This is a genomic window from Streptomyces sp. NPDC058751, from assembly GCF_042746485.1.
In the GTDB taxonomy this organism is placed as follows: domain Bacteria; phylum Actinomycetota; class Actinomycetes; order Streptomycetales; family Streptomycetaceae; genus Streptomyces.
The window spans coordinates 1-46387 of the sequence record NZ_JBHYPZ010000023.1 but is presented as its reverse complement, the minus strand read 5'-3'; the positions used below and the strand labels follow the sequence as shown (position 1 = coordinate 46387).

Sequence of the window (46387 nt, the reverse complement as noted above, 5' to 3'; positions counted from 1 at the left end):
GCGGCGGGCGCCGGGCGGCGCCCCCCCCCCCCCCCCCCCCACGCCGGAGGGGGTCACCGGTCGTGGACGCCCACCCGCTCCGACTCCGGCTCCGTCGACGGTTCGCCGGACGGGGCGGACGGGTCGAGCCGGCCGGAGCCGGTGACGACGACCGACTCGCGCGGGCGCCGTGCGCGCAGGCCGGGCAGGGTGATCAGCAGGCCCGCCAGGGCGATGCCGGTCACCACCACCAGGCCGGTCCGGTAGCTGTCGAGGACGTCCTCGGGCGATGACCCACCGGAGGAGTTCGCGGTGACGACGGCCGTCACGACCGCGAGGAAGAGCGCGCCGCCGACCTGTACGGAGGTGTTGAGCAGGCCCGAGACCATGCCCTGCTCGTGGTCGTCGACGCCGTTGGTCGCCTGGATGTTGAGGGACGGGAAGACGAGGGCGCACGCGGCGCCGATCAGCAGCATGGTCGGCAGGACGAGCGTCACGTAGACCGGGTCGAGGTCGACGCGAAGGAACAGCGCGTACCCGGCGACCATCAGGGCGAAGCCCGTCGCGATGAGCCGGGGCGTGCCGAACCGGTCGACGACGGCCCCCACCTTCGTCGAGGACAGGGCGACCAGCGCGCCGGCCGGCAGGAAGGCGAGCGCGGTGTGCAGGGCCGACCAGCCGAGCAGCGACTGCATGTACAGCGTGACGAGGAACTGGAAGCCGACGTACGAGCCGAAGAACGCCATCGCGCCGAGCTGGGCCCGGACCTGACTGCCGGAGCGCAGCACGCCGAGCCGGATCAGAGGGCTCGGGCTGCGCCGCTCGACGGCGGTGAAGACGGCGAGCAGCACGGCGACGGCCAGGAAGGACAGCAGGGTCCGGGCCGATCCCCAGCCGGCTTCGGGAGCCTGGACGACGGTGAAGACGAGCAGCAGCATCGAGGCGGTGCCGATGACGGCGCCGGGGATGTCGTAACCGCCCTGGTTCTTCTCGCGCTCGCTGCGCGGGATGAGCCTCAGGCCCGCGAACAGGGCGATGACGGCGATGGGCGCGGGGAGCAGCATGGTCAGCCGCCAGCTCGCCTCGGTGAGCAGGCCGGACAGGACCAGTCCCATGGAGAATCCGGTGGCCGCGCAGGTGGTGTAGATCGAGAGGGCGCGATTGCGCAGCGGTCCCTCGGCGAACGTCGTGGTGATGATCGACAGGCCCGCGGGCGCGGTGAACGCTGCGCTGAGGCCCTTGATGAAGCGGCTGGCGATCAGCAGGGGGCCGGAGTCGACGAGACCGCCGAGCAGTGAGGCGAGCGCGAACACCGCGAGGGCCACCAGGAAGACCTGGCGGCGGCCGAGCAGGTCGGCGGTGCGACCGCCGAGGAGCAACAGCCCGCCGTACCCCAGGATGTAGCCGCTGACGATCCATTGGAGCGTCGAGGTGGAGAGGCCGAGGTCCGAGCCGATGGACGGCAGCGCCACGCCGACCATCGACACGTCCAGCGCGTCCAGGAACATGGCGGCGCAGAGCACGAGCAGGGTGCCCCACAGCCGGGGGGTCCAGCGTCCCGGCACGGGGTGGGTGAGCGGAGAGGTCATGCCGTCGACAGTACATGCGCATGCATTCAATGCAAATGCATTTAATTCCGATGCAACAAATTCGGTTCTTTGCTACGGTGCGTGCATGGCGGCCGAGAACGTGGAACGAGGGCTCGTTGACCAGTGGCGCGGCATCCTGGCGACGCATGCCCGCACCGTCTGCGAACTCGACCGCGAGCTGCATCCCCACGGCCTGGGAGCCAGTGACTTCGAGGTCCTCGACCTGCTGACGACGGGTACCGCGGCGGACGGCGGGGCCAGTTTCCGCGTCCAGGAGATCTCCGACCGGGTCCACCTCAGTCAGAGCGCCCTGTCCCGGCTGATCGGACGCCTGGAGAAGGAGGGTCTCGTGGCGCGCGGAATGTGCGCCGAGGACCGGCGGGGCGTGCGTGTGTGCGCCACGCCGAAGGGACGCCGACTGCACGGCGAGGTGCTGCCGTTGCAGCGCGCGGTCCTGGCCCGGATGCTGGCGGGGGATCCGGCGGCGTCAGGCGGTTGACCGGGCTCTCCGGCCGGCCGTGCCGGCCGCTCCGGAGCTCCCGGTGTCGAACGTGCTCCTCAGCTCCAGTTGATGCCGGACTTCTCCCGCCACAGGGCGGCGAGCGCGGTGTCGCCGGTCACGTCGGGGAAAGGGGCACGGTTCCACAGGGCCAGGTACAGCTGTTCGGCCGTTCCCGCCAACTCGCAGTCCGCGACCGGGCTCTCGGCGGTGCCCGGATCCCCGGCCCGTTCGCTGAGCGGTCGTTCCGACGACAGGCGCACGGTCCACACGGCGTCCGGGCGGTCCGTGGCGCGCACGCGCAGCACGCGGGGTTCTTCGGTGCGCACCCTGCTCTTGTCCCGCGCGTGGAACCCGCGCAGCAGCTCGTCGATCCCGTCGACCGCGAAGTCCGGGGCGACGGTGCCGGGTTCCCCGCCGAGCGCCGACTCGGCGTCGACCCGGTGCACGGTGGTCTCGTGGGCCTGTCGGCGCGCCCAGAAGGCCAGGGGCGAGGGGGCGGGCAGGAAGCTCCAGCACCGCACGTCGGGCGAGGCGCCGGCCAGTGTGTCCACGAGCCGGCGGTGCCCGTCGCGGAACCAGGTCAGCAGTTCGTCGTGGTCCAGATCCGGCAGGCCGCCGTCGGGGTGGTCCGATGTGTGTCCCTCGGCGACGAACGCGGTGGCCCAGCGGTGGACCATGCCCGTGTGCCGCACCAGATCCCTGATCCGCCAGCCGGGGCAGGTCGCGACCTCGGCGTCCACCCCGGCCTTCTCCGCGGCGGTGGCCAGTGCCTGGCCTTCCCGGTCCAGGGTTTCCGTGAATTCCCTCATCTCCATGCAGGGAAGTGTGCCCGACGCGGGTTCCCCGCACGGGTGCGAGGCGGCGGTGCGGGGGAGGGGAGGCCGCTTCGGCCCCTCCGGATGCGGGGGTCTGCCGGACGTGAGCCGTCCGCGCACCGCCCGTGGGCACCGGTGTGCGGGAGCGGCGGCAGGTCCCGCCGGTTCCTCTCCCGACGCCTCCGGTCCCCGTCAGCCCACGGCGGCGCGGCGGGTCGCGAATCCGATCACGGCGGCCACGGCCGCCAGCGCCGCGACGCTCGTGAGCGCCGTCGGCAGGGAGTACAGGTCGGCCATGAACCCGATCGCGGGCGGTCCGAGCAGCAGGCCTCCGTACCCGAGGGTGGAGGCGGCGGCGACCCCGTTCGCTCCGGCGAGCGCGCCGGCCCGCTCGACCGCCACGGGGAAGACGTTGGCGAGGCCGAGTCCGGTGACGGCGAAGCCGAGGAGCGCCGCCCAGACGGAGGGCGCGAGAGAACCGAGCAGCATGCCGAGCGAGGCCGTCGTGCCGCCGACGACCAACGTGCGGGTCCGGCCCAGCCGTTCGAGCAGCGCGGTCCCGCTCAGCCGGCCGATCGTCATGGCGAGGGCGAAGCAGGAGTACCCGGCGGCGGCGGTTCCCGGGTGCGCGCCCAGGTCCTGCTGCAGATGGAGCGCGCCCCAGTCCGCGAGCGCGCCCTCGCCGTACGCGGTGCACAGGGCGATCAGCCCGAAGACCACCACCAGGCCACGGGTGCGGGTGCCGGCGAGGGGGCGCCCCCCGGATGCGACGCCCTGCGGGCGGTCCGGCGGCACCGGGACGCTCTCGCGGAGCAGCGCGCGTCCCGCGACGCAGGTCACGAGCAGGCTGACGAGGGCGATGCCGAGCAGATGGCGCGTCGGTGACAGGTACCCGGCGACCAGCCCGCCGAGACCCGCTCCGAGCATGCCGCCGAGACTGTAGGCCCCGTGGAAACCGGGCATCAGGGGGCGCCGTAGCGCGGCCACGAGATCGACGGCCGCGCTGTTCATGGCGACGTTCATACCGCCGTATCCCACGCCGAAGACCAGCAGGAACAGCCCGAGGAGCGGGACCGAGCGGGCGAGCGGGGGCAGGACGATGCTCAGTGACAGCAGCACCGCGCAGGCCACGGTCACCGGGTGGCTGCCGAACCGCCGGCAGAGCCGTCCCGTCAGCGTCATGGTGATCACGGCTCCGGCGGAGACGCCGAGGAGGGCGAGCCCGAGGGTGCCGGCGGAGGCGCCGGTCTGGTGCTTGATGGCGGGGATGCGGACGACCCAGCCGGCGAAGACGAAGCCGTCGAGGGCGAAGAAGACGGTGAGGACGATGCGGAGTCGGGTGAGGGAACGATCGGGCACGACGGTGTGCGGACCGGTTTTGTTTATTAGCGGCACAAACTCACGGTAGGCGGTCGCCGTGCTCGGGGCAAGAGGGTGGCGGGCAGGGGCGGCGGCCCGGGACCCGAGGGGGCGCGGTGGGGTGAATGCGCTGGTGGGGACGGGTGGGGTCCGCCGGTGTGGAGCGTGTCCTCGGCAAAGACCGAGGGCCGCCGTCCGGATCACGGATGGCGGCCCTCGGTGTGGGTCGCGGCCCTCGGAGCGGGGCGCGGTTCTGGCTGTCGCACCGGTCAGGCGCTCGGTGCGACCGTCATGGTGTCCCCCGTCGGCTCAGGAGGAGGGGCGGGGGCGGGGCGGTTCTCAGGCCGCGGGAGCCGGGAAGGTCGGGTACTCCACCCCGGAGACGTGCTGGACGACGCGGATGACCTGGCAGGAGTAGCCGAACTCGTTGTCGTACCAGAGGTAGAGGATCGCGTTGTCGTCCTCGACCTTGGTGGCGCCGGCGTCGACGATCGAGGCGTGGCGCGAGCCGATGAAGTCGCTGGACACCGCGTCGGGAGCGCTGATGAAGTCGATCTGGCGCTTGAGCGGCGAGGTCAGCGAGACGTTGCGGAGGTAGTCGAGGACCTCCTCGCGGGTGGTCGCGCGGCCCAGGCGCAGGCTGAGGATCGCGATCGAGACGTCCGGGACCGGAACGCGGATCGAGCTTCCGGTGATGGGCGCCTTGAGGTCGGGCAGCGCCTTGGCGACCGCGGAGGCGGCACCCGTCTCGGTGATGACCATGTTGAGCGGCGCGGAGCGGCCCCGGCGGTCGGAGCTGTGGTAATTGTCCAGCAGGTTCTGGTCGTTGGTGAACGAGTGGACGGTCTCCACGTGGCCGCGCAGGACGCCGTACTCCTCGGCCATCGCCTTGAGCGGCGGCACGATCGCGTTGGTGGTGCAGGAGGCGCAGGACAGGATCTGCTCGTCCGGCTTGATCGTGTCGTGGTTGACGCCGTGCACGATGTTGGGGACGTCGCCCTTGCCCGGGGCGGTGAGGACGACCTTGTCGATCCCGGGGCGCAGATGCTTCGACAGGCCCGCGCGGTCGCGCCACTTGCCGGTGTTGTCGATGAGGATGGCGTCCTTGATGCCGTACGTGGTGTAGTCGATCTCGGACGGGTCGCCGGCGTAGATGACCTTGATCTCGTTGCCGTTGGCGATGATCGTGCTGTTCGCCTCGTCGACGGTGATCGTGCCCTGGAACTGGCCGTGGATCGAGTCGCGGCGCAGCAGCGAGGCGCGCTTGACGATGTCCTGCTCACCGCCCTGGCGCACGACGATGGCGCGCAGGCGCAGGCCGTTGCCGGAGCCGGTCTTCTCGATGAGCAGCCGGGCGAGCAGCCGGCCGATGCGGCCGAAGCCGTAGAGGACGACGTCACGCCCCTCGCGGCGCTCGGTCTTGTTCTCGCCGGTGGCACCGGAGACCGCCTCGGCGGTGAACTCCTCGACGGACAGGCCGCGGTCGTCGGCCCGGTACGTCGCGGCGAGCATGCCGATGTCGATCTGGGACGGGCCGAGATCCAGCGTGGTGAGCGTCTGGAGGAACGGCAGGGTGTCGGTGACCGAGAGCTCCTCCCCGGCGATCTGCCGGGCGAAACGGTGGGTCTTGAGGATGCTCACCACCGACTTGTTCACCAGGGAGCGGCTGTGCAGGAGAACGGTGACGTCCTGCTCCCGGTGCAGCCTCCCGATGATGGGGATCATCGACTCCGCGATCTCTTCGCGGGTCTTCCAGTTGGTGAACGCGTCGTCGTTGACAGTCACAGGAATCATCTTTCGAGCTAGGTGGCGCTCATATGGTAACCGGACCCTCGTTCTGACGTTCATGCGGTGTCCACCCAGGGGGTGGCCGGCGTCCGCCGGCGCGTCCGTGGCGTGGAGGGGGAAGTGGGGGCGGGGGCGGGCTGATGCCGCTCGTGGGGCCCGACGGGACGGGTGTGCGCCACTCGTGGAACCCGGTGGGACGGGTGGGGCGGGCGCTGCCCGTTCGACCCAACGGGCGGGAGGGTGCCGTCGGTTGAACCTGACGGGGGCGAGTGCTGTCTGCCGGGCTCGCGGGGCGGGCGGGCGCCGTGGCCGGGCTCGACGGGGCGGGCGGGCGCCGTCCGCCGAGTCCGAGGGGGGCGGGTGTCGTCCGCCGGGTCCTGGCGTTCAGGCGCGGGTGATCGTCCGGTGGGACTGCCGGAAGGTCATACGGCCATGACCTCGATCCCCGCCTCCCTGAACCGTGCGATCGTCTCGGGTCCTGCCGCCGCGTCCGTGACCAGCGTGTCCACCGACTCGGCCGCGCAGATGCGGGCGAACGCGCGCTGCCCCAGTTTGCTGGAGTCGGCGGCGACGATCACGCGCTCGGCCCGCTCGCACAGGAGACGGTTGATCGCCGCCTCCGCCTCGTCGTGGGCGGCGGCACCGTGCGTGGCGTCGAACGCGACCACGCCGAGCACCGCGACGTCCAGGGTGATCTGCTGGAGCACGGCGTCCGCCAGCGGCCCGATCAGCTCGTACGACTGCGGCCGGGCGACCCCGCCGGTCGCCACGATCTTGAACTGGGGGCGCACGGCGAGCTCGTTCGCGATGTTCAGCGCGTTCGTGACCACGGTCAGGGCGGGAGAGCCCGATGCCAGGTCCGGACGCACGGCGAGGGCGCGGGCCACCTCGGTCGTCGTGGTGCCGCCGGTGAGGCCCACCGCCTCGCCGGGCGCGACGAGGTCGGCGACGGCCTTCGCGACGCGCTGCTTCTCCGGAGCGTGCCGGGCGGTCTTGTAGCGCAGGGGGAGTTCGTAGGAGACGCCGTGCACGACCGCTCCGCCCCGGGTGCGTACGAGCATCTGCTGCTCGGCGAGCTGGTCGAAGTCGCGCCGGATCGTCGCCGCCGAGACCTCCAGCCGCACCGCGGCCTCCTCGACATCCAGCCGGCCCCGCTCCACGAGCAGTTCCAGCAGCGCCTTCCACCGGGCGTCCCGCGACATCAGCGCCCTCCATTCCTCGCTCCTCCGCGACCTTAACGCACCTCATCACGCGCCCGGATGCTTGATTGTGCTCGAAAGCTCGCTATATCTTGCAGAAACGAGCATCAGTGAGAGGGGTAGGGCATGACGCATGTCGAGGACGAGCTGAGCAGCCAGCCCGAGTGCTGGATCCGCGCCGCCGACGAGGCGGCGGAGCACGCGGCCGCGCTCCCGACGGCGGGGGAACGCGTCGCGATCGTGGGGTGCGGGACCTCCTTCTTCATGGCGCAGGCCGCGGCGGTGCTCCGCGAACGGTCCGGGCAGGGGGAGACGGACGCCTTCGCGGCCTCGGAGTTCCCCGCGGGCCGCTCGTACGACCGCGTGGTCGCCCTGACGCGCTCCGGGACGACCACCGAAGTGCTCGGACTCCTCGGCCGGTTGCGCGGGCGGACCCGTACGACCGCCGTCACCGCAGATCCGCACACGCCCGTGACGGACTTTGCGGACGACGTCGTGGTGCTCGGCTTCGCCGACGAGCGGTCCGTCGTGCAGACCCGTTTCGCGACGACCGCGCTCACCCTGCTCCGCGCCCATCTCGGCCTGCACGACGACACCGTCGTCGCCGACGCGCGCACCGCGCTCGACACCCCGCTGCCCGAAGGGCTCGTCGGCTGCTCGCAGTTCACCTTCCTCGGCCGCGGGTGGAGCGTCGGACTCGCCGGCGAGGCCGGGCTCAAGATGCGGGAGGCGTCCCTCGCCTGGGCCGAGGCCTACCCCGCGATGGAGTACCGGCACGGCCCCATCAGCGTCACGACCCGCGGCACCGCCACCTGGATGCTCGGCGAAGCACCCGAGGGGCTGGCCGAACAGGTCCGCGGGACCGGCGGGCTGTGGGTGGACGGCGGCCTCGACCCGCTCGCCGAACTCGTCCGCGCCCAGCGCCTCGCCGTCGCCGTCGCCGCGGCGCGGGGCCTCGATCCCGACCGGCCCCGCCACCTCACCCGCTCGGTGATCCTCGGCCACTGAACTCGCCGGGCCCGCCGAAGCGCCGCGGTCCCGGGCCGCCGGAACCGCCGGAGCCACCGGAACACCGGGTCCCCGGCCCGCCGAACCGGCAAGAGCCCCGAGTTCCCGAAGCCCCGAGTCGCCGAGCTGCCGCGGCCGTTGATCCGGCTCGATCCCCCGGGGAACTCGACACCCCATGGAACAGGAGGAGTTGTGCCCCTCGCAGCAACCGGTGAGCTGGTCGCCCGGACCTCCGGGGCCCGGACCGCCGTCGCCGCCTTCAACGTCATCACCCTGGAACACGTCGAGGCCGTCATAGCGGGGGCGGAGTCGGCCGGCGCGCCCGTCGTCCTCCAGGTCAGCGAGAACGCGGTCAGGTTCCGCAACGGCAGGCTGCTCCCGCTGGCCCGTGCCGCGACCGCCGCCGCCGAACGGGCCTCCGTGCCCGTCGCGTTGCACCTCGACCACGTACGGAGCGACGACCTGCTGCGCCAGGCGCCCGGCGCCGGGTTCAGCTCCGTCATGTACGACGCCTCGCACCTGCCCTACGCGGACAACCTCGCCACCACCCGCGCCGCCGCCGACTGGGCGCACTCCCGAGGACTCTGGATCGAGGCGGAGTTGGGCGAGATCGGCGGCAAGAACGGCGAGCCCCCGCGGGACGCGCACGCGCCCGGAGCCCGCACCGACCCCGCGGAGGCCCGCGCCTTCGTGGCCGACTCCGGCGTGGACGCGCTGGCCGTGGCGATCGGCAGCTCGCACGCGATGACCACCCGGACGGCGGCCCTCGACCACGGCCTCCTCGGGCGCCTGGCCGCCTCCCTCCGCGTCCCCCTCGTCCTGCACGGTTCCTCAGGACTGCCCGACGAGGAGCTCCGGGCGGCCGTCGAGGGCGGTATCGCCAAGATCAACGTCGGGACCGCGCTGAACATCGCGATGACGGGGGCGATCCGGGAGTTCCTCGCCGCCAGCCCCGAGGCCGTGGACTCACGGAAGTACCTGGGCGCGGGACGGGAGGCGATGGCGCGCACCGTGGCGGGACTCCTCGGCGTGCTGCGCGGTGAGCGCCGCCCGGATACCGCTACAGGCTGATATGCACCCCGAAGCGGTCGTTCCGTGGGCGTGGGGCCCGGCGGAAGGCGCTTTCCACGCATGTGCTTTTGCACCGACGGCAGTTCGAGCGGTCGACAAGATGGCTAGGCTGAACAACTATGAGGAGGCCGAAAGGGCACGGCGCGCTCGCGGGTGAACCTTCGCCCCGTCGGCCGCCCGGGCACGTGTCCGTATGCCCCCATGGGCGCGGGGAGCAGGAGTTTGCGGTGTTTTCGGGGCAGGACCGGCACCGGGCCGGGCGCAGGACGGAGAAGGCCTTGAGCGGTCAACTTCTGGCCGGTATTCGTATGCCGGCGCGCGGCGACGGGGTGTACACCCTGGTGAACGGGGCGATGCCCGGACCCGGTCCGCGCCCCCGCGCGCATCGGGGACCGGCCCCCCGTGCGGCGTTGGGCCCGATGTGAGCGGACTCATCTACTACCTGGCCGCCGCCGTCCTCTGGACGGGACTCGCCGCCCAGCTGCCCGATCTGCGCCGGCACCCCAAGGACCCGCTCAAGCGGTCGTTCTGCGCCGTCATCCTGCTGTCGGGACTCTGTTTCGTGCTCGGCGCGCCGCCCACCGTCGCCCTCGTCAACAGCCTCACGGGGATCCCGAACGTGGCGGCGCCGCTGACCTACGGCGCGGTGACCGCCTTCGGCGCGGCCTCGCTCATCCTCATCGTGCACTGGCGGGGCAACGACCCCGTCCAGGTGCGGCGCACGTCGCGGGCGTGGCTGTTCAGCTACCTGGGAGTGATCGCCGCCGAGGGCGTGCTGTTCTCGCTGGGTGACGCGCCGGTCGAGCGCCGGGCCGACTTCGACACCTACTACGCCTCGACGCCGTTCGTCCGGGAGATGATCGTGCTGTATCTGGTGGCGCACATGGTGGCCGCGGTGACGACGACCGTGCTGTGCTGGAGCTGGACGGGGAAGGTGAGGCGCTGGACCCGGGGCTCGTTGGTCCTGCTCGTCCTGGGCTGGCTGTTCACCAGCGCCTACAGCGTCGTCAAGTTCGTCGCGCTGACCGCCCATTGGCTCGGACACCACTGGGACAGCCTCAGCACCAGCGTCGCACCCCTGGTGGCCGTCGGTTCCTGTCTGGCCTCGGCCGGCTACATCCTTCCCCTCGTCGGTCCGCGCGTCGATTCGGCCGTCACGTTCGTGCGCCTGCGTCCGCTGTTCCAGCTGCTGGCGGGACCGACCGGCCGCCGGCGCTGCACGGGCGCGCTGCCGTGGCGGATGATCGGAGACGTGGAACTGCGGCTCACCACGAGGGAGACCGCCATCCGCGACGGCCTCAAGCGGCTCGCGGGACAGCTCGACGACCAGGTCCGCAGCCGCGCCTACCGGGACGCCCTGGCCGCGGGGTCCTCAGCGGCGGAGGCCGAGGCGATCGGGACGGCCGCGATGGTCGCCGTGGCCGCTCTCGCCGAGACGCCGACTCCCATGGCGGAGCCCGGCACCATCGGCATCTCGGTCGGTGACGTGGACGTGGTCGTCTCGGTCGGCACGCGCGTGCGACGTCCGGCGGCCGGTTCACGGTCCCTGGACACGGGCCAGCCGTCCCTGCTGAGCCTGTCCAAGGCGGTGCGCACCCCGATCGTCGATGCCGCGGTCCAGTCCCGCAGGACCGCGGTGCGGCAGCCGTCCTGACCGCACCCGCCGCCGTCACACGGCGAGCGGGCCCATGGAGTCGACGAAGGAGCTCTCCCGCGGGGTCAGCGGCGGGCCGGCGAGGGGCTCCATGACGGGCCCCTTCAGCGTTGCCACGAGCAGTTCGGAGGACACGAGGCGGGCGGCGTCGGCCTGGAGCGTGATGACCCTGCACATGGCCGCGGACACGGGGTACGAGGTGGTGGCCACGCGGGCCATCCGGCCCATGTAGCGGCTGAGGAGGCGGTCCACCAGCGTCGGGGCCTTGCCGACGACCTCGGGGAACCACTGGTCCTGCGACGTGCTCATCGTGTAGGCGGCCGAGACGGACTTGGCGGCCGCCCGCTGGACGTCGTGGGCGAAGCCCGGAGCGGTGACGTCGGTCTGCCGCAGCTGCCGGCTCAGTGCCAGGGCGCCCAGGGCCGCGACGGACATGCCCTGGCCGTAGACGGGGTTGAAGGTCGCGACGGCGTCACCGAGCACGACCAGGCCCTCGGGCATGGCGGCCTTCTCGAACTCGCGGCGCCGGTTGCGGGTGCTGCGGCTGAGGAACACCTCGCCGAGCGGCTCCGCGGCGGAGACGAGCTGACCTATGAGCGGGTGGCGCAGGCCGAGGGCGAAGTCGGTGAACGCCTCGGGATCGGTGGTGGGTTCGCCGCCGCGGGTGCCCGCGAGGCTGACCAGCCAGCGGTCTCCCTCGATCGGCACGAGGTTCCCGGAGCGCCCCGGCCGGCCGGCGGTCGGGTCCGCCTCGACCTGCGTCAGCGGGAAGTCCTCCGCGCCCCTCGGGACGCGGAAGACCCGGCTGGCGTAGACGAGTCCGGAGTCGACCTCGTCGGTGGGCACGTCCGTCACGCCGAGGCCCTCGAGCCAGTGCTCGACGCGGGAACCCCGCCCGCTCGCGTCGACGACGAGATCCGCGCGCAGGTCCTCCTGGATGCCGTCGGCGAGAACGCGTACACCGGTGACGCGTTCCGCGGTTCCCAGCAGGGACACCGCCTCGGCCCGGCGGACCACGACGGGAGTGGTGCCCAGTACCGCGTCACGCAGGGTCCAGTCGAGCAGGTCGCGGCTGCAGCAGGTGAGCAGCAGGTCCTCGGCCACGGTCGGCCAGCGCCGGTACCAGCCCTGCGGACCAAAACCCAGCATGTCGGTCAGGGACTGCTCGCGGGCTCCCGAGGCGAGCAGACGTCCGTGCACGTTCGCCACGGGAAGCAGTTCCTGGATGGCGTCGCGCCCGCTGGGCAGCAGGATGTGGGCGTGCCGCGCCTGGGGGACCCGCTTGCGCGGGGACGGTCCGTCGGGCAGTTCGTCGCGCTCCAGGACGATCACTTCGTCCATGGACCGGAACAGGGCCGCGGAGGCGAGCATGCCGGCCACGCTCCCGCCGATGACGACAGCGCGGCGCGACATGTCTCCCCCAGTTGGTTGTCATTGGTGATCGGCATCACTCTACGGTTGTACGCGCAGGTGTCCAGAGGTGATCAAGAAGTAAGTGGAACGCGTCCTCTGCCAGGAGCGCGGCAGCTCTCGGCGAGAAGCGCGCCGGCTCCCGGTGAGGAGCTCGGACCTCTCCCCGGGCCGGTCGGCCCCGTCGTCGCGCTACCGCCCGGCGTCCTTCTTCACGGCCCTGAGGATCACGAACTTCGCGTCTCCCGCGACCAGTTCGCTGTTGCCGAAGAGCCGGCGCAGCTTCATGTGGTAGCCGAGGTGGCGATTGCCGATCACCCACAGCTCGCCACCCGGCCGCAGCGCGCGCCGGGCGTCCGAGAACATCCGCCAGGAGGTCGTGTCCGTCATGGCCTGGTGGGAGTGGAACGGGGGATTGTTCAGGACGAGGTCGACGCTCCCGGAAGGGACGCCTTCCAGCCCGTCGGCGACGCGGAACTCGGCCCTGCCGTCGGCGTTCGCCCGGTAGGTCGCCTCCGCCGAGGCCACCGCCTGGTACGACTCGTCGGCGAACAGCACCTCGGCCTCGGGGTTGGCGAGCGCCATGGCCGTACCGAGCACGCCGTTGCCGCAGCCCAGGTCCACCACCCGTTCCGCATCCTGGCTGCGCGGCAGGTGCGCCAGGAAGAAGCGGGTGCCGATGTCGAGGCGGTCGGCGCAGAAGACGCCCGCGTGGTTGACGACCGTGCGGCCGGAGACCGGGCCGACGTCGTCGGGCAGCCGGTAGCTGTACGGCCAGGGGTTGGCCTTCCGGGCGATCCCCCGGAGCGGGGTGCAGAAGATCAGCCGGGCCTTCTTCTCGGCCAGCGACGTGCGCGTCGGACCGAGGATCCGCTCGAAGAGGTGCAGCGTCGAGGTGTGGATCTCCTTGACCATCCCGGTGCCGACGACGACCGTGCCCTCGTGCACGCCGGGCGCCAGCCGGTGCAGCTGGTCCTCCAGCAGGGCGAGGCTCTTGGGCACCCGTACGAGCAGCACGTCGATCCGCTCGGGAGGCGGGTCCTGGGTCGTGAGGAGCCGGACCGCGGACTCGTCGGCACCGGCCCGCGCCAGGTTCGAGCGGGTCGCCTCCCGTGCCAGGTGGGAGTCGGTGATCTGCGTCGGCCGCCGCGTGGACAACGCCGTGGTGAGCGCGCCCCACCGGTCGCCGACGATCACGACCGGACCCGTCAGCGGGGTGCCGCTCTCCGCGAGGTGCCGCAGCAGGTACGTGTCGGCGGCGTCCCAGGCGCGCAGCCGGTCGCGGGGGTCCTCGGGGAAGCGGGCGAGTTCGTACTCGCCCCAGGGTGTCGTCATCCGGTCGTTCATGGTGGGTCAAGGCTAAGCGACCCGGCCGCCCGGGGTGCGCGAGGATGGGGGGCATGTCGATGGACGCGGAACTGTTCCCGCGCGGCAGGAGGGAGATCGCGCCCGGCGCCGTGCACCTCCCGGACTGGCTGGACGCCGGACGCCGGCGGCACCTGCTGGAGGCCTGCCGCGGCTGGGCCCGTCCGCCGGCGGGTCTGCGGACCGTCCGCACCCCCGGCGGCGGCACGATGACCGCGCGGCAGGTGTGCCTGGGCTGGCACTGGTACCCGTACGGCTACGCGCGGACGGTGGTCGACGGCGACGGTGCGCCGGTGAAGCCCTTCCCCGGCCGGCTCGGCGAGCTGGCCCGCGAGGCGGTCACGGACGCCCTGGGCGCGGATCCGTCCGCCGTGTACGACATCGCGCTGATCAACTTCTACGGCGCCGACGCCCGCATGGGCATGCACCGCGACGGCGACGAGGCGTCCGACGCCCCGGTCGTGTCGCTGAGCCTGGGCGACACCTGCGTCTTCCGGTTCGGCAACACGGAGTCCCGGACACGGCCGTACACCGACATCGAGCTGCGCAGCGGCGACCTCTTCGTGTTCGGCGGCCCGTCACGGCTCGCGTACCACGGAGTGCCGAAGGTGTACGCGGGCACTGCGCCGACCGAGTTGGGGCTGACCGGGCGGCTGAACCTCACGCTCCGGGCGAGCGGTTTCCCGCCGGAACCGGTGTGACGGCGGCGGACGCCGTCACGGTCGCGCGGAGGCCGCCGTGACCGGACGGGCCCCGTGCGAGCGGATCATGGGAGACTCGCCCTCATGAACGGCAAGGCGGGCCCCCGGGCGGCGGGGGAAGGCAGCACGCGGACACGGCTCGACCGGGGGCGCGGAGCGCTCGGACCGGCGCTGGAACTCGTGCACACCGGGCGCGCGCCGACGCGTGCCGTGCTCACCGCCGAGCTCGGTGTCACCCGGGCGACCGCGGGCGCGGTGGCCGCGGAGCTGGAGGCGCTGGGACTGATCCGGGTCGACGCGCGGCCCGGTGCCGCCGCCGGTTCGCAGGGGCGGCCCTCGCACCGGCTGGAGGTCGCCGACGACGGGCCCGTCGCGCTGGCCGCGCAGGTGCACGCCGACGGGTTCCGCGCCGCGCTGGTCGGTCTCGGCGGCCGGATCGTCGCGACCGCTCCCGGCTGCGAGACCGTCGACGCCGATCCGGCGAAGGTGCTCGGTTCGGTCGTCGACGCGGGCGCCGAACTGCTCCGCGAGACCGGGCGCCGCTGCGTGGGCGCCGGGCTCGCCGTGCCGTCGGCCGTCGCCGAACCCGAAGGACTCGCGCTCAACCCCCTGCACCTGGCCTGGCCCGCCGGCGCCCCCGTCCGGGAGATCTTCGCCGAGCGGGTGCGCGCGGCCGGGATCGAGGGGCCGGCGTTCGCCGCCAACGACGTCAACCTCGCCGCCCTCGCCGAGCACCGGCACGGAGCGGGCCGGGGCGCCCGCGACCTGCTGTGCGTGGCCACCGGACACCGGGGCGTCGGCGGTGCCCTGGTGCTCGACGGGCGTCTGCACACCGGCAGTTCGGGGCTCGCCCTCGAAGTCGGCCACCTCACGGTCAATCCCGAGGGCCGCCCCTGCCACTGCGGAAGCCGTGGCTGCCTCGACGTCGAGGCCGACCCGCTGGCCTTCCTCACCGCGGCCGGCCGGGCCCCCGGCCCCGAGGTGTCGCTGCTCCAGCAGTCCAACGAGCTGATCCGTGACGAGAGTTCCGACCCTGCCGTCCGCACGGCCATCGAGGCGATGATCGACCGGCTGGGCCTCGGCCTCGCGGGTCTCGTCAACATCCTCAACCCGGACCGCATCATCCTCGGCGGACTGCACCGCGCCCTGCTGGACGCCGACCCCGACCGGCTGCGCGCCGTCGTCGCCGACCGCAGTCTGTGGGGGCGGAGCGGCGGGGTCCCGATCCTCGCCTGCACCCTGGACCACAACAGCCTGGTCGGCGCGGCCGAGTTGGCCTGGCAGCCGGTGCTCGACGACCCGCTCAAGGCGCTGCCGGTCTGACCTCCACGAGCGCCGGACGAGGGGACGTGACCCTCACGAACGCCAGGCGACGGCGAAGGCGCGGCCGGCGTTCTCGGTGAGGATCCGGTCCACCAGCTCCTTCCCCAGGGCGAGTTCGAGCCTCGGACGGACGCGGCGCAGCAGATACGGCATTCCCGGGCCGCCGTCGGCCGAGCGGGCCGCCGCGGTCGTCGTGTCGCCGCCGAGCAGCAGCCGGTCGCCGAAACCGGCGTCGGCGAGGGCGCGCAGGGCATCCGGCATGCGCCAGTCGGTGGCGTGGTTGGCGCGGGAGGGGCCGTCGAAGGCGAGGTAGGCGCCCGCCGCGGCGGCCTCGCGCTGCACCACGAGGTCCGGGGAGCGGTTGAGGTGGCCCAGGATCACGCTGTGCGGCGGGACGCCCGACTCGCCGCACAGCAGGTCCAGTACGTCGAGCGCGCCGGTGCCCAGTTCCAGGTGCACGGCGATCGGCGCACCGGTCGCGTGGTGGGCCTCGGCGGCGGCGCTCATCGTCCAGCGGGCGTGCGCGTCCAGGGCGTGGAAGCCGCCCGCGACCTTGATCAGCCCGGCCCGGACCCCGGTCGTCCCGATGCCCGTCGTGAGCTCGGCCACGAAGACGTCGGCCAGTCTTCCGCGCAGCTCTCCCAGCAACCGCGGTGTGTAGTGGGCCGCCTGGTGCAGTCCGGTCGCCGCGACGACACGGACCCCGGTGTCGCGGGAGACCGCCGGCAGGTCCGCGGCCCGCCTGCCGAGCCCGTACGGCGTCCACTGGACCACGGCGGCGCCGCCCTGCGCGCGGAACGCGGCCAGTTCGGCCCGCGCGGCGGACGCGTCCCACAGTTCCTGGCCCGGGAGCAGGGGACTGGCGAGGAAGAGGTGGTCGTGCGCGTCGCACACCCCGAGGTCCTCGGGGAGCACATCACCCAGGACCGTACGGACCGCGGCCGCCGGGCTCACCACTGCCGGCCCCGGGGCAGCCGGTCGCGGCCGGGTTCGGACACGTGCAGCACCTGGAAGACCTCGCCCGGCGCCGTCGGCCGGTCGTGGTCCCAGAGCGAGAAGTGCACGACCTCCCAGTGCCGCGGATCGACGGCGGCACCGGCGCACACCGCCCCCTCCAGCCCGGCCAGCCGCCCGGCCTCGCGCACCGCCTCCTCCATCGCCCCGGACAGTTCCACACCCTCCGCCACGGGCCGGCGGCGGCGGACTGCGGCCCTGGCCGGCGATCCCGCGGCGCCGCCCTCCTCGTACGCGAGACCGGTCCAGTGCTGCACCACGGGGCGCCCGAAGTCGTTCACCAGACCTTGGAACGCCCCGCCCCAGAGGAAGGAGTTCATGCCCTCGACGGTGTCCCACAGGTAGAACGGCGCGTACTGGTTGACCGGGGAGCCGTCCACCCCGCGCTCGCGCATCAGATATGCCTTGACGCCGAGGCCGTCCCACGCGTCGAGCCGGTGGCCGACGCGGGCGACGCGGTCCCGGACGACGGTCATGTCGTAGTCGGCGGGAAACGTGATCTCGTACTGCAGGGCGTGCACGGGAAGGTCCTTCCTGGAATTCGTGAAAGGCGCGGAGGCCGGCCCGTCGGCCGGCGGCGCGGCGGTGTCAGCGGACGGGTGCCAGCAGGGCGAGCAGCCCCCGGACCGCCGTGTCGAAGGCGGCCGGCGAACCGGAGGCGCGCGCCAGGACGTAGCCGCCCTGGACGGTCGCGAGGATCGTCGAGGCGATCTCCCCGCTGTCGAGCACGGGCGCGAACTGCCCCTGTTCCCGGCCCTCCTCGACGACGGCGGCCAGCCGTCCGCGCAGCCGGGCCAGGGTCTCGTCGACCGGGGCGCGCAGTTCGTCGCTCGCGATCACGTCCGGGTCCATCGTGAGCCGTCCGACCGGGCAGCCGCGCAGGACGTCGCGCTCACGGCGCAGATAGGCCTCGATGCGTTCGTACGGCGATCCGGGCGGGTCGAGGACGGCCTCGGCGGCGGCCAGCGTCTCCTCGGCGGTGCGACGGATCGCGGCGAGCGCCAGGTCCGGCTTGCCGCGGAAGTGGTGGTACATGCTGCCCTGCCCCGCACCGGCGCGCTCCAGGATCGCCTTGGGGCTGGTGCCCACGTACCCGCGTTCCCACAGCAGCTCGCGAGTGGATTCGATCAACCGGTCCGGAGTGCTCATGGACCCACTGTACATACCAGTAGGTACAGAAGTGGGGAAGTCCGGTCGCCCGGGGGAGCCGACGCGCGGAGCAGCCCGGGGCGCCCGGCGTACTCCCGCGGGGGTACGCGCACGGCCGCTGGCCGTACGACGACTTCGACCCCCTTCCGGAGCGAGTCTCGAAGCACACCGAAAGATCCGCGCAGACGCGTGACCCGACCGAGGAGATGACCCGAGATGCAGACCCTGGCGCACTGGGACGGAGGCCCCGGCCCGTGGATCCTGTTCTTCCCGCTGATCTGGGCGGCCGTCGTGATCGGCGTCGTGACCGTGCTGCGGCGCACCGCCCGGCACGGACGCCGCGGCCCCTGGCGGGCGGCGGGCGGCTTCGGCCCCGGCGGGTCCGCGCCCGCCGCGGACTCGCCGATCGCCGTGCTCGGCCGCCGCTTCGCCCCCGGCGAGATCGACGAGGACGAGTACTGGCGCCGGCTGTCCGTCCTCGACGAGCAGTTCGGACGCACGGGCAAGGGCGGTGCGGCATGACCACCGCGACCGCCCGCCCGGACGCGGCACGTGTCGTCGACGCCGTGAAGGTGTACGGCGGCGGCGACACCGCCGTCCGGGCCCTGGACGGGGTGAGCGTGGGCTTCCCGGCCGGCCGTTTCACCGCGATCATGGGGCCCTCGGGCTCCGGCAAGTCCACCCTCATGCACTGCGCGGCCGGTCTCGACACCCTCACCTCGGGAGCCGCGTACATCGGCGACACCGAGCTCGGCGCCCTCGACGACCGCCGGCTGACCCTGCTGCGCCGCGACCGGATCGGCTTCGTCTTCCAGGCGTTCAACCTGGTCCCGACGCTCACCGTCGCCGAGAACATCGCCCTGCCCATGGACCTCGCGGGCGTCAAGGGGTCCCGCGAGTGGACCGACGCCCTCGTCGACGTCGTCGGACTGCGCGACCGGCTGCACCACAGGCCGGGCGAACTGTCCGGCGGACAGCAGCAACGCGTCGCCGTGGCACGGGCGTTCGCCTCGGAACCCGACGTCGTCTTCGCCGACGAACCCACCGGCAACCTCGACTCCCGCTCCGGCCAGGAAGTCCTCGGCCTCCTCGGCCGGGCGGTGCGCCGGATGGACCGTACGGTCGTCATGGTCACCCATGACCCGGTCGCCGCCGCACACGCCGACGAGGTGGTCTTCCTCGCCGACGGACGCCTCGTGGACCGGATGGAGAACCCGACGGCCGACAGGGTCCTCGACCGCATGAAGGCCTTCGACGGCAAAGGCGCGCCCGTATGAACGCCGCACTGCGCCTCAGCCTCTCGTCGCTGCGCGGCCACAAGCGCCGCTTCGCCGGGACGTTCTTCGCCGTGTTCCTCGGCGTCGCCTTCCTGGCCGGCACCCTCGTCATGGGTGACACCCTGCGCGCCGGGTTCGACACGATGTTCGGCAACGCGACCAAGGGCACCGACGCCGTCGTCCGCAGCGCCGACGTCATCACCACGCCGGGGGAGAGCCAGGGCGTCCGCGCGCCCGTCGCCACCGGTCTGGCCGGGACGGTCGGGCGCGTGCCCGGCGTCGCCGCCGCCGCGCCCGACATCCAGGGCGCCGGCCAGCTCCTCGGATCCGACCGGAAGCCCATCGGCGGACAGGGCCCGCCCACCCTCGCGGGCAACTGGATCGACGACCCGGAGCTCAACGCGTACCGGCTCGCCGAAGGCCGCGCCCCTGAGAAGTCCGGCGAGGTCGTGGTCAACCGCGGAGCCGCGAGGAAGGGCCACCTGAAGATCGGTGACACGACGGTCCTGCGCACGCCCGACCCCGTCCGGGTGACCATCGTCGGCCTCGCGACCTTCGGCGGCGAGGACGGCATGGCCCAGGTGACGTTCACCGGCATGACGCAGGCCGACGCGGAGAAGCACCTGACCGCGAGGCCCGGCGAGGCCGCGGACATCCGGGTGCGCGCCGCCCCCGGAGTCGGTCAGGACGAACTCGTCTCCGCCCTGACTCCCGTACTGCCGAAGGGGGTCGAGGCCATCACGGGACAGGAGTCCGCGCAGGAGAACACCGACATGATCTCCAGCCGGTTCCTCACCCTCTTCACCACGCTCCTGCTCGTCTTCTCCGGCATCGCGCTCCTGGTGGCGACCTTCTCCATCCACAACACCTTCGCGATCGTCGTCGCCCAGCGCACCCGCGAGAACGCCCTGCTGCGCGCCCTCGGCGCCTCGCGACGGCAGGTCACCGCCTCGACCCTGGCCGAGGCGAGCGCCGTCGCCGTGACCGCCTCGGCCGCCGGGATCGCCGGAGGCATCGGCATCGCGGCCGGACTCCAGGCGCTCTTCCCGGCCATCGGCTTCCCCTTCCCCGACGGCAGCCTGGTGATCGGCGGCCTGTCCATGCTGCTGCCGCTCGGCGTCGGCGTCGCCGTCTGTCTCGGCTCAGCCCTGCTGCCCGCGGTCCGGGCGGGACGCACGGCTCCGCTCGCCGCCCTGCGGGAGACGGCGGTCGACGAGTCCGGCGCCTCCCGCGCGCGGGCGACGGCGGGCGGGGCACTGGCCGTCCTGGCGGTGGCGCTCACCCTGACCGGTGTCCTGCTCACCCCGTCGCTGTGGCTCGCCGGACTCGGCGCCGTACTGGCCCTCGCCGCCTTCGTCGTCCTCGGCCCGGTCGCGTCCTCGGCCGCCGTACGGGTCCTCGGCGCGCCCCTCGGCGGGCTCCGCGGCGTCACGGGCCGGCTCGCCCGGCGCAACGCGCTGCGCAGCCCGAGGCGGACCGCCGCCACCGCGGGCGCCCTGATGATCGGCGTCGCCGTCGTCTCGCTGTTCACGGTCTTCGGCGCCTCGCTCAAGGCCACCATGGACCAGACGGTCTCGCGCTCCTTCGCCGGCGACGTCGCCGTCAGCACCCCGTCGTTCGGCGCGGGCGGCAGCGGACTCAGTCCCGGACTGGCCCCCGCCCTCGCGCGTCAGCCGTCCGTCGAGCACGCCGTGGGGCTGGGCAAGGGCGTCGCCGAGGTCGACGGCGAGGGCCGCGCGCTGACGGTCACCGATCCGGCCACGCTCGGCGAGGTCTTCGACCTCGGACACGTCCAGGGCTCCCTGGACGGGCTCGGCACCGACGGCATCGCGATCACCCGCGCGGAGGCGGAGAAGCGGCACCTGGCGACCGGCGACACGGCCCGTCTGACCTTCGCCGACGGGCAGCGGGCGGACTTCACCGTCCGTGCCGTCTACGGCCGTTCGGAACTCGCGGGCGACTACGTCATCAGCCGCGCCGCCTGGGCCCCGCACCGAACCCAGGACTCCGACACGCTCGTCGCCGTGTCCTTCGAGGAGGGTGTGAGCACGGCCGACGGCAAGGCGGCGGTGCAGGAGGTCGCCGAGCGGTACGGCGGTCCCGAGGTGCAGACCCGGGACGAGTACGCGCGGTCCTCGGCGTCCGGCATCGACATGATGCTGACCCTGGTCTACGCACTGCTCGCGCTCGCGGTGCTCATCGCCCTGCTCGGCATCGCCAACACCCTCACGCTCGCGATCCACGAACGCACACGGGAACTCGGTCTCCTGCGGGCCGTCGGACAGACCCGGGCGCAGCTGCGCGCCATGGTCCGCTGGGAGTCGGTCCTCGTCGCCGCGTTCGGCACGGCGGGCGGGCTCGCCCTCGGCGCCTTCCTCGGCTGGGTGCTGGTGGAGGCATCCGACGGAGCGTCGGACAGCGCCTTCGCCTTCGCGGTCCCGCCGCTGCGCCTCGCGGTGGTGGCGCTGGTGGGGCTCGGCGCCGGGGCCCTGGCGGGCCTGCGTCCGGCACGGCGGGCGGCCCGCCTCGACGTACTGCGGGCCATCGCCACGGAGTGAGCCACCCGGTGCCGTACGACGCCCGTGAGCGGACGGCGTACGGGTGGACGGTCACCGCCCGGTCAGCCGGCAACGGCCGACCGGGCGGGAGCGTGTTCCGGCCTGAGCACGTCGACGGTGTGCCGGAGCGTGACTCCGCTCGCGGTCTCGTGCGGCGGACGCAGCGAAGCCGTCAGCACGGGGGCGGACGCCGGAAGCGTGAACCACACGACCTTGCCCGACTCGCCGTCGGGCCGGACACCCCAGCTCTCGCTCACCGCCGCGACCATGGCGAGGCCGCGTCCGCAGGTGGAGCCGGTGTCGGCCTCGCGTATCACGGGAAGCCGGGGGTCGTGGTCGTGCACCGAGACCGTGAGCCGGTCGAGCAGCAGCTCGATGTCCACGGTGCAGAGCTTGTCCGGCAGGGCGTGCCGGTGGACGTTCGACAGCAGCTCGGTCACCCCGAGCGCGGCCCGGTCTATCAAGGGGTCCAGATGCCAGTAGCGCAACTGCGCAGAGACGATTCTGCGGACCTGGCCGATCCGCGACGGCAGGGCTTGGAGCTCCACCGTGCAATGCCTGCTTGGCTGGCTGATCACGGCTGCGACTCCCCGAATTGAGGTCCGGAAGAAGACGAGATCGGATCCAGCAGAGCGGCTGAGTGGAACGGCCGCCTGCTGCGATGACCGGCGGGCTGGTTCGCAGCGTTATCGCCGGTAAACCCAGAGTGATGTGACATCAGAGTGACCCAGGGGGCGCGGTCCCGCAACTCGCGGTGCTCCAGGATGAGGGGCGGGCGCGGGCGGCGCACTTCGCGGTACTCCCGGACAGGGCCGACGCACCCCGCGGCGTTCCTGGGCGGGGCCGACGCGCCTTCCGGTGTTCCCTGACGGGGCGGGCGCGGCCGGCGTGCCTCAGCCGCCGCGCCCCGCGGCCTTGCGGACCGCCTCGATGAAGCGGCGTGCCGACGGGGGCCCCGGCCGTCCGGGCGCCGGATCGTGCTCGCCCAGCGTGAGCGAGTACCGCGTGCCGTTGACGTCCGCCAACGCCCGGTCCTCGTGGGCGAACCATGGTTTCGAGGCGCGCACCGCCTGCACCGGCGCGCTGTCGATCTCGCTGCCGTAGCTGGTGAGCAGTTCCAGCCTGCCGTCGCTGATCCGGACCTGTCCGGCCCGGGTGAGCGAACGCAGCCCCTTCCCGATCCGCACGCCCGTGGCCGTGAACTCCGGCTCCGCCATGACGCTCCGCCCCCTTGTGCGCTCCGGCTGTCGATCTGTCGTGACCCGCTGTGCATCCGTGTCGGGGGCGACCGCCCCGCGCGGTGCAGTCTGCCCGCAGGTGGCGCCGAGCACCAGTGCGTATGGCGAGGTGGTGGCGGTGACGGAAGCAAAGGCCGGATGCGCCCCCCTGAACCGGGAGCCAAAGGTTCCCGGATTCGGATTCCGTGCTTCCCCCCAGGGGCGGCTTTGGGCCGCCCAAAGAGGTGTTTATGCAGGTGAGAAGCGTGCGGAAGGTGCTTATGATCGAGGCGTCCGACCAGCCGAAGCGGTGTCGGCGCCACGTGTTAGGAGCCCTCCCGTGAGCACTGTCCAGCCGATCAGGACCGGTGAGACCCTCGACGTCGACCGCAGTGACGCGGAGTACCGGAGCTGGCTCAAGGAAGCCGTGCGCAAGGTCCAGGCGGACGCGAACCGCTCGGCGGACACGCATCTGCTCCGCTTCCCGCTCCCCGAGGCGTGGGGTGTCGACCTGTACCTGAAGGACGAGTCGACCCACCCCACGGGCAGTCTCAAGCACCGCCTGGCCCGCTCGCTCTTCCTGTACGGCCTGTGCAACGGCTGGATCCGGCCCGGCCGCCCGGTCATCGAGGCGTCCAGCGGCTCGACGGCCGTGTCCGAGGCCTATTTCGCGGGGCTCGTCGGGGTGCCCTTCATCGCGGTCATGCCCCGCACGACGAGCGCCGAGAAATGCCGGCTGATCGAATTCCACGGCGGGCAGTGCCACTTCGTGGACGACTCGCGCAAGATCTACGAGGAGTCCGTCGCCCTCGCGGCCGAGACCGGCGGCCACTACATGGACCAGTTCACCTACGCGGAAAGGGCCACGGACTGGCGTGGGAACAACAACATCGCCGAATCCATTTTCCGCCAACTGGCCTTGGAGCGGTACCCGGAACCCGCGTGGATCGTCGCCACGGCCGGTACCGGCGGCACCTCGGCGACCCTCGCCCGCTACGTCCACTACATGCAGGCGGACACCCGCATCTGTGTGGCCGACCCGGACAACTCCTGTTTCTTCGAGGGCTGGACCACCGGCGATCCGGACGTCACCTGCGACCGCGGCTCGCGCATCGAGGGCATCGGCCGGCCGCGCGTCGAGCCGAGCTTCGTGCCCGGGGCCATCGACCGCATGATGAAGGTGCCGGACGCCGCGAGCGTCGCCGCCGTACGGGCCCTGGAGCAGGCCATCGGCCGCAAGGCGGGCGGCTCGACCGGCACCGGTCTGTGGAGCGCCCTGAAGATCGTCGCCGAGATGGTGGCCGAGGGGCGCAGGGGAAGCGTGGTGACGCTCCTGTGCGACCCCGGCGACCGCTATCTCGACAAGTACTACTCGGACGAGTGGCTGGCCGAACAGGGCCTGGACATCGCGCCGTACATGGCGGCGATCAACTCCCTTCTGGAGACGGGCGTCTGGCCGGCCTGACTCCGGACGGCGCCGCTCCGGGCCGGTGCCGGGGTCTCAGGCGGGCGCCGACGCGAGCCGCCTGTCCAGCGCCGTCACCGCGCCGCGGAAGAAGCGTCCCAGACCGCTCCGCCCCATGGTGAGTGCCGCCCGGAACACGGCGGTTCCGTCGGCGGCGAAGGTCCACTGCACGCGCGTGCCCGTGCCCGCCGGCGTCAGCCGCCACTCCTCGACCAGGGCGCGGAGCCCCGGCGCGTTCGTGGCGTCCGCCCGGTAGGTGTACACCTCGGGAGCCTCGCTGACCAGTATGGTCTCCTCGAAACGCGTTCCACCGCGCAGCCGCACCTCGCGACCGGTGCCGTCGGCGGAGGGACGGGCGAGGGTCACCGCCGAGAACCACTCGCTCCAGCCCGGCACGTCCTCGGCGAGCGCGGAGAAGACGGCTCCGGGAGGAGCCGCGACCTCCCGCGCGAACACCAGACGCAGCGGGGCGGTCCCGACGAAGTCGGTTCCCACCGGACGCAGTCGACGTGCCATGAATCCAACCCCCTCGGGACGACCGGATCCCGGTCCTCGTGAACGAGCGCCGGTGACGGCCCGCGCCGCCGGTGCGACCGGAGGCACGGGCGGCGTCACCCTAGCCGGTGGGCCGTCAGATGTCTGTATCGTCCTCGGGCTCGCCGGCCACCACCAGGCGCAGGTGCTCCGAGATCTCCGCACGGGCCTCGGCGGACATGCCGCCGTCGGTCACCAGCGTGTCGACCTGGTCCAGCGCGGCGAACGAACTGAGGCCCACCGTGCCCCACTTGGTGTGGTCGGCCACCACCACGACCCGTCGCGCGGACTGCACGAGCCGCCGGTTGGTCTCCGCCTCCGCCAGGTTCGGCGTCGACAGCCCCGCCTCGGCCGATATCCCGTGCACACCGAGGAAGAGGACGTCGAAGTGCAGGGCCGCGATGGCCTGGTCGGCCACCGGCCCGACGAGCGAGTCGGACGGCGTGCGCACCCCACCGGTGAGGACCACGGTCGCGGCGCCCTGACGCTGGCCGGAGGTGCGCTGTGCCGAGTGGAACACGTCGGCCACGCGTACCGAGTTGGTGACCACCGTCAGGTCAGGGACGTCCACCAGATGCTGGGCCAGCGCGTACGTCGTCGTACCACCGGAGAGCGCGATGGCCGAGCCCGCCGCGACCAACTCGGCCGCCGTCCGCGCGATGTCCTCCTTGGCCGTCAGCTCCAGACCCGACTTGGCCTCGAAACCCGGCTCGTGCGTGCTCGCCTCCACCACCGGCACCGCGCCGCCGTGCACCTTCTCGACGACACCCTGACGGGCCAGCGCGTCGAGGTCGCGGCGGACCGTCATGTCGGAGACACCGAGCCTGCGCGTCAGCTCGTTCACGCGGACGCCACCGCGGCGACGTACCTCGTCGAGGATCAGAGCGCGGCGCTGCTCCGCGAGGAGGTTCTGATTCTCACTCACGACCGCTCCTCCTTTCGCCGCTGTCTGCCCGACACTCCGCCCGAACCCGCTCCCACGTGGACATTCTCCTTGCCCGAGGTCTGGAGGACGACCCATACTCGCACGGGACACCCTCGGTCGCGCCACTGCCCGTGCACCCGCTGTGCCCCTCCTGTGCCGCCGCGTTCACACGTATCGGGGAGATTTGGTGCCTCCGGGTGTGCACGGGGACCGGAGCGCGAGAGCCTTGTGTCCGCACATGACACCTGAGACACGCGTGGCACGGGGAAGTGCGGACAGTGGAACGTGCACGGGAGAACGCCGTCGACGGGGAGCCCGGCAGCCCCGGACGAGGGCCGGAAGCCGCCGGCAGAACCCTGGAACTCCTGGTCCACGGCGTCGGCGGCGCCACACCGGAGAAGATGCTGAACGATCCGCGGACGGTGCGGATCACCGGCGACGCCACGGCGGCCGTCTTCCGGCGCGCCGACGACACCGACGCGGAGGAACGCCCGGGCGGCCACCGGGGCGGGCCCGTGCGCGAGGCCTACGTGTGGTGCAACCTCACGTCCGGCAACGGCACCCGCGCCCTGTGGCTCCTCCTCCTGCCCTTCATGGTGGTCAACCTCGCGCACTGGATGCGCCCCGCCTCGCACGGTCACGGACGCGCGGTACGCCTGTACGGGCTGCTCGTCCGGCTCGTCGGACTCACGCTCACGGTGCTCCTGGTCGCCGCCGCCTGCGAGGTCGCCCTCGACCTGGCCGCCTGGCAGTGCGCGGGCACCCGTCCGTGCGTGCGCAACCACTCCTGGCTCGGATTCCTCTCCCCGGACCGGCCCGACGCCGGCTGGTGGAGCCAGCCGGGCCGCCGCCTCGCCCTGGCCGCGGCGGTGCCCGCCGCGCTCACCGCGCTCCTGTGGTACCTGTCCCACCGCACCTGGACCGCGTACGAGTCCGAGCAGCCGATGGTCCGCACGGCCGAGCCCGACGAGGACACCGACGGCACGGGTCTCGGCCGCCCCGGTTTCTGGTACGGGCGCCGCCTGGTCGCGCGGCTGCGCGCCGCGCACACCGCCGCGGGATTTCTGACCGTCGCCGTGGCCGTGGCCTCCCCGGCCGCCCGCCACGACCGCGCCCCGGGCGGGTCCGCCGTACTGGAGGCGCTGGGCGGGCTCCTGAACACAACGCTCGTGGCGGGCGGGGCCGTTGTGCTGTGGGTGGTCTGCCGCCGCGGCCGCAGCGAGAACCGGATCGACCGCGGACGCGACCGGGCGCTCGTGCGCCGACTGCCGCTGGGCTCGGCCGTCCTGCTCGCCCTCACCCTGGTGTACGCCGGATGGTCGCGGCCCCGCTGGCACTCGGCGGGGCGGCTGCCGGGCGACGCCACGTTCGGCGGCATCACCCTCGTACAGGGACTGCTCGTGATCGCGCTGTGCCTGGTCGCCCGCGTCCTCCACCGCACGGCTCCCGAGACCGGGGACGCCGGCCGGACAGCGGACGGCGCCCCCGGCCCGCGCACCGCGATGCGCGGCCTCGCGGGACCGGCCGTCGCCATGCTCGGCTGCGCGCTCGGCGGTGTGATGTCCGGAGGAGTGTCCCAGCGGGTCGCCGACTGGCTCGACGGCACCCGTCACTCGATCCCCGGCCCGCCCGTCCTGCTGACCTGGCAGGCTTCCGTGATCCCGCCGCTGCTCGTCGTCCTGCTCGCCCTCACCGGCCGGCTCGCCCGGAGCACCTGGCAGCGGCGCCGCCACGAGATGAGCGCCGTCGAGGGCGAGTACCCGGGCGAGCCCAGGAACCCGGCCCGTACCCGCCGCATCGCGAACACCCGCGCGATGGCCGCTCTCACCGACCGGGCGCCGCTCATGGTCGGTGCCCTGTCCTTCGTGACCCTGCTGCTCGGAGCCTGCGCCCTGGCCGGGGCGCTCGCTACCGGTGACACCCCGAGCGGGGCGGCGCGAGGGACGAACGGCTTCGTCCACGGCGCGGCCGAGACCGCGCAGGCACTGGGCTCCTGGCTGATCGGCCTCGGCTTCATCCTGTTCGTCACCTGGGGCCGGCGCGCCTACAAGGACCCGGCCGCCCGCCGCACCATCGGCATCCTCTGGGACGTCGGCACCTTCTGGCCGCGCGCCGCCCACCCCTTCGCACCGCCGTGCTACGCCGAGCGCGCGGTGCCCGACCTCACCTGGCGGATGGCCACCTGGACCCGGGCCACCGGCGGACGGCTCGTGCTCTCCGGACACTCCCAGGGCAGCGTGCTGGCGGCCGCCGCGGCCTGGCAGCTCGAACCGCCGGTACGGGGGAGGGTCGCGCTGCTCACCTACGGCTCACCGCTGGAGCGTCTGTACGGACGCTGGTTCCCGGCCCATTTCGGCCCCGCCGCGCTGGCCGCGCTGCACCGCGACGTCGCCTGCTGGCGCAATCTGTACCGTCCCACCGACCCGATCGGCGGACCCGTCCGGCTGTCCGGCGACTGCGGCCCCGAAGTCGACCGCGAGCCCCTGACGGACCCGCTCGCCTACGGACGCACCGGCCGGCAGCCGCTGCCCGCGCCGGTTCTCGGCCACTCCGACTACCAGGCGGACCCGGTCTTCGCCGAGGAGCGTGAACTCCTGCTGGAACGGCTGCTGCCCGGGGTACCGGGGCAGCGACCCGGCTAGTACCGCGGCACTGGAGCCTGGCGGACGGGACCCGGGATACGGGCCCAGGACGCTCAGGGCAGGGGCGGCAGGTCCTCCGCGTAGAGCAGGGTCAGGTCGTCCGTGCTCGGCTCCTCCAGCTTGGCGACCCGGCCCGCGTGCCGCTCCACCATCGCCTCGAACGTCTGCCGTGCCGTGCGGCCGTTGCCGAACGCGGGCCCTCTCGGGATCGAGGTGAAGTACTTCAGGACCGCCTCGGGCGCGCCCGGACCCAGCCGGTACTCGTGCTCCTCGGCCTGCTGCTCGACGATCCGCAGCAGCTCGGTGGGGAGGTAGTCGTGGAAGGTGATCGTCCGTGAGAAACGGGACGCCACCCCGGGGTTGACCGACAGGAACCGCTCCATCTCGGCGGTGTACCCCGCGACGATCACCACCACCGCCTCCCGGTGGTCCTCCATCAGCTTCACCAGCGTGTCGATGGCCTCGCGCCCGAAGTCGCGCCCCGAGTCCTCCGGCGACAGCGCGTAGGCCTCGTCGATGAACAGCACACCGCCGCGCGCCCGGTCGAACGCCTCCTGCGTACGGATCGCGGTCGATCCGATGTGCTCACCGACCAGGTCCACCCGGGACACCTCGACCAGGTGACCCCGCTCCAGCACGCCCAGCGAGGCCAGGATCTCGCCGTACAGCCGGGCGACGGTCGTCTTGCCGGTGCCGGGGGAGCCGGTGAAGACGAGGTGCCGCCGTGCGGACGCCGCCTTGAGCCCCGCCTGCTGCCGGCGGCGGCCCACCTCGATCATGTCGGTGAGGGCACGCACCTCGCGTTTGACGTTGTCCAGCCCGACCAGGGTGTCGAGTTCACCGAGGACGATCTTCGATTCGCGGGTCGGGGGAAGGGCCGCCGCGGCGGTGACGACCGGTTCCCGCTCGGTGCTGCGCTGACCGGGGATCGTCCCCAGCAGACTCACGGAGGAAGCCGAGGTCTCGACCGCCGCCTCGTGCGCCGGGGTGCGTAGCGAGGCGCTCTCGTCGCTCGCGCAGTCCTCGACGACCGGACCCGAGCCGGGGGCCGAGCCCTGGTCGGCGAACTCGTAGCCCCCGCGCGCGCACCGCTCCGTACGGCACTTGCGCAGGGTCGCCCGGCAGCCGTCGATCACGTGGAAGCCGTAGCCACCGCTGTCCGTCACCCGGCAGTTCAGGAAGCTGCCCCGGCCGTCCGCCGACACGTAGAAGCCCGCCTCGGCGGGCGAGGTGACCGCGCAGCGCTCGAAGGCCGGATCGGCGCCCTTGGTGACGATCACGCCGGTCTGTGTGCCGTCGATGACGCAGTTGGACAGATTGCCGCCGCTGCCGTGGTCGCGGAACCAGGCCCCGGTGGCGGCGTCCCGGACGCGGCAGTCGTCGAGCTGGGCGGTCGCGCCGTCGCTCACCGACACGGCGGTGTTGCGCACCTGGGAGATGTCGCAGTCGACGACGTCCGCGCGTGAACCCCGGTCGAGGACGAACAGCGCGTCCGGCACGTCGTGCACCCGGCACGACTCCAGTACGGCGGTCGCGCCGTCGCTCACCCACACCGCGGGGTAGTCGCCCGTGCTGTCGAAGATCTCGCACTGGTTGGCGTCCACGCGGGTGCCCGGGTCCCAGACCGACAGGCCGTTGCGCCCGAACTGCCGCACGCTCGTGCGGGTCAGGGTGAGCACCGAGCGCGAACGCAGGTCGACCGCGTTCTCCGGGATGTCGTGGATGCGGCAGTCGGCGAGCGTGAGCACGGCGTCGGTGTCGAGGGTGACGCCGTCGGCGGTCGTGCGGTGCACGTCGCAGTCGGTCAGGTGGGCCGTGGCCCGGGCGGTGATCTGCACCCCGGAGCCCTTGACCTCGTACACCTCGCAGCCCACCGCCTCCAGCGAGGAGTTCTCGCCGGTCGCCGACAGTCCCGGACCGGAGGTGTGGTGCACCCGGCAGCGCTCGAGGCGCGGGCGCGCGCCCCCGCGGACCACGACCCCCGACTGACCGGCGGCCACGACCTCGCACTCCTCGAACACCCCTCCGCCGCCGTCCAGTACGGCGATGCCGACGCCCGCCGGGTTGTCGACGGTGCAACGGCGCACGGTCGGCCGGGCGGCCCCGCGGACCTCCAGCGCGGCCGCGGAGCGCGTGACGATCCGTATGTCCAGCAGTTCCGGAGTGCCCTCCTCGACGAGCAGCGCGGGCGAGGCCGAGTCCTGGCCCTCCACGTGCAGGTCCTGGAGGACGGCCGAGGCGCGCACGGTCAACGCCACGCCGTCGACCGGCGCGATGCGTACGGAGCCGGGGGAACCCTCGGGGCCGCGCAGCGTCACCGCGCGCTCCACCACCAGGTTCTCCCGGTAGGTGCCGGGCGCGACGGTCAGCACGTCACCGTCGGCCGCGGCCTCCAGGGCGGCGGCCAGCGAAGCGTACTCACCCGTGCGGCGCCGCCACCGCGAGGTTCCGGTGTGCGTCACCTGGACCGTGCCCTGTGCCATGGCGCTGTTGTGCCCCCACCTCGTCGTACGCGGGTCCTGCGAGGTCGTGCTGATGCCTCGTCGGTCGGGACCCCGGCCCTGCCGGACAGCCTCTCACGACGGTGCCGAACGGTTCGGCCGGTCCACCGTAGCGTGCGCGGGGGCGGCCGGTTGACCGGAGCGGGAAGGCCGTCAGCTGCCGGTGTCCGCCTTGCCCCAGTCGGGGCCCGCCTCGGCCCAGGCCCGGTCCCATCGGACGTGACGCCGGCGGATCATGTGCCACAGGATCAACCGCCTTCCGCCTTCCAGGAGTCCGGCCGACAGCACCGCCGCGCCGAGACCGGCCAGGGCGGAGTGCGTGGTCGCGGTGGCACGGTCCAGCGGGCGGCCCATTATTCGGCCGCGCCGGTCCGTCCAGAGCGGGAACCGGTCCCCCGGGAGCGGCGACTTGAGGTCGGTGATCACCGTGCCGCGCCGCGGGGTGCCGTCGGGCGCGGTCCAGTCGGCCACGACACGGCTGTGCGCGATGCGGCCCGAGGTGGTCTCGGGGTCGGGGGACACCGGGCCCCGGGACAGCTTCCTGACGACGACGGCCGCCACATGGTGCCGGTCCTTGCGCTGGTCCCGTACGGCCTTCTGCAGCGTCCCCTGCACCGAGACCCCGACCGCCGCTCCGGCGAGGGGCGCGGCGAGCAGGACGAGCAGGAGCGTGGCCAGGGTCAGCCAGGCTTCCACGAGGTCTGTCGTACGGCGCAGCGGATTGCGCCGCCAGCGCCAGACACCGATGATCGCGCGCACCGTCCCGCACCCCCCTTCCGCCTCCGTGATTTCCAGCAGCGGAGCCGTTCAAGCGCGAGGTCCGGGACGAGAGGCCGACATCACCCTCCCCCAGGGCCTTTCATGAACATCTCCCGCAGACTCAACGATCCCGCCCGGCTCCGGGGTTCCCGGCGGCCCGGCTCTGGCGGGATGTCGCCGGGCGGGCTACGCGAGGACCGTGACCGGGTCGCCGACCCGTAGCGAGCCGCGGTTCTCGGGCACCAGGTTCTGTCCGAACATCAGCTTTCCGGCGAAGTGCCGGTGCCGGGCGAGGGTGCGCAGGGGCTCCTTGCCACGTCGCGCGGTGTCCTGGTCGGTCGTGGTGACGACGCAGCGGCCGCACATCTTGGTGACCCGGAAGGTGACCTCGCCGATGGCGATCCGCGACCAGTCGTCCTCGGCCCAGGCGCCGGTGCCGGAGACGACGACGTTCGGCCGGAAACGGCTCATCGGCAACGGACCCTCCTCGGCCCGGTCGCCTCGAGCGATCAAGGAGTTGAGTGCGTCCAGCGATCCGAGGGTGGTGACGAGCAGCGGATAGCCGTCCGTGAAGCTGACGGTCTCGCCCGGCAGCGCGAAGTCCGGGTCGACGGGCCGGCGGACGGCCGGATCGTCCATGTGGACGAGGCGCACGTCGGCGCCCACGTACGCGCTGCACCACTCGTGCGCGGCCGCGTCGGCGAGGACGGCTTCCACCTTGTCGCCGAAGATCTCCACTGTTGTCGTGCCGACGGGTTCGGGCACGGGAACCGTCACCGGCTCGAGGTTCCCGGCGGACAGACGGAGGCCGCCGCCGGAGAGTGCCTCGGCGGCGGCCAGCGCCAGACGCGGCTGCTCGCGTTGCGTGACGACCTTTCCCCCGTCGTCGATCAGGACCCAGCGTCGGTCTCCGGCCAGCCCCCAGGGCTCGACCTCGGCCTCCTGGAGCGACGTGCTCCGGAAGGCTTTGACCGGATGGACGTGAATCGAGTGCAGTACCGCGTTCCCCATGACCGCCATGGTGCCAGGCGGCACCGACAGTCCGGTCGGGCGTGTCAGTACCCGCGGTACTGCTGACCGTTGTAGGGGTCCTGGTACGGGGCGGGGGCGGGACGGGGAGCCGCGGGGCGCATCGCCTCGAAGCCCGTGCCGGCCGCCATCGGGCGGGGCTGCTGCGGCTGGGGAGCGGGATAGCCCCGGGGCGCGGCCGCCTGCTGGGGGATGTACGGCGCGGGGGCCTGCTGCAGCGGAGAGGGCTGCTGGGCCGGCTGGTAGCCGTACGAGGAGGAGGGGCCGGCCGGCAGCGCGGGGAGCGCGGACGGCAGTGCCGGGAGGTTGCTGCCCATGTTCGAGTCATAGGCGGAGGGGACCCGGATCGGGGCGATCTGAGGGGTACCCCGTTCGGCGACGAGGGAGTCGTAGATCGGGGTGTCCGGGAAGGCGGAGTAGTAACCGCCGCCATAGGTGGAGCGGGGGGAGGTCATGGCCATAAGTTAAGCCCACGATGTGCTGGTTGGGGAGACCGATAAGAGGGTTGTTTTCCGTGTCCGCGGTGACGCGGGATCCCCAATGCGAGCGAACTTGGCAAAAAAGGACGTTAAAGATGGTTGAGATCTTGTAAAGGCCGAGCCTCGGACGGGTTACCGGCGGTTGACCAGGATCTTCCTGCGTGACCCATGGGACTCCTCGGGCCTGGGGATTAGGTTTGGCGGGAACGGAGCCGGCGGTCCGTTCGGGACTCGCGCCGGCGCGGAGACACGTGATGGGGGCGTACATGTCAATGCCTAAGGGATCTAATGTTCCTGTCCCGACGAGCGCACTCAGGGTGGAATTGGGGTGGCGTTCGGGACAGGGGGTGCCCGACGTCGATGCGTCCGCCCTTCTGCTGGTGGCCGGAAAGGTCCGTTCGGACAGCGACTTCGTCTTCTACAACCAGCCGGCGCACTCCTCGGGCGCGGTGCGCCACGAGGGCAAGCGGAACGACGGCGGCCAGGTGACCGACGCGCTGGTCGTCGACCTCACGCGCGTGGAGCCCGTCGTCGAGACCGTGGTCCTGGCCGCCTCGGCGGACGGCGGTTCCTTCGGGCGCGTCCCCGGGCTGTGCGTCCGGGTGCTCGACACACGGCAGGGCACGGAGATCGCCCGCTTCGACAGCACCGACGCGACGGTGGAGACCGCCTTCGTGCTGGGCGAGTTCTACCGGCGCCAGGGAGCCTGGAAGTTCCGAGCCGTCGGACAGGGCTACGGAAGCGGCCTCGAAGGACTGGCCACCGACTACGGGATCACGGTGGACGAGCCGCAGCACACGGCGCCTCCCGCCGCCGCGCCGCAGGGGCCTGCCACCTTCGTACAGGGGCCCCCGCCCCCCGTGGCCCCGCCCGTCACCGTGCCGCGCCCCGCGGTCCCGCAGCCGCCCGCCGCGCCCCCGGCACCCGTCCGCCTCTCCAAGGTGACGCTGACCAAGGAGGCGCCCTCCGTATCGCTCTCCAAGCAGGGCGGTACGGGCGGTGCCATGCGCGTGAACCTCAACTGGGAAGTGCGCAAGCAGTTCTCGGGGTGGGGCAGCAAACGCGGCCGTGCCGTCGCCATGCACGCGGACCTCGACCTCGACCTGTGCGCCCTCTACGAGCTGTCCGACGGACGCAAGGGAGTCGTGCAGGCGCTCGGCAACGCCTTCGGGGCCCTGCACCAGCCGCCGTTCATCCACCTCGACGGTGACGACCGCACCGGCGCCGTGTCCAGTGGCGAGAACCTGACCATCAACCTCGACCACAAGCAGAGCTTCCGGCGCATCCTCATCTTCGTGACCATCTACGAGGGCGCGCGGTCCTTCGCCGATCTGCACGCCACGGTCACCCTCCAGCCCCAGAACGGCGCGCCCATCGACTTCTCGCTCGACGAGTGCACGGTGCCCTCCACCGTCTGCGCGCTCGCCCTCATCACCGGCAACGGCGCCGACATGGTCGTCCAGCGCGAGGCCCGCTACCTGATCCCCGCGCGCGGGGTGAGCCCGCAGCGCACCGTCGACCACGCCTACGGCTGGGGCATGAACTGGACGCCCGGCCGGAAGTGACCCGCCCTCAGCTCTCGTCGAGGGCGGTCCCGGGGCGCGTGTAGGTGCGGCCTTTCCAGGCCGCACCGCGCCCCCTGTAGTGCTGCACCGCGGAATCCACCGTCATCAGGAGGTAGAGGAACGCGGTGACCGGCAGCAGGGGAGCGAGCGCCAAAGGCTGCCCGTAGTAACGGAGCATCGGTACGTACGTCGCCGTCATCACCAGCCAGGCGAGCCCTCCGGCGGCCGCCGCCCACGCGTTCCCTGCGGCGAGGCCCGCCGCGAGGGCGGCCGGCGGCGCCAGGTACACCACGGCGAGCCCGGCGACCGTGCCGGCGAGCAGGAGCGGATTGTGCCGCAGCTGGGCGTACGCGCTGCGCGAGACCATGCGCCACAGATCACGCAGCAGTGGATAGGGGCGCACGCTGTCCACCCGCTCGGCCAGGCCCAGCCAGACGTGGCCGCCGCCCCGCTTGACGGCACGGGCGAGCGCCACGTCGTCGATGACGGCGTCCCTGATCGCGTCCGGGATCCGCGCCCGCTCGGCGGTGTCCGCGCGCAGCAGGACGCATCCGCCCGCCGCGGCCGCCGTCCGCGAGCCCTTCACGGCGATCCGGCGGAAGGGGTAGAGCTGCGCGAAGAAGTAGACGAAGGCGGGTACGACGAGCCGCTCCCACACGCTCTCGACCCGCAGCCGCGCCATCTGAGAGACGAGGTCGAAGCCACCGGTACGGGCCGCCGCCACCAGCAGCCGCAGGCTGTCCGGGGCGTGCGCGATGTCCGCGTCGGTCAGCAGGAGGAATTCGGGGTCCCGCGCGCGGGCGAGACCGATGCCGTGGCGCACGGCCCAGAGCTTGCCCGTCCAGCCCGCCGGCGGTTCTCCCGGAGAGCCGACGGTGAGCGGCAGCCCGCCGTGCCGGCGCGCCAGCCCACGGGCCAGCTCGCCCGTGCCGTCCGAGCTGCCGTCGTCCACCAGGAAGATCTCGGCCCGCCCCGGATAGTCCTGGGCCAGGAGCGAGGGAAGGCTCTCGGGCAGGACGGCGGCCTCGTCCCGGGCAGGCACCACCACACAGACGGAGGGCCAGTGGGACGGCTCACGGCAGGCGGGCAGCCGGACGTCCGTGCGCCAGAAGAAGCCCTGGCAGAGCAGCAGCCACAGCCACGCTGCCAGCGATCCGACGGCGATCCACACGAGGGCGCTCACCTGCCGCAGTCTGCCCCACCGAGGCCGGCCGTCAACACGGATCGTCTATGGTGACCGGGTGAAGATCGCGCTCATGGACTCCGGAATCGGACTGCTCGCTGCTGCCGCCGCGGTGCGTCGACTGCGGCCCGACGCCGATCTCGTCCTCTCCTCCGACCCCGGCAGCATGCCCTGGGGACCCCGCACACCGGAAGACGTCACCGCGCGTGCCCTCGCGGTCGCCGAGGCCGCCGCGCGGCACCGGCCCGACGCCCTGATCGTCGCCTGCAACACCGCGTCCGTACGCGCCCTGTCCGCCCTGCGCGCCCGCCTCGAACCGGAGGTGCCCGTCATCGGCACCGTCCCGGCCATCAAGCCCGCCGCCGCGGGAGGCGGACCTGTCGCGATCTGGGCCACCCCCCTCACCACGGGCAGCCCGTACCAGCGGGGACTGATCGAGGAGTTCGCCGCCGGAGTGGCGGTCACCGAGGTGGCCTGTCCCGGGCTGGCCGACGCCGTCGAGCACGCCGACCAGGCCGCCATCGACGCGGCGATCGCGGCCGCCGCCGCGCACACCCCCGAGGACGTGACGTCCGTCGTCCTGGGATGCACCCACTACGAGCTCGTCGCCGAGCGCATCCGCGCCGCCGTGCAGCGCCCCGGCCGCCCGCCGCTCGTCCTGCACGGTTCGGCCGGAGCGGTCGCCGCCCAGGCACTGCGCCGTATCGGCGGGCTTCCGGACCCCGAGGCCCCCGCCCGCTCCACGGTCACCGTCCTCCAGGGCGGCCGCGAGGGCGCGCTGCCCGCCACGGCGCTCACCTACGAGGAAGGCCGCCTCCTGTCGGCGGTCAGTCCCGCACGCTGAGCGACCGGGCCCGCCCCCGCCCAGGCGCCGTCCCGTTTGAAGACGCCCGGTCCGGGAGACCCGTGGAACGGACAGCGGTCACCCGCTCCACGGGCACGTCCGGTCACCACGGGAAACCCTCGGTGGAAACCTCGTCCACCCGGCCGAGTGACGCTCCGCGACCCGGTGCCCGCGCAGCGGAATCTGAGTACTCTCATGAACATGAGGGACCACCCCCACGGCGAAACCTCCCCGCACCCGGAGATCTGGACCGGACGCGCGAGGAACCGTGTCCAGTGGCTGCCCGCCATAGGCGGAGTGGCCTGTCTGGCTCTCGGGATCGACCTGGCCGTCACGTCCGGCTGGACCTCGGGAACGGCACCGCTGGTCATGTCCGTCGTCGGATGCATCGCCGCCGGACTGCTCATCCTCTTCGGCACGCTCGCGTTCGTCCACGTCGCCGTGAGAGTGGACGAGGACTGCCTCGAGGTGCGCTGCGGCCACATGGGGCTGCCGCGCCGCCGCATCCCGCTCTCCGCGGTCGTCGGCGCCGACTTCGCGCCCCAGGTCACCCCGCGCCATTGGGGCGGCTGGGGGTACCGCTGGCGGCCCGAGCAGGGAACCGCCGTCGTCGTCCGGCGGGGCGAGGGCGTGGTGCTGCGCCTGGGCGACGGCCATACGTTCACGATCACGGTGGACAACGCCGAAGCGGCGGTCCGCATCATCCGCGGCCGATTGCGCCGGGACTCGACCGGTACGGCGCGCTGACGGCCGGCCCGGGCGCCCCCCCGGCGTCCCTCATATGCCGAGGTGACCGTCAGAGCCGTGTGCCGAGGTGACCTCCGCAGTGCCGGGCCGGGCCCGGACGCCGTCCGGGTCCCCCGGGGCGAGCGGACGCGCGGTGGCGAACCCGGCCAGCAGCCCGGCGCCCGCGGTCACCGTCATGAAGCTCAGCGCGTTGCCGATCGACGCGATCGCGGCCACCGCCGTCAGGGCCGCGCCCGCCGTCAGCACGATCGGCGTGGCGCGCGGCGAGCGCAGAAGCGCGTACAGGACCCAGCAGAACGCCGCCACGAGCAGGATCACCCCGGTCAGTCCCTGCTCGGCGGCCTGCTGCAGGAGCGCGGAGTGGGGCTTGCCGTCGGGTACCGGTGACCGGGCGGCCGTGGGGCTGAGCGTCCCGTAGCGGCCGGGCCCGACCCCCAGCCCGGGATCGGCGAGGGTCATGCGCAGGGCGTCGTGCCAGAGCAGGACGCGGTGCTCGGTCAGCAGGCCCTCCAGGGAGGCCGTCGGTCCGTCCGGCAGCGCGTCGTCGCCGACCGCCCAGGTCGCCCCGGCCACCAGGGCCGCGGCGGCCGCGAGGCCCGCCAGCCCGAGGGCCCGGCGGCGCGCCCGGGCGGTGGCGAGCGAGCACAGCAGGACCCCGGCGCAGGTGACGACTCCGGTGGTGGACCCGAGGAGGGCCGCCGTCACCACGGTCCCGGCGGCCGGCAGGTACAGCGCGAGCCGCGGAACGGACGCGCGCGCGGCCCGGGCGGCGCAGCACGCGGCCCCGCAGGAGAGGGCGAGCAGGGCGGCAGTGGCGCCGGTGTGGCCGAGCTGGAGGCTGATCTGCGGGCCGGGCGTGGCGATCGCGAGGCCGAGTCCGGCGAGGGCGGCGGCACAGGGGGCGGCCACCGGCAGGAGCGCTCCCGAGATCCGTCCCGCGGCGTAGCCCGCCGTCACGGCGAGCAGCGCCAGCAGCATGCCCTCGGGCCGGCCGTCGTGCGCCGCGGCCGTGATCAGCGACCAGGCGGCGCAGGCCACGAGCACGAACACGCCCACGACGTCCGAAGGGCTGCGCCCTTCGCCCGTGGCCACGGCTTCGGCCGTGGGCGTAGTCCCCGCCGGACCCACCCCCGTCGCTTCCCGGCTCCGCGGGCCCCGGACGTCGTCGCGTGGTCGCACGTCAGAGGCTCGGCCACACCGTAACCGGTGGTGCGCCGCTTCGGGGGCCGGTTGTGCAGAAACGTTGCTGCAGGTCTGTGCCGAGGCACCCGTCGAACGGTGTCCAGCCCGTCGGGACCGAGCGGTCCGAGCTGTCCGCGCCCAGGTCAGGCGCCGTACACTCCCCGAGTGACCGCCACCGCAACCACCGTAGACGAGCCGGAACGGCTCGAACCCCAGGACGCGCCCGCCCCACGTGGGTCGGCCCTGGTGCGTCGCCTCGTTCCGGCCGCCGCCGCGGCGCTCTCCGGAGTGCTGCTGTACGTCAGCTTCCCGCCACGGACCCTGTGGTGGCTCGCCCTGCCGGCCTTCGCCGTCTTCGGCTGGGTCCTGCGCGACCGCTCCTGGAAGGCCGGGCTCGGCCTCGGCTACCTGTTCGGCCTCGGATTCCTGCTGCCGCTGCTGGTCTGGACCGGCGTCGAGGTCGGCTCGGGGCCCTGGCTCGCGCTCGTCGCGGTGGAGGCGGTCTACGTCGCGCTCGTCGGCGCGGGCATCACCTTCGTCTCCCGGCTGCCCGGATGGCCGCTGTGGGCGGCGGCCCTCTGGATAGCCGCGGAGGCGGCACGCGCGCGTGCGCCCTTCGGCGGCTTCCCCTGGGGGAAGATCGCGTTCGGGCAGGCCGACGGAGTCTTCCTGCCGCTCGCCGCGGTCGGTGGCACCCCGGTACTCGGCTTCGCCGTCGTGCTCTGCGGCTTCGGGCTCTGCGAAACCGTCCGCCTCGCCGTCGAGCGGCGCGGCACCGGCGTCCTGCGCCGCGGTGCGGCCGTCGTGGCACTGCTCAGCGTCGCCGTCCCCGTCCTCGGGGCGCTCGCCGCGCGGATGCTCGTCAGCGACAAGGCCGAGGACGGCACGGCGACGGTCGCGGTCATCCAGGGCAACGTCCCGCGCGCGGGACTCGACTTCAACGCACAGCGGCGCGCCGTGCTGGATCACCACGTGCGGGAGACCGAACGCCTGGCCGCCGCGGTCAAGGCGGGCAAGGCCGCCAAGCCCGACCTGGTGCTGTGGCCGGAGAACTCCTCCGACATCGACCCGTTCTCCAACTCCGACGCGAGCATCGTGATCGACCAAGCGGCCAAGGCGATCGGGGCCCCCGTCTCCGTCGGCGCGGTCGTCGAGCGGGACGGCAAGCTCTACAACGAGCAGATCCTGTGGGACCCGGACAAGGGCCCGGTGGACACGTACGACAAACGGCAGGTCCAGCCGTTCGGCGAGTACCTCCCGCTGCGCCCGCTGCTCGGAGCCATCAACAAGGACTGGACGAGCATGGTCCGCCAGGACTTCAGCCGCGGCACCGAGCCGGGTGTGTTCACGATGAACGGCACCGGCGTCGGCCTTGTCACCTGCTACGAGGCCGCGTTCGACTGGGCCGTGCGCAGCACCGTCACCGACGGCGCGCAGATCATCTCGGTGCCCAGCAACAACGCGACCTTCGACCGCAGCGAGATGACCTACCAGCAGCTCGCCATGTCCCGCATCCGCGCCGTCGAGCACAGCCGCACGGTCACGGTGCCCGTGACGAGCGGTGTCAGCGCCGTGATCATGCCCGACGGCAGGATCACCCAGAAGACCGGGATGTTCGTCGCCGACTCGCTGGTCCAGAAGGTTCCGCTGCGTTCCTCCGAGACCCCGGCCACCAGGCTCGGCCTCGTCCCCGAGATCGTCCTGGTGCTCGTCGCGGCGGGCGGCCTCGGCTGGGCCGCCGCGACGGCGGTCCGCTCGCGACGGAACACCGCCGTCTAGGACCTGTCCGGTCGATCACGGTGGAGGAAACCGACAGTTCCTGGCTGATGCCGGCGAGTGGGGTGTGGTGCGTGCGGCTGCAAGGCGGAGGAGGGAGGCGACGCGGAGCGTCGTCGACCGACGACAACGCCGCAGACGTGCGTGCCACACCCCACGTCTCCGCCGTGATCGCCCGGACAGGTCCTAGTACCGCGGAGCCCGCGCGCGAGGGGAGAGCCGTCGTCTCGCGGATAGGGTCGGGGCCATGCCTACTCCCGACTTCATCCGCGAGATCCGGGCCTTCGCGGGCCACCAGCTCCTCTGGCTCCCCGGGGTCACCACCGTGGTCTTCGACGACGAGGGCCGGGTACTGCTCGGCCAGCGTTCCGACAACCACAGGTGGGCGCTCATCTCCGGCATCCCGGAGCCGGGCGAGCAGCCTGCGGCCTGCGCGGTCCGCGAGGTGTACGAGGAGACGGCCGTGCACGTCGAGGTCGAGCGCGTCGTGATGGTCCGGGCCGGGGGACAGGTCACCTTCGCCAACGGCGACGTCTGCCAGTTCATGGACACCACGCTCCGGTGCCGTGCGGTCGGCGGTGAAGCCCGCGTCAACGACGACGAGTCGCTCCAGGTAGGCTGGTTCGCCGTGGACGCCCTGCCGAAGCTGGACGACTACGCGCTCGTCCGGATCAAGCAGGCGCTGCTCGATGAACCCACATGGTTTGAGCCCATGTCCTGAGAGCGAAGTGTGTGTGCTGAGCACATCGGTCGGGGTCTGGGCGCTGCCTAGGGTCGAGGCATGACCGCGCCCAGCCCCCTCCCGGGCCCCCACGCCTTCCCCCTCGACCTCGGCGGCCGCACCGCCCTCGTCACCGGAGCAGCGAGCGGCATCGGCCGCGCCTGCGCGCTGCGGCTCGCCGCCGCCGGAGCCAAGGTGAGAGCGGTCGACCGGGACGCCGAAGGCCTGGAGACCCTGGCAGGGCAGTCCCACGGACTGGCCGGGGCGGTCGAACCGCACGTCCTCGACCTCACCGACCTCGACGCGGCGGAACAGGCCGCGGCCGGCACCGACGTCCTCGTGAACAACGCGGGACTGCAGATGGTCCGCCCCATCGAGGAATTCCCGCCCGACGTCTTCCACACGGTGCTGACGGTGATGCTGGAGGCGCCGTTCCGGCTCATCCGAGGTGCCCTGCCGCACATGTACGGACAGGGCTGGGGCCGCATCGTGAACGTCTCCTCGGTCCACGGGTTGCGCGCCTCGGCGTTCAAATCGGCGTACGTCGCCGCGAAGCACGGACTCGAGGGACTGTCGAAGACGGCGGCCCTCGAAGGCGCGCCCCACGGAGTCACCTCGAACTGTGTGAACCCCGCCTATGTGCGCACCGCACTCGTCGAGAAACAACTGGCCGATCAGGCGAGCGCGCACGGCATTCCCCCGGAACGCGTCCTGACCGAGGTCCTGCTGCGGGACAGCGCGGTCAAGCGCCTCATCGAGCCCGAGGAGGTCGCGGAGGCGGTGGTCTATCTCTGCGGTCCGCACGCGGCCTTCATGACCGGGACGTCCCTCGCACTGGACGGGGGCTGGACCGCGCACTGAGCCGGAGCCCGACCCTCCCCGAACCGTGCCGCTCCCGAGTTGTCCACAGGGCCGGGGCACCGCCCCGCGGACAGTTGTCCACAGGGCCGGGAGGCCGCCGCACGGATACGCGATCCTGTTGCCATGTCCCGCGATCACCTGCCATCAGCCGAGCGCTCCGCCGACAGCGTGGAAGCGCCGTTCCTGGAACTCCTGGCCCGAGGCGCGACCGCCGACGCCTACGAGCAGCCGGTGCTGCTCGCCCGCGCCGAAGGTCTGCCCGACGGGCGCGTCGCCGCGCTCGAACAGGCCAAACTGCTCGCGCTGCGGGTGCGCGCGGAGATAGAGGGACGGCGCCGCCGCGAGGCCGAGCTCTCCGCGCTCTTCGAGACCGCGCACGACCTCGCGGGCCTGCGCGACCTCGACGCCGTGCTGCGGGCGATCGTGCAGCGCGCCCGGTCGCTGCTGGGCACGGACATCGCCTACCTCAGCCTGAACGACACGACCAGGGGCGACACCTACATGCGGGTCACCGAGGGTTCGGTCGCCGCCCGCTTCCAGCAGCTCAGGCTCGGCATGGGAGAGGGCCTGGGCGGACTCGTCGCACAGACCGCCCGCCCGTACGTCACCGACGACTACTTCAAGGACGAACGCTTCCAGCACACCCGGACCATCGACGCGGGCGTGCAGGACGAGGGGCTCGTCGCGATCCTCGGCGTGCCGCTGATGATCGGCCCCCAGGTCATCGGCGTGCTGTTCGCGGCGGACCGCAGGACACGGATCTTCGAGCGCGAACAGATCGCCCTCCTCGGCTCCTTCGCGGCCCTGGCCGCGGCGGCCATCGACACGGCGAACGCGCTGACGGAGACACGCTCCGCCCTGGACCGCCTGGGCCGGGCCAACGAGATCATCCGGGACCGCAGCGCGGTGATCGAGCGCGCCTCGGACGTCCACGACCGGCTGGCCGAGCTCGTGCTCCGCGGCGGGGGAGTCCACGACGTCGCCGCCGCGGTGTCCGAAGTCCTGGACGGCACCGTCGAGTTCACGGAACCCGGCGGCACACCGGCCATGGCCGTGGAAGCGGCCCGCGCAGGCGGCCACGCCGTGCGGCACGGCGGTGACTGGATCGCCGCGGTGGCGGCGGGAGGTGAACTGCTCGGCGCGCTGGCGCTGCGCGGGCATCCGGGCCTCGACCCCGTCGACCAGCGCACCCTGGAGCGCGCCGCGATGGTCACCTCACTGCTCCTGCTCGCCAGACGCTCGGCCTCCGAGGCCGAACAGCGGGTACGCGGCGAGCTGCTCGACGACCTGCTCGACGCCCGGGACCGCGATCCCGGGCTGTTGCGGGAACGGGCGGCGCGGCTGCACGCCGATCTGGACGGACCCCATGTGGTGCTCGCGGCCCGGCTCGAGGACCTGGCCGCCGACGCCGGCCAGGAGGCGGGCGCGCGCAGACGGCTGTGGGCGGCCGCGTCCCATCTCGCCGCCACCCGCCACGGACTGGCCGCCGCCCGCGACGGCGGCACCGTCCTGCTGCTCCCGCTCGGGCCCGGCGACACGGCGACGACACTGGCCCGTCGCACGGCCGACGAGCTGGGAACCGCCGTTCAGGAGGCGGTGACCGTGGGTGCCTCCGCGCCTCTCGACCGGCTCGCCGCGCACCCCGAAGCGGTGGCCGCGGCCTACACGGAGGGGCAGCGCTGCCTGGAAGCGCTGCGCCTGCTCGGCCGGGCCGGTGACGGCGCGGCCGCGGAGGACTTCGGCTTCCTCGGACTGCTGCTGGCCGGGGACCGGGACATCTCAGGGTTCGTCGGCCGGACGATCGGCGCGGTCGTCGGCTACGACGAACGGCGCGGCACCGACCTGCTGCGCACCCTCGACGCGTACTTCGCCAGCGGTATGAGCCCGGCCCGCACGAAGGACGTCCTGCATGTGCATGTGAACACCGTGGCGCAGCGGCTGGAGCGGGTGGGGCGTCTGCTCGGGGACGACTGGCAGAGCCCGGCCCGCGTACTGGAGATCCAACTCGCTCTGAGACTGCACCGGTTGTCGTCGGCCGGACAGCACTGATCCCCGCACACGGCATCGCGTACGGGGATCGGTGGGTGCGGGCCCGCGGTCAGGCCGTACGGGCGTCCGCCGGCGCGGCCGGAGCCGGCCGGCCGTCGGCCACGGCGTCGATGGCGGACAGGTCGCGGTCGCGGGTCTCCTTGGCGAGGCCCACGGCGATCAGGGTCAGCAGGACCGACCCGATCACGTACAGGGAGACGGGAGCGGAACTGTCGTAGGAGGAGAGCAGCGCCGTCGCGATGAGAGGTGCGGGCGCTCCCGCGGCCACGGAGGCGAACTGGGCCCCGATGGAGGCACCCGAGTAGCGCATCCGGGTCGCGAACATCTCGGAGAAGAAGGCGGCCTGGGGCGCGTACATGGCGCCGTGCAGGACCAGGCCGACGGTGACGGCGAGGATCAGGTTCGCGAAGCCTCCGGTGTCGACGAGGGAGAAGAACGGGAACATCCAGAGGCCGACACCCGCGGCACCGAGCAGGTAGACGGGGCGGCGGCCGATGCGGTCGGAGAGGGCGCCCCAGGCCGGGATGACGGCGAAGTGCACGGCCGAGGCGATGAGGACGGCGTTGAGCGCGGTCTGCCGGGAGACACCGGCGGAGGTGGTGGCGTACACGAGGATGAAGGCGGTGATCACGTAGTAGCTGATGTTCTCGGCCATGCGGGCGCCCATCGCGACGAGCACGTCACGCCAGTGGTGGCGCAGGACGGAGACCAGAGGAAGCTTCTCCGGCTCCTCCGCTCCGGCCGCCTTGCGGGCCTCGGACCGTGCCAGCGCCTGCTTGAACACGGGCGATTCGTCGACGGACAGACGTATCCACAGACCGACGACGACCAGGACGCCGGAGAGGAGGAACGGGATGCGCCAGCCCCAGGAGAGGAAGGTGCCGTCCGACTGCGTGGCGGTGAGCAGGGACAGGACGCCCGTCGCCAGGAGCTGGCCCGCGGGAGCCCCGGTCTGCGGCCATGACGCCCAGAACCCCCGCCGCCCGGCGTCGCCGTGCTCGGACACCAGTAGGACGGCACCGCCCCATTCGCCTCCCAGCGCGAAGCCCTGCACCAGACGCAGCACGGTGAGCAGGACCGGGGCCGCCACACCGACGGTGGTGTGCGTGGGCAGCAGCCCGATCGCGAATGTCGCCCCGCCCATCAGCAGCAGACTCAGCACCAGCAGCCGCTTGCGGCCGAGCCGGTCGCCGTAGTGCCCGAAGACGAGCGCGCCCAGCGGCCGGGCCGCGAACCCGACCGCGTACGTCAGGAAGGACAGCAGCGTGCCGACGAGCGGCTCGGAGTCGGGGAAGAACAGCTTGTTGAAGACCAGGGCGGCGGCCGAGCCGTAGAGGAAGAAGTCGTACCACTCGATGGTGGTGCCGATGAGGCTGGCGGCGACGATGCGCTTGAGGTTGCCGGGTGTCGGGGGAGCGGATGCTGCGGAGGCCATGTGCGCCACTTCCTCGTGTGCGGTGGGGACGGGTACGTGTCGGCACACCGTAGGAACAGGCAGTTCAGGCGCACATATGGCGGGACAACATAGTTCCGAGGTCTGCTGTGCGTGCGGCCACCATGCTGACCTGTACCAGCTCGCGTAAGAGTGGTTCAGGGGTTCGAAGGTGGCCGAAACGAGTGACGCCCGGGACGCGCAGTTCGGGACGGCTTGACGGCGCGGTGCTGACTCCCGTGCTGGTCTGCTGGTGGTTCGGACGTCTGCTGTGGGCCTCGGCGGCGCTGCCCGGCCCGACTCACGATCTGACGGCCGCCCGCACCACGGGATCATCGACGCGTTCACCATTGCAGAGCTGAAGTGCTGGGCGGACAAGGCATGTCAGGGGGCCGGCGGCCCCATTCGAGTCCCGTTCCGGGGCCGCCGCCTCAAGCGGTGGAAGCGGCGCCACAACACCACCCACGCCAAGATCCGCTGCGTCGGCGAGCAGGCCATGGCCATCCTGAAAGGCTGGCGTCGGCTCCGCAAGCTCCGCTGCAGCACCACCCGGATCACCGACATCGTGAAGGCCGTCCTCGTCCTTCACCACGCATCAACATGAGGTTGGAAGAGGCTCACTAGGGCGTGTATCGAAAGTGGATCTTGGGCTGTGAATGATCACGGCTCATGGGTCGGGGAGATCTCACGGACGAGCAGTGGGCGGTGCTGGAGC

At 72.7% G+C, this 46387-nt stretch carries 39 protein-coding genes and 1 pseudogene; 19 read left to right on the top strand and 21 right to left on the bottom strand.

Features of this window, described 5'->3' with window-relative positions; translation table 11 throughout:
* Positions 1–53: 53 nt before the first annotated feature.
* Complete coding sequence (locus ACFW6B_RS21750) at positions 54–1568, bottom strand: MFS transporter (protein WP_386598133.1); 1515 nt, start codon at positions 1566–1568, stop codon at positions 54–56.
* An 85-nt stretch (positions 1569–1653) separates the two neighbouring features.
* On the opposite strand from ACFW6B_RS21750, the gene ACFW6B_RS21745 reads away from it, so the two are divergent.
* A complete protein-coding gene (locus ACFW6B_RS21745; protein WP_386598132.1) occupies positions 1654–2067 on the top strand; it encodes a MarR family winged helix-turn-helix transcriptional regulator in 414 nt (137 codons plus the stop codon).
* A gap of 59 nt (positions 2068–2126) precedes the next feature.
* On the opposite strand, the gene ACFW6B_RS21740 is transcribed toward ACFW6B_RS21745, so the two are convergent.
* From ACFW6B_RS21740 to ACFW6B_RS21725, 4 genes are all read right to left on the bottom strand, one after another.
* On the bottom strand, positions 2127–2885 hold the full coding sequence (locus ACFW6B_RS21740) for a maleylpyruvate isomerase family mycothiol-dependent enzyme (RefSeq protein WP_386598131.1): 759 nt from the start codon (positions 2883–2885) through the stop codon (positions 2127–2129).
* A gap of 192 nt (positions 2886–3077) precedes the next feature.
* Positions 3078–4244, bottom strand: a complete 1167-nt coding sequence (locus tag ACFW6B_RS21735) for an MFS transporter (RefSeq protein ID WP_386598130.1) — start codon at positions 4242–4244, stop codon at positions 3078–3080.
* A gap of 339 nt (positions 4245–4583) precedes the next feature.
* The gene (locus ACFW6B_RS21730) at positions 4584–6029 is read right to left on the bottom strand and encodes a glyceraldehyde-3-phosphate dehydrogenase (protein ID WP_386598129.1); all 1446 of its coding nucleotides are present in this window, start codon (positions 6027–6029) and stop codon (positions 4584–4586) included.
* Between the two features lie 425 nt (positions 6030–6454).
* Positions 6455–7234 (bottom strand): DeoR/GlpR family DNA-binding transcription regulator, encoded by a 780-nt coding sequence (locus tag ACFW6B_RS21725; RefSeq protein WP_386598128.1) that lies wholly within the window; start codon positions 7232–7234, stop codon positions 6455–6457.
* Between the two features lie 123 nt (positions 7235–7357).
* On the opposite strand from ACFW6B_RS21725, the gene ACFW6B_RS21720 reads away from it, so the two are divergent.
* The 3 genes from ACFW6B_RS21720 to ACFW6B_RS21710 all read left to right on the top strand — a co-directional run bounded on the left by ACFW6B_RS21720 (position 7358) and on the right by ACFW6B_RS21710 (position 10964).
* Positions 7358–8239, top strand: a complete 882-nt coding sequence (locus tag ACFW6B_RS21720) for an SIS domain-containing protein (protein ID WP_386598127.1) — start codon at positions 7358–7360, stop codon at positions 8237–8239.
* 192 nt (positions 8240–8431) lie between these two features.
* On the top strand, positions 8432–9310 hold the full coding sequence (locus tag ACFW6B_RS21715) for a ketose-bisphosphate aldolase (RefSeq protein WP_386598126.1): 879 nt from the start codon (positions 8432–8434) through the stop codon (positions 9308–9310).
* A gap of 421 nt (positions 9311–9731) precedes the next feature.
* The gene (locus ACFW6B_RS21710) at positions 9732–10964 is read left to right on the top strand and encodes an MAB_1171c family putative transporter (protein WP_386598125.1); all 1233 of its coding nucleotides are present in this window, start codon (positions 9732–9734) and stop codon (positions 10962–10964) included.
* Positions 10965–10979: 15 nt separating this feature from the next.
* Here ACFW6B_RS21710 and ACFW6B_RS21705 read toward each other — a convergent pair whose 3' ends face one another.
* Both ACFW6B_RS21705 and ACFW6B_RS21700 read right to left on the bottom strand, forming a co-directional pair.
* Positions 10980–12377, bottom strand: a complete 1398-nt coding sequence (locus ACFW6B_RS21705; protein WP_386598124.1) for an FAD-dependent oxidoreductase — start codon at positions 12375–12377, stop codon at positions 10980–10982.
* Between the two features lie 189 nt (positions 12378–12566).
* A complete protein-coding gene (locus ACFW6B_RS21700) occupies positions 12567–13721 on the bottom strand; it encodes a methyltransferase (RefSeq protein ID WP_386598123.1) in 1155 nt (384 codons plus the stop codon).
* A 59-nt stretch (positions 13722–13780) separates the two neighbouring features.
* On the opposite strand from ACFW6B_RS21700, the gene ACFW6B_RS21695 reads away from it, so the two are divergent.
* Positions 13781–14440, top strand: a complete 660-nt coding sequence (locus ACFW6B_RS21695) for an alpha-ketoglutarate-dependent dioxygenase AlkB family protein (protein WP_386598218.1) — start codon at positions 13781–13783, stop codon at positions 14438–14440.
* A gap of 84 nt (positions 14441–14524) precedes the next feature.
* The gene (locus ACFW6B_RS21690) at positions 14525–15763 is read left to right on the top strand and encodes an ROK family protein (RefSeq protein WP_386598122.1); all 1239 of its coding nucleotides are present in this window, start codon (positions 14525–14527) and stop codon (positions 15761–15763) included.
* Positions 15764–15796: 33 nt separating this feature from the next.
* On the opposite strand, the gene ACFW6B_RS21685 is transcribed toward ACFW6B_RS21690, so the two are convergent.
* From ACFW6B_RS21685 to ACFW6B_RS21675, 3 genes are all read right to left on the bottom strand, one after another.
* Positions 15797–16717 carry a phosphotriesterase gene (locus tag ACFW6B_RS21685; RefSeq protein WP_386598217.1) on the bottom strand — a complete coding sequence of 307 codons (921 nt, stop codon included), beginning with the start codon at positions 16715–16717 and terminating at the stop codon, positions 15797–15799.
* A complete protein-coding gene (locus tag ACFW6B_RS21680) occupies positions 16714–17298 on the bottom strand; it encodes a DUF4865 family protein (protein ID WP_386598121.1) in 585 nt (194 codons plus the stop codon). The genes ACFW6B_RS21685 and ACFW6B_RS21680 overlap by 4 nt, the downstream gene beginning before the upstream one ends.
* Before the next feature lie 67 nt (positions 17299–17365).
* On the bottom strand, positions 17366–17941 hold the full coding sequence (locus ACFW6B_RS21675; protein ID WP_386598120.1) for a TetR/AcrR family transcriptional regulator: 576 nt from the start codon (positions 17939–17941) through the stop codon (positions 17366–17368).
* A gap of 201 nt (positions 17942–18142) precedes the next feature.
* On the opposite strand from ACFW6B_RS21675, the gene ACFW6B_RS21670 reads away from it, so the two are divergent.
* The 3 genes from ACFW6B_RS21670 to ACFW6B_RS21660 are packed head-to-tail and all read left to right on the top strand — an operon-like array spanning position 18143 to position 21761.
* Positions 18143–18448: an SHOCT domain-containing protein gene (locus ACFW6B_RS21670; RefSeq protein WP_386598119.1), complete on the top strand. Its 306-nt coding sequence runs from the start codon at positions 18143–18145 to the stop codon at positions 18446–18448.
* The gene (locus tag ACFW6B_RS21665) at positions 18445–19203 is read left to right on the top strand and encodes an ABC transporter ATP-binding protein (protein WP_386598118.1); all 759 of its coding nucleotides are present in this window, start codon (positions 18445–18447) and stop codon (positions 19201–19203) included. The genes ACFW6B_RS21670 and ACFW6B_RS21665 overlap by 4 nt, the downstream gene beginning before the upstream one ends.
* Complete coding sequence (locus ACFW6B_RS21660; RefSeq protein ID WP_386598117.1) at positions 19200–21761, top strand: ABC transporter permease; 2562 nt, start codon at positions 19200–19202, stop codon at positions 21759–21761. The genes ACFW6B_RS21665 and ACFW6B_RS21660 overlap by 4 nt, the downstream gene beginning before the upstream one ends.
* 62 nt (positions 21762–21823) lie before the next feature.
* Here ACFW6B_RS21660 and ACFW6B_RS21655 read toward each other — a convergent pair whose 3' ends face one another.
* Both ACFW6B_RS21655 and ACFW6B_RS21650 read right to left on the bottom strand, forming a co-directional pair.
* Complete coding sequence (locus ACFW6B_RS21655; RefSeq protein ID WP_386598116.1) at positions 21824–22339, bottom strand: ATP-binding protein; 516 nt, start codon at positions 22337–22339, stop codon at positions 21824–21826.
* Between the two features lie 315 nt (positions 22340–22654).
* Positions 22655–22978: a hypothetical protein gene (locus ACFW6B_RS21650; protein WP_386598115.1), complete on the bottom strand. Its 324-nt coding sequence runs from the start codon at positions 22976–22978 to the stop codon at positions 22655–22657.
* A 340-nt stretch (positions 22979–23318) separates the two neighbouring features.
* Between ACFW6B_RS21650 and ACFW6B_RS21645 the strand changes: the two genes are divergently transcribed.
* A complete protein-coding gene (locus ACFW6B_RS21645; protein ID WP_386598114.1) occupies positions 23319–24443 on the top strand; it encodes a PLP-dependent cysteine synthase family protein in 1125 nt (374 codons plus the stop codon).
* Between the two features lie 36 nt (positions 24444–24479).
* Here ACFW6B_RS21645 and ACFW6B_RS21640 read toward each other — a convergent pair whose 3' ends face one another.
* Both ACFW6B_RS21640 and ACFW6B_RS21635 read right to left on the bottom strand, forming a co-directional pair.
* Complete coding sequence (locus tag ACFW6B_RS21640; protein WP_386598112.1) at positions 24480–24959, bottom strand: SRPBCC family protein; 480 nt, start codon at positions 24957–24959, stop codon at positions 24480–24482.
* A gap of 115 nt (positions 24960–25074) precedes the next feature.
* Complete coding sequence (locus tag ACFW6B_RS21635) at positions 25075–25902, bottom strand: DeoR/GlpR family DNA-binding transcription regulator (protein ID WP_386598111.1); 828 nt, start codon at positions 25900–25902, stop codon at positions 25075–25077.
* A 278-nt stretch (positions 25903–26180) separates the two neighbouring features.
* Between ACFW6B_RS21635 and ACFW6B_RS21630 the strand changes: the two genes are divergently transcribed.
* On the top strand, positions 26181–28544 hold the full coding sequence (locus ACFW6B_RS21630) for a hypothetical protein (RefSeq protein WP_386598110.1): 2364 nt from the start codon (positions 26181–26183) through the stop codon (positions 28542–28544).
* Between the two features lie 53 nt (positions 28545–28597).
* Here ACFW6B_RS21630 and ACFW6B_RS21625 read toward each other — a convergent pair whose 3' ends face one another.
* From ACFW6B_RS21625 to ACFW6B_RS21610, 4 genes are all read right to left on the bottom strand, one after another.
* Entirely contained in the window at positions 28598–31027 is a 2430-nt protein-coding gene (locus tag ACFW6B_RS21625; RefSeq protein WP_386598109.1) for a right-handed parallel beta-helix repeat-containing protein, read from the bottom strand.
* Positions 31028–31198: 171 nt separating this feature from the next.
* Complete coding sequence (locus ACFW6B_RS21620) at positions 31199–31804, bottom strand: hypothetical protein (RefSeq protein ID WP_386598108.1); 606 nt, start codon at positions 31802–31804, stop codon at positions 31199–31201.
* A 186-nt stretch (positions 31805–31990) separates the two neighbouring features.
* Positions 31991–32815 (bottom strand): MOSC domain-containing protein, encoded by an 825-nt coding sequence (locus ACFW6B_RS21615; RefSeq protein WP_386598107.1) that lies wholly within the window; start codon positions 32813–32815, stop codon positions 31991–31993.
* A gap of 44 nt (positions 32816–32859) precedes the next feature.
* Complete coding sequence (locus ACFW6B_RS21610) at positions 32860–33288, bottom strand: DUF6643 family protein (RefSeq protein WP_386598106.1); 429 nt, start codon at positions 33286–33288, stop codon at positions 32860–32862.
* Between the two features lie 278 nt (positions 33289–33566).
* On the opposite strand from ACFW6B_RS21610, the gene ACFW6B_RS21605 reads away from it, so the two are divergent.
* Positions 33567–34877 carry a TerD family protein gene (locus ACFW6B_RS21605; protein ID WP_386598105.1) on the top strand — a complete coding sequence of 437 codons (1311 nt, stop codon included), beginning with the start codon at positions 33567–33569 and terminating at the stop codon, positions 34875–34877.
* A 7-nt stretch (positions 34878–34884) separates the two neighbouring features.
* On the opposite strand, the gene ACFW6B_RS21600 is transcribed toward ACFW6B_RS21605, so the two are convergent.
* On the bottom strand, positions 34885–36060 hold the full coding sequence (locus tag ACFW6B_RS21600; protein WP_386598104.1) for a glycosyltransferase: 1176 nt from the start codon (positions 36058–36060) through the stop codon (positions 34885–34887).
* 58 nt (positions 36061–36118) lie between these two features.
* Here ACFW6B_RS21600 and ACFW6B_RS21595 point away from each other — a divergent pair, with 58 nt between their 5' ends.
* The gene (locus ACFW6B_RS21595; protein WP_386598103.1) at positions 36119–36904 is read left to right on the top strand and encodes a glutamate racemase; all 786 of its coding nucleotides are present in this window, start codon (positions 36119–36121) and stop codon (positions 36902–36904) included.
* Between the two features lie 201 nt (positions 36905–37105).
* The gene (locus tag ACFW6B_RS21590; protein ID WP_386598102.1) at positions 37106–37651 is read left to right on the top strand and encodes a hypothetical protein; all 546 of its coding nucleotides are present in this window, start codon (positions 37106–37108) and stop codon (positions 37649–37651) included.
* Between the two features lie 30 nt (positions 37652–37681).
* Here the strand turns inward: ACFW6B_RS21590 and ACFW6B_RS21585 are convergent, their stop codons facing one another.
* Positions 37682–38743, bottom strand: coding sequence for an O-antigen ligase family protein (locus ACFW6B_RS21585; protein ID WP_386598100.1), 1062 nt, complete (start codon positions 38741–38743; stop codon positions 37682–37684).
* Between the two features lie 255 nt (positions 38744–38998).
* Between ACFW6B_RS21585 and lnt the strand changes: the two genes are divergently transcribed.
* The 4 genes from lnt (at position 38999) to ACFW6B_RS21565 (ending at position 44240) form a co-directional block, all read left to right on the top strand.
* On the top strand, positions 38999–40612 hold the full coding sequence (lnt, locus tag ACFW6B_RS21580) for an apolipoprotein N-acyltransferase (protein ID WP_386598099.1): 1614 nt from the start codon (positions 38999–39001) through the stop codon (positions 40610–40612).
* 244 nt (positions 40613–40856) lie between these two features.
* A complete protein-coding gene (locus tag ACFW6B_RS21575) occupies positions 40857–41330 on the top strand; it encodes an NUDIX domain-containing protein (RefSeq protein WP_386598098.1) in 474 nt (157 codons plus the stop codon).
* Between the two features lie 60 nt (positions 41331–41390).
* A complete protein-coding gene (locus tag ACFW6B_RS21570; RefSeq protein WP_386598097.1) occupies positions 41391–42191 on the top strand; it encodes a 3-hydroxybutyrate dehydrogenase in 801 nt (266 codons plus the stop codon).
* Between the two features lie 123 nt (positions 42192–42314).
* Positions 42315–44240 (top strand): helix-turn-helix domain-containing protein, encoded by a 1926-nt coding sequence (locus ACFW6B_RS21565; RefSeq protein ID WP_386598095.1) that lies wholly within the window; start codon positions 42315–42317, stop codon positions 44238–44240.
* Positions 44241–44289: 49 nt separating this feature from the next.
* On the opposite strand, the gene ACFW6B_RS21560 is transcribed toward ACFW6B_RS21565, so the two are convergent.
* The gene (locus tag ACFW6B_RS21560) at positions 44290–45675 is read right to left on the bottom strand and encodes an MFS transporter (RefSeq protein ID WP_386598094.1); all 1386 of its coding nucleotides are present in this window, start codon (positions 45673–45675) and stop codon (positions 44290–44292) included.
* 257 nt (positions 45676–45932) lie between these two features.
* Here ACFW6B_RS21560 and ACFW6B_RS21555 point away from each other — a divergent pair.
* Positions 45933–46276 (top strand): annotated as a pseudogene (locus ACFW6B_RS21555) (transposase family protein); the annotation flags it as partial.
* Positions 46277–46387: the final 111 nt, after the last annotated feature.

What these genes read in the sequence shown, in the direction of transcription:
- ACFW6B_RS21660 (WP_386598117.1), top strand. Translation starts at nt 19,200, where the DNA reads ATGAACGCCGCACTGCGCCTCAGCCTCTCGTCGCTGCGCGGCCACAAG.
- ACFW6B_RS21575 (WP_386598098.1), top strand. Translation starts at nt 40,857, where the DNA reads ATGCCTACTCCCGACTTCATCCGCGAGATCCGGGCCTTCGCGGGCCAC.
- ACFW6B_RS21750 (WP_386598133.1), bottom strand. Translation starts at nt 1,568, where the DNA reads ATGACCTCTCCGCTCACCCACCCCGTGCCGGGACGCTGGACCCCCCGG.
- ACFW6B_RS21565 (WP_386598095.1), top strand. Translation starts at nt 42,315, where the DNA reads ATGTCCCGCGATCACCTGCCATCAGCCGAGCGCTCCGCCGACAGCGTG.
- ACFW6B_RS21675 (WP_386598120.1), bottom strand. Translation starts at nt 17,941, where the DNA reads ATGTACAGTGGGTCCATGAGCACTCCGGACCGGTTGATCGAATCCACT.
- ACFW6B_RS21650 (WP_386598115.1), bottom strand. Translation starts at nt 22,978, where the DNA reads ATGGCGGAGCCGGAGTTCACGGCCACGGGCGTGCGGATCGGGAAGGGG.
- ACFW6B_RS21610 (WP_386598106.1), bottom strand. Translation starts at nt 33,288, where the DNA reads ATGACCTCCCCCCGCTCCACCTATGGCGGCGGTTACTACTCCGCCTTC.
- ACFW6B_RS21705 (WP_386598124.1), bottom strand. Translation starts at nt 12,377, where the DNA reads ATGTCGCGCCGCGCTGTCGTCATCGGCGGGAGCGTGGCCGGCATGCTC.
- ACFW6B_RS21670 (WP_386598119.1), top strand. Translation starts at nt 18,143, where the DNA reads ATGCAGACCCTGGCGCACTGGGACGGAGGCCCCGGCCCGTGGATCCTG.
- ACFW6B_RS21700 (WP_386598123.1), bottom strand. Translation starts at nt 13,721, where the DNA reads ATGAACGACCGGATGACGACACCCTGGGGCGAGTACGAACTCGCCCGC.
- ACFW6B_RS21690 (WP_386598122.1), top strand. Translation starts at nt 14,525, where the DNA reads ATGAACGGCAAGGCGGGCCCCCGGGCGGCGGGGGAAGGCAGCACGCGG.
- ACFW6B_RS21605 (WP_386598105.1), top strand. Translation starts at nt 33,567, where the DNA reads ATGGGGGCGTACATGTCAATGCCTAAGGGATCTAATGTTCCTGTCCCG.
- ACFW6B_RS21695 (WP_386598218.1), top strand. Translation starts at nt 13,781, where the DNA reads ATGGACGCGGAACTGTTCCCGCGCGGCAGGAGGGAGATCGCGCCCGGC.
- ACFW6B_RS21625 (WP_386598109.1), bottom strand. Translation starts at nt 31,027, where the DNA reads ATGGCACAGGGCACGGTCCAGGTGACGCACACCGGAACCTCGCGGTGG.
- ACFW6B_RS21720 (WP_386598127.1), top strand. Translation starts at nt 7,358, where the DNA reads ATGACGCATGTCGAGGACGAGCTGAGCAGCCAGCCCGAGTGCTGGATC.
- ACFW6B_RS21615 (WP_386598107.1), bottom strand. Translation starts at nt 32,815, where the DNA reads ATGGGGAACGCGGTACTGCACTCGATTCACGTCCATCCGGTCAAAGCC.
- ACFW6B_RS21745 (WP_386598132.1), top strand. Translation starts at nt 1,654, where the DNA reads ATGGCGGCCGAGAACGTGGAACGAGGGCTCGTTGACCAGTGGCGCGGC.
- ACFW6B_RS21570 (WP_386598097.1), top strand. Translation starts at nt 41,391, where the DNA reads ATGACCGCGCCCAGCCCCCTCCCGGGCCCCCACGCCTTCCCCCTCGAC.
- ACFW6B_RS21740 (WP_386598131.1), bottom strand. Translation starts at nt 2,885, where the DNA reads ATGGAGATGAGGGAATTCACGGAAACCCTGGACCGGGAAGGCCAGGCA.
- ACFW6B_RS21725 (WP_386598128.1), bottom strand. Translation starts at nt 7,234, where the DNA reads ATGTCGCGGGACGCCCGGTGGAAGGCGCTGCTGGAACTGCTCGTGGAG.
- ACFW6B_RS21640 (WP_386598112.1), bottom strand. Translation starts at nt 24,959, where the DNA reads ATGGCACGTCGACTGCGTCCGGTGGGAACCGACTTCGTCGGGACCGCC.
- ACFW6B_RS21560 (WP_386598094.1), bottom strand. Translation starts at nt 45,675, where the DNA reads ATGGCCTCCGCAGCATCCGCTCCCCCGACACCCGGCAACCTCAAGCGC.
- ACFW6B_RS21665 (WP_386598118.1), top strand. Translation starts at nt 18,445, where the DNA reads ATGACCACCGCGACCGCCCGCCCGGACGCGGCACGTGTCGTCGACGCC.
- ACFW6B_RS21590 (WP_386598102.1), top strand. Translation starts at nt 37,106, where the DNA reads ATGAGGGACCACCCCCACGGCGAAACCTCCCCGCACCCGGAGATCTGG.